At 64.3% G+C, this 56765-nt stretch carries 56 protein-coding genes and 1 pseudogene (2 of these 57 cut by a window edge); 37 read left to right on the top strand and 20 right to left on the bottom strand.

Annotation, left to right across the window (positions count from 1 at the left end; translation table 11 throughout):
- The 9 genes from H6718_28980 to H6718_28940 all read left to right on the top strand — a co-directional run.
- Window positions 1-1142: the 3' portion of a hypothetical protein gene (locus tag H6718_28980; GenBank protein ID MCB9589483.1), read on the top strand. Its footprint begins 418 nt before the window's first position; 1142 of the gene's 1560 nt are visible here — the last part of the coding sequence; its start codon lies off the left edge, out of view; the stop codon is at window positions 1140-1142.
- Window positions 1139-2413, top strand: a complete 1275-nt coding sequence (locus tag H6718_28975) for a VWA domain-containing protein (protein ID MCB9589482.1) — start codon at window positions 1139-1141, stop codon at window positions 2411-2413. Before H6718_28980 ends, H6718_28975 begins: the two co-directional genes overlap by 4 nt.
- Window positions 2414-2423: 10 nt before the next feature.
- Complete coding sequence (locus tag H6718_28970; GenBank protein MCB9589481.1) at window positions 2424-4463, top strand: VWA domain-containing protein; 2040 nt, start codon at window positions 2424-2426, stop codon at window positions 4461-4463.
- Complete coding sequence (locus H6718_28965; GenBank protein MCB9589480.1) at window positions 4460-6391, top strand: BatD family protein; 1932 nt, start codon at window positions 4460-4462, stop codon at window positions 6389-6391. The genes H6718_28970 and H6718_28965 overlap by 4 nt, the downstream gene beginning before the upstream one ends.
- 30 nt (window positions 6392-6421) lie before the next feature.
- Window positions 6422-7363 (top strand): hypothetical protein, encoded by a 942-nt coding sequence (locus H6718_28960; protein MCB9589479.1) that lies wholly within the window; start codon window positions 6422-6424, stop codon window positions 7361-7363.
- A gap of 100 nt (window positions 7364-7463) precedes the next feature.
- On the top strand, window positions 7464-8045 hold the full coding sequence (locus tag H6718_28955) for a hypothetical protein (protein MCB9589478.1): 582 nt from the start codon (window positions 7464-7466) through the stop codon (window positions 8043-8045).
- A gap of 17 nt (window positions 8046-8062) precedes the next feature.
- A complete protein-coding gene (locus tag H6718_28950) occupies window positions 8063-8371 on the top strand; it encodes a DUF4286 family protein (GenBank protein MCB9589477.1) in 309 nt (102 codons plus the stop codon).
- Window positions 8368-8685, top strand: a complete 318-nt coding sequence (locus H6718_28945; GenBank protein MCB9589476.1) for a hypothetical protein — start codon at window positions 8368-8370, stop codon at window positions 8683-8685. The genes H6718_28950 and H6718_28945 overlap by 4 nt, the downstream gene beginning before the upstream one ends.
- Window positions 8686-9672 (top strand): hypothetical protein, encoded by a 987-nt coding sequence (locus H6718_28940; protein ID MCB9589475.1) that lies wholly within the window; start codon window positions 8686-8688, stop codon window positions 9670-9672.
- A 107-nt stretch (window positions 9673-9779) separates the two neighbouring features.
- Here the strand turns inward: H6718_28940 and moaD are convergent, their stop codons facing one another.
- The 5 genes from moaD to mxcH all read right to left on the bottom strand — a co-directional run bounded on the left by moaD (window position 9780) and on the right by mxcH (window position 15620).
- The gene (gene moaD / locus H6718_28935; protein MCB9589474.1) at window positions 9780-10034 is read right to left on the bottom strand and encodes a molybdopterin converting factor subunit 1; all 255 of its coding nucleotides are present in this window, start codon (window positions 10032-10034) and stop codon (window positions 9780-9782) included.
- A 35-nt stretch (window positions 10035-10069) separates the two neighbouring features.
- On the bottom strand, window positions 10070-10609 hold the full coding sequence (locus tag H6718_28930; GenBank protein ID MCB9589473.1) for an SRPBCC family protein: 540 nt from the start codon (window positions 10607-10609) through the stop codon (window positions 10070-10072).
- A gap of 4 nt (window positions 10610-10613) precedes the next feature.
- On the bottom strand, window positions 10614-12230 hold the full coding sequence (locus H6718_28925; protein MCB9589472.1) for a tetratricopeptide repeat protein: 1617 nt from the start codon (window positions 12228-12230) through the stop codon (window positions 10614-10616).
- Window positions 12231-12276: 46 nt separating this feature from the next.
- Window positions 12277-12615, bottom strand: a complete 339-nt coding sequence (locus H6718_28920) for a hypothetical protein (GenBank protein ID MCB9589471.1) — start codon at window positions 12613-12615, stop codon at window positions 12277-12279.
- A 401-nt stretch (window positions 12616-13016) separates the two neighbouring features.
- The gene (mxcH, locus tag H6718_28915; GenBank protein ID MCB9589470.1) at window positions 13017-15620 is read right to left on the bottom strand and encodes a TonB-dependent siderophore myxochelin receptor MxcH; all 2604 of its coding nucleotides are present in this window, start codon (window positions 15618-15620) and stop codon (window positions 13017-13019) included.
- 252 nt (window positions 15621-15872) lie between these two features.
- On the opposite strand from mxcH, the gene H6718_28910 reads away from it, so the two are divergent.
- From H6718_28910 to H6718_28895, 4 genes are read left to right on the top strand one after another with little or no spacing between them, the layout of a single operon-like run.
- A complete protein-coding gene (locus H6718_28910) occupies window positions 15873-17087 on the top strand; it encodes a hypothetical protein (GenBank protein ID MCB9589469.1) in 1215 nt (404 codons plus the stop codon).
- 5 nt (window positions 17088-17092) lie between these two features.
- On the top strand, window positions 17093-18673 hold the full coding sequence (locus H6718_28905) for a PepSY domain-containing protein (protein MCB9589468.1): 1581 nt from the start codon (window positions 17093-17095) through the stop codon (window positions 18671-18673).
- A complete protein-coding gene (locus H6718_28900) occupies window positions 18666-18998 on the top strand; it encodes a hypothetical protein (GenBank protein ID MCB9589467.1) in 333 nt (110 codons plus the stop codon). Before H6718_28905 ends, H6718_28900 begins: the two co-directional genes overlap by 8 nt.
- Window positions 18995-19258: a hypothetical protein gene (locus H6718_28895; GenBank protein MCB9589466.1), complete on the top strand. Its 264-nt coding sequence runs from the start codon at window positions 18995-18997 to the stop codon at window positions 19256-19258. The genes H6718_28900 and H6718_28895 overlap by 4 nt, the downstream gene beginning before the upstream one ends.
- A 286-nt stretch (window positions 19259-19544) precedes the next feature.
- Here the strand turns inward: H6718_28895 and H6718_28890 are convergent, their stop codons facing one another.
- Entirely contained in the window at window positions 19545-19904 is a 360-nt protein-coding gene (locus H6718_28890) for a hypothetical protein (protein ID MCB9589465.1), read from the bottom strand.
- A gap of 159 nt (window positions 19905-20063) precedes the next feature.
- Window positions 20064-20582, bottom strand: a complete 519-nt coding sequence (locus tag H6718_28885; GenBank protein ID MCB9589464.1) for an exonuclease — start codon at window positions 20580-20582, stop codon at window positions 20064-20066.
- Between the two features lie 29 nt (window positions 20583-20611).
- Here H6718_28885 and H6718_28880 point away from each other — a divergent pair, with 29 nt between their 5' ends.
- From H6718_28880 to H6718_28870, 3 genes are all read left to right on the top strand, one after another.
- A complete protein-coding gene (locus H6718_28880) occupies window positions 20612-21637 on the top strand; it encodes a hypothetical protein (GenBank protein MCB9589463.1) in 1026 nt (341 codons plus the stop codon).
- A gap of 232 nt (window positions 21638-21869) precedes the next feature.
- Window positions 21870-22355: a DUF533 domain-containing protein gene (locus H6718_28875; protein ID MCB9589462.1), complete on the top strand. Its 486-nt coding sequence runs from the start codon at window positions 21870-21872 to the stop codon at window positions 22353-22355.
- Window positions 22356-22432: 77 nt separating this feature from the next.
- On the top strand, window positions 22433-23080 hold the full coding sequence (locus H6718_28870; GenBank protein MCB9589461.1) for a hypothetical protein: 648 nt from the start codon (window positions 22433-22435) through the stop codon (window positions 23078-23080).
- A 64-nt stretch (window positions 23081-23144) separates the two neighbouring features.
- On the opposite strand, the gene H6718_28865 is transcribed toward H6718_28870, so the two are convergent.
- The 3 genes from H6718_28865 to H6718_28855 form a co-directional block, all read right to left on the bottom strand.
- On the bottom strand, window positions 23145-23798 hold the full coding sequence (locus H6718_28865; GenBank protein MCB9589460.1) for a hypothetical protein: 654 nt from the start codon (window positions 23796-23798) through the stop codon (window positions 23145-23147).
- A gap of 197 nt (window positions 23799-23995) precedes the next feature.
- On the bottom strand, window positions 23996-24484 hold the full coding sequence (locus H6718_28860) for a hypothetical protein (GenBank protein ID MCB9589459.1): 489 nt from the start codon (window positions 24482-24484) through the stop codon (window positions 23996-23998).
- Between the two features lie 5 nt (window positions 24485-24489).
- The gene (locus H6718_28855; protein MCB9589458.1) at window positions 24490-25143 is read right to left on the bottom strand and encodes a hypothetical protein; all 654 of its coding nucleotides are present in this window, start codon (window positions 25141-25143) and stop codon (window positions 24490-24492) included.
- Between the two features lie 379 nt (window positions 25144-25522).
- Between H6718_28855 and H6718_28850 the strand changes: the two genes are divergently transcribed.
- Window positions 25523-27688, top strand: a complete 2166-nt coding sequence (locus tag H6718_28850) for a sel1 repeat family protein (protein ID MCB9589457.1) — start codon at window positions 25523-25525, stop codon at window positions 27686-27688.
- Between the two features lie 190 nt (window positions 27689-27878).
- On the opposite strand, the gene H6718_28845 is transcribed toward H6718_28850, so the two are convergent.
- Window positions 27879-28709, bottom strand: a complete 831-nt coding sequence (locus H6718_28845) for a dioxygenase (GenBank protein MCB9589456.1) — start codon at window positions 28707-28709, stop codon at window positions 27879-27881.
- A 239-nt stretch (window positions 28710-28948) separates the two neighbouring features.
- Here H6718_28845 and H6718_28840 point away from each other — a divergent pair, with 239 nt between their 5' ends.
- Complete coding sequence (locus H6718_28840) at window positions 28949-29992, top strand: hypothetical protein (GenBank protein ID MCB9589455.1); 1044 nt, start codon at window positions 28949-28951, stop codon at window positions 29990-29992.
- A 17-nt stretch (window positions 29993-30009) separates the two neighbouring features.
- Window positions 30010-31482 carry an MATE family efflux transporter gene (locus H6718_28835; GenBank protein MCB9589454.1) on the top strand — a complete coding sequence of 491 codons (1473 nt, stop codon included), beginning with the start codon at window positions 30010-30012 and terminating at the stop codon, window positions 31480-31482.
- A gap of 12 nt (window positions 31483-31494) precedes the next feature.
- Here H6718_28835 and H6718_28830 read toward each other — a convergent pair whose 3' ends face one another.
- Both H6718_28830 and H6718_28825 read right to left on the bottom strand, forming a co-directional pair.
- Complete coding sequence (locus H6718_28830) at window positions 31495-32190, bottom strand: hypothetical protein (protein MCB9589453.1); 696 nt, start codon at window positions 32188-32190, stop codon at window positions 31495-31497.
- 183 nt (window positions 32191-32373) lie between these two features.
- Entirely contained in the window at window positions 32374-32904 is a 531-nt protein-coding gene (locus tag H6718_28825; GenBank protein MCB9589452.1) for a hypothetical protein, read from the bottom strand.
- Between the two features lie 199 nt (window positions 32905-33103).
- On the opposite strand from H6718_28825, the gene H6718_28820 reads away from it, so the two are divergent.
- Both H6718_28820 and H6718_28815 read left to right on the top strand, forming a co-directional pair.
- Complete coding sequence (locus H6718_28820) at window positions 33104-33667, top strand: hypothetical protein (GenBank protein MCB9589451.1); 564 nt, start codon at window positions 33104-33106, stop codon at window positions 33665-33667.
- A gap of 76 nt (window positions 33668-33743) precedes the next feature.
- Window positions 33744-34571 carry a helix-turn-helix transcriptional regulator gene (locus tag H6718_28815; protein MCB9589450.1) on the top strand — a complete coding sequence of 276 codons (828 nt, stop codon included), beginning with the start codon at window positions 33744-33746 and terminating at the stop codon, window positions 34569-34571.
- On the opposite strand, the gene H6718_28810 is transcribed toward H6718_28815, so the two are convergent.
- On the bottom strand, window positions 34568-35467 hold the full coding sequence (locus H6718_28810) for an NAD(P)/FAD-dependent oxidoreductase (GenBank protein ID MCB9589449.1): 900 nt from the start codon (window positions 35465-35467) through the stop codon (window positions 34568-34570). The two genes, H6718_28815 and H6718_28810, sit on opposite strands and share 4 nt — an antisense overlap.
- Window positions 35468-35601: 134 nt before the next feature.
- Here H6718_28810 and H6718_28805 point away from each other — a divergent pair, with 134 nt between their 5' ends.
- Complete coding sequence (locus H6718_28805) at window positions 35602-36483, top strand: hypothetical protein (GenBank protein ID MCB9589448.1); 882 nt, start codon at window positions 35602-35604, stop codon at window positions 36481-36483.
- A gap of 26 nt (window positions 36484-36509) precedes the next feature.
- The gene (locus tag H6718_28800) at window positions 36510-37286 is read left to right on the top strand and encodes a radical SAM protein (protein MCB9589447.1); all 777 of its coding nucleotides are present in this window, start codon (window positions 36510-36512) and stop codon (window positions 37284-37286) included.
- A gap of 17 nt (window positions 37287-37303) precedes the next feature.
- Here the strand turns inward: H6718_28800 and H6718_28795 are convergent, their stop codons facing one another.
- Entirely contained in the window at window positions 37304-38491 is a 1188-nt protein-coding gene (locus H6718_28795) for a hypothetical protein (GenBank protein ID MCB9589446.1), read from the bottom strand.
- A 103-nt stretch (window positions 38492-38594) separates the two neighbouring features.
- Window positions 38595-39122 (bottom strand): hypothetical protein, encoded by a 528-nt coding sequence (locus H6718_28790; protein ID MCB9589445.1) that lies wholly within the window; start codon window positions 39120-39122, stop codon window positions 38595-38597.
- Between the two features lie 114 nt (window positions 39123-39236).
- Here H6718_28790 and H6718_28785 point away from each other — a divergent pair, with 114 nt between their 5' ends.
- The 3 genes from H6718_28785 (at window position 39237) to H6718_28775 (ending at window position 41542) form a co-directional block, all read left to right on the top strand.
- On the top strand, window positions 39237-39548 hold the full coding sequence (locus H6718_28785) for a hypothetical protein (protein ID MCB9589444.1): 312 nt from the start codon (window positions 39237-39239) through the stop codon (window positions 39546-39548).
- Between the two features lie 81 nt (window positions 39549-39629).
- On the top strand, window positions 39630-40505 hold the full coding sequence (locus tag H6718_28780; protein MCB9589443.1) for a hypothetical protein: 876 nt from the start codon (window positions 39630-39632) through the stop codon (window positions 40503-40505).
- A 137-nt stretch (window positions 40506-40642) separates the two neighbouring features.
- On the top strand, window positions 40643-41542 hold the full coding sequence (locus tag H6718_28775) for a hypothetical protein (protein MCB9589442.1): 900 nt from the start codon (window positions 40643-40645) through the stop codon (window positions 41540-41542).
- A gap of 66 nt (window positions 41543-41608) precedes the next feature.
- Here the strand turns inward: H6718_28775 and H6718_28770 are convergent, their stop codons facing one another.
- Complete coding sequence (locus H6718_28770) at window positions 41609-41758, bottom strand: hypothetical protein (GenBank protein MCB9589441.1); 150 nt, start codon at window positions 41756-41758, stop codon at window positions 41609-41611.
- Between the two features lie 108 nt (window positions 41759-41866).
- The gene (locus H6718_28765) at window positions 41867-43219 is read right to left on the bottom strand and encodes a sigma 54-dependent Fis family transcriptional regulator (GenBank protein MCB9589440.1); all 1353 of its coding nucleotides are present in this window, start codon (window positions 43217-43219) and stop codon (window positions 41867-41869) included.
- Window positions 43220-43332: 113 nt separating this feature from the next.
- Between H6718_28765 and H6718_28760 the strand changes: the two genes are divergently transcribed.
- The 3 genes from H6718_28760 to H6718_28750 all read left to right on the top strand — a co-directional run bounded on the left by H6718_28760 (window position 43333) and on the right by H6718_28750 (window position 46493).
- A complete protein-coding gene (locus H6718_28760; protein MCB9589439.1) occupies window positions 43333-45144 on the top strand; it encodes a serine/threonine protein kinase in 1812 nt (603 codons plus the stop codon).
- 149 nt (window positions 45145-45293) lie between these two features.
- Complete coding sequence (locus H6718_28755; GenBank protein MCB9589438.1) at window positions 45294-45737, top strand: NADAR family protein; 444 nt, start codon at window positions 45294-45296, stop codon at window positions 45735-45737.
- Window positions 45738-45794: 57 nt separating this feature from the next.
- Entirely contained in the window at window positions 45795-46493 is a 699-nt protein-coding gene (locus H6718_28750) for a hypothetical protein (protein MCB9589437.1), read from the top strand.
- On the opposite strand, the gene H6718_28745 is transcribed toward H6718_28750, so the two are convergent.
- A complete protein-coding gene (locus H6718_28745; GenBank protein ID MCB9589436.1) occupies window positions 46482-48497 on the bottom strand; it encodes a response regulator in 2016 nt (671 codons plus the stop codon). The two genes, H6718_28750 and H6718_28745, sit on opposite strands and share 12 nt — an antisense overlap.
- Before the next feature lie 132 nt (window positions 48498-48629).
- On the opposite strand from H6718_28745, the gene H6718_28740 reads away from it, so the two are divergent.
- The 5 genes and pseudogenes from H6718_28740 to H6718_28720 all read left to right on the top strand — a co-directional run bounded on the left by H6718_28740 (window position 48630) and on the right by H6718_28720 (window position 52465).
- Window positions 48630-49199, top strand: coding sequence for a hypothetical protein (locus H6718_28740; GenBank protein MCB9589435.1), 570 nt, complete (start codon window positions 48630-48632; stop codon window positions 49197-49199).
- A gap of 167 nt (window positions 49200-49366) precedes the next feature.
- The gene (locus H6718_28735) at window positions 49367-50023 is read left to right on the top strand and encodes a helix-turn-helix domain-containing protein (protein MCB9589434.1); all 657 of its coding nucleotides are present in this window, start codon (window positions 49367-49369) and stop codon (window positions 50021-50023) included.
- An 86-nt stretch (window positions 50024-50109) separates the two neighbouring features.
- Window positions 50110-50729, top strand: a pseudogene (locus tag H6718_28730) (glutamine cyclotransferase).
- 81 nt (window positions 50730-50810) lie between these two features.
- The gene (locus H6718_28725) at window positions 50811-51812 is read left to right on the top strand and encodes an RNA polymerase sigma factor (GenBank protein MCB9589433.1); all 1002 of its coding nucleotides are present in this window, start codon (window positions 50811-50813) and stop codon (window positions 51810-51812) included.
- Window positions 51812-52465 carry a glutathione S-transferase family protein gene (locus H6718_28720; GenBank protein MCB9589432.1) on the top strand — a complete coding sequence of 218 codons (654 nt, stop codon included), beginning with the start codon at window positions 51812-51814 and terminating at the stop codon, window positions 52463-52465. Before H6718_28725 ends, H6718_28720 begins: the two co-directional genes overlap by 1 nt.
- Here H6718_28720 and H6718_28715 read toward each other — a convergent pair.
- Window positions 52456-53403 (bottom strand): roadblock/LC7 domain-containing protein, encoded by a 948-nt coding sequence (locus tag H6718_28715; GenBank protein ID MCB9589431.1) that lies wholly within the window; start codon window positions 53401-53403, stop codon window positions 52456-52458. The genes H6718_28720 and H6718_28715 overlap by 10 nt on opposite strands.
- A gap of 672 nt (window positions 53404-54075) precedes the next feature.
- Between H6718_28715 and H6718_28710 the strand changes: the two genes are divergently transcribed.
- The 3 genes from H6718_28710 to H6718_28700 all read left to right on the top strand — a co-directional run.
- Complete coding sequence (locus tag H6718_28710; GenBank protein ID MCB9589430.1) at window positions 54076-54354, top strand: MoaD/ThiS family protein; 279 nt, start codon at window positions 54076-54078, stop codon at window positions 54352-54354.
- A gap of 16 nt (window positions 54355-54370) precedes the next feature.
- Complete coding sequence (locus H6718_28705) at window positions 54371-55537, top strand: hypothetical protein (protein ID MCB9589429.1); 1167 nt, start codon at window positions 54371-54373, stop codon at window positions 55535-55537.
- A 338-nt stretch (window positions 55538-55875) separates the two neighbouring features.
- Window positions 55876-56765: the 5' portion of a GAF domain-containing protein gene (locus H6718_28700; GenBank protein ID MCB9589428.1), read on the top strand. 286 nt of this gene lie beyond the right edge of the window; only the first 890 of its 1176 coding nucleotides appear in the window; its start codon is at window positions 55876-55878; its stop codon lies beyond the right edge, outside the window.

Here is a 56765-nt window from a genome sequence, read left to right as displayed (position 1 = left end):
TCGCCCCAAGAGGCCTGTCTGGCTACGCGGTGACGCTCGAAGTCGAGGTCGAGCATGGGAAAGGCGAGAAGCTGTTTCCGAGCGGATTCCGATTGAACCGCACGAGCGAGGAAGCAGCGGCCTTCGAGAAGTCGGGCTTTGCATTCCCGGACCCTGACGGCGGCGCAGGACCCGAGATCAAGACTGAGCCGAGTGGTGATCTGCTCAAGAGCCAGGTGCGGCTGAACTTCGTCGCGTTGCCGAAGAAGGGCGGACGCCAGGAGCTTTGGCTACCCGCCGTGCCCATCACCTTGGCCCGCGCCAACGGTGAGCTCGTGACGCTGTGCACCGAGCCGGCAAAGGTCGTCGTCGATCCCCCGACCGCCAACACGCCGTCGCCGAAGCCTCACCCCAATCCCCCGCCCCGTCCCCAAAGAGAGGTCTGGGAGGCGGCCAAGCTAGCGACTGGAGTTGCGCTGGTCGCGCTCATCGTCGGAGCCATCGTGGCCAGCCTGCTGATCTGGCTGAAGCGCCGCCCGAAGCCTGCGCCGCCCCCGCCGCCGCCGCGCCCGCCCTGGGAGGTTGCCATGGAGGAACTCCACGATCTGCGGCAGCGCCAACTGATCGCTCAAGAGCGCTTCGACGAGCACTACGACGACGTGTGCCTGATCCTTCGCCGCTACCTGGGCAACCGCTACGGCATCGGCGAACAGCTCGGCGACGCCGGTGCGCTCGAGAGCACTACCGAAGAGATCTTGAGTGTGCTCAAGCGCATCGTGCCTCCAATCCCCGTGATGAGCAGCGTGGAAGCCTTCCTGCGCGAGGCTGACTTGGTGAAGTTTGCCCGCGCCACTCCTGACCCGGAGCAGTGTGAGGCCGCTTTGGCAGCAGTGGAACAAATCGTGGTCCGCACGGTACCTGGGCGACCGAACCCTGGTCAGGCGCCGCCGCCCTCCGCTCGCTCGTTCGGTGTCGAGTCACCGATTCAAGACCCCGCGTTGCTGGCACCGCCTCCAGGCGAGGCGCCGCTCACGGAGAGCGCGACCGCGAAACTCGATGGTGAGGAAGAACCGCCCGATGACGGAGCCCCGCCAGAGGGATCCGACGCGGACGCTCAAGCAGAAGCAGTGGACGAGCCGCCAGAATCCGGGAGGAAATCATGAGCGCTCCGGGTTCAAAGAAGCGGGAGGCGCAGAGCGAAGCCCGACCGTTGGCGAGCGCACCGAGTGGCAGGGGCAAGCGCAGCGCGCCGAAGCCTGGACCACGTAAGGAGCCGAGCACTGCCAAGCGCAAGGTCTGGCGCGCACTACTCCTGCCGCTGTGGATCGTGCTCGCGCTGCTTGTCGGCTTTGCGTATCCGGTGCTCGCCAGGGGGAACGCGCTTCTGGCTGCCAACTGGCAGTGGTGGTGGGCGCTGCCGCTCTTGGTGGTCGTACCAGCGGTGATCTGGCGCGCGACCTATGGTGAAGACCGACGGGTCCCTCGCATCCAGCTTGGCACGGTTCAACCGCTCACCAGCGGTCCGCGTGGGATCCGTGTGTGGCTAAGAGACCTGCCGGGAGCGCTGAGGGGCGTCGCACTGATGCTCTTCGTGTTCGCGCTGGCGCGCCCCATTGCCACGGTCAAGCCACAGAACAACGACGAGCAAGGCATCGATTTGGTGGTGGTGCTCGACCTCTCGGGCTCGATGCGCGCGGCGATGGATCAGCTCCCTCCAGAGCTGATGAAGTACGTCCCAGAGCGCGCCCCAGGGGTACGCCCAACTCGCCTCGACGCAGCCAAGGCAGTGATCCGGGACTTTATTTCCCGACGGAAAACTGATCGCATCGGTGTGGTGGTGTTCGGGCGAGAAGCGTATGTCCTCTCCCCCCCAACCCTGGACTACCACTTGCTGGACACGCTGGTGTCCAAGATGAACCTGGAGCTGATCGACAACGCGGCGACGGCCATCGGAGATGCGACTGGGGTAGCGGTGGCTCGGCTACGGCGCAGCAATGCGAAGAGCAAAGCCATCATCTTGCTCACGGACGGCGACAACAACGCTGGCAAGATTTCACCGGAGTACGCGGCGCACCTCGCCACGGTGGTGGGAGCGAAGGTCTACACCATCCAGATCGGAGACGGAGAGACCGCCGAGGTGCAGGACCGCTTCAACCTGTTTGGGCAGCCGCACTACGTGAAGGTGAACTACCCGACCAACCCGGAGTTGCTCAAGCAGATCGCCAGGGAAACTGGCGGTCAGATGTTCGTGGCCACGGACGCCAGCGCCCTCCAGGCCAGCTTCCACAAGGTGCTCGACGAGCTGGAGAAGACGCGCTTCGAGGCGAGCATCGCGAGCTTTGAGGAACTCTACCGTTTCTTCCTGCTACCTGCTGTGTTGCTGGTTGCGCTGGAGGCCCTGCTCCACGCGCTGGTGCTGCGGAGGTTTCCGTGAGGAGGCGCACATGAAGTTCGCCAACTCCGAGTGGCTGTGGGGCGCAGCCAGCGCGCTGCTGGTCGCGGCACTGCTGATCTACGGCGGCATTCGCTCGACCAAAGCGCTGGCGCGCTTTGGCGACGAAGAGCAAGTGCTCGGGCTCGTAACGAGTCGCGCAAGCGCGCGGCGCGCCTTCAAGGGCGTGCTGTTGGTGTTGGCCGTGGCCTTGGGTTTCGTGGCGTTGGCTGGCCCCCAGTATGGCCGGGGGACGCGGCTCATCCCTGCGACCAACCTGGATGTGGTGCTGGTGCTCGACTTCTCGAAGAGCATGTACGCGCGTGATGTGCGTCCCTCACGCATCGACCGCGCGAAGAGCGAGATCGCGCGCCTGATCGCGGAGCTGCCGGGAGCACGCTTCGGTGCGGTGGCGTTTGCAGGCGACCCCCTGAGTTTTCCTCTGACCAGCGACGGCGGTGCGATCGCCCAGTTCTTACGCCAGCAGACGCCGAACGACATGCCCGTTGGCGGCACCGCGATCGGGCGCGCCCTAGAGGCGGGCCGAGATCTGCTGCGCCGTGACCCCCTGAGCCAGAAGCACGCAAAGGTGATGATCCTCGTCACCGACGGCGAAGATCTGGAAGGCGATCCTGTAGCAGTAGCTACCGCGGCGGCCCGCGAAGGGATCACGGTCCACGTCGTGCAAATTGGCGGCCGAACTCCGGAGCCCATCCCGGAGATGAGCGACCAAGAGGACGTTGTGGGCTGGCGCACGGACTCCCAAGGCAAGCCCCTAACGACGGAGCTGACCGCCGAGGGTGAACAGCAGCTGGCGCAGATCGCCGAACGAGGCAACGGAGTCGTCGTACGCGCCTCCAAGGGTGAGACCGGGATCCGCGAGATCACAAGCCGCCTGTCCAAGCTGATGACCGAGGAGCTGGCGGAGAAGGAGGAGACCGTCTACGCGGACGTCTTCTATTACCCCGCGGCACTGGCGCTCGTTCTACTGCTGATCGAGGTGTTCGTTGCTCAAGCCAAGCGGCGCAAGCGCCCCCCGGAGCCGCCGCCCCAACGCCCCAAGCGGGAGCCGAAGAACCGGCGCCGAGACCGCCTGCGCGCGACTGCCGCCACAGGCGCGGCCCTGGTGCTGATCATGGGCTGTGAGCGACTCGACAAGGTCTTCGAGCGCAATGCGCCCGACGTAGACCGGTCCATCGAGCTGCTCGATGCCGGAGCCGCGGCCCAAGCTGGAGATCTGCTCGAGAACTACCTCTCCACGGGCGCCTGCAAAGACGGCGCGATTGGTACCCCTCCGCGGGTGCGCGACCGCCCTGCAGCGAGCTTCGATCTGGGCCTCGCCTTGTTCAAGATCGCCGAGAGCTTCGGTGGCCGCTTTGAAGTCATCCCCGACGGTGGCGTCCAACCGATGGACGACAAAGCGGCGGCGCGTAATGCGCAGATCGAGTGCGCGCAGCGTATCGTGAGGCTCATCGCTGCCGACCCGGCCGTGGCGCTAGAGCTGCGCGCTCGAGCCTACTACCTGGCGGGCAACCTTGAATTTCTGCGGGGCAATTTTGAAGAAGCGATCAAGAGCTACGACGAGGCCCTGAAGATCACCCCCGGTCTGCCCGACGACAAAGGCGACCCGATCGGCCGCGACGCAGCGTGGAATCGAGCGATCGCGCTGGAACTCAAGGAGCAGCAAGAGCCGCCAGATGCCGGAAGCGACGCGAACGACGACGCCAGTGACGGCAGCGATGGCAGCCAGGACGCCCAGCCTGACAGCGGCGACGATGGGGGGAATGACGGCGGCGACGGTGGTGACGAAGGGGGCAAGGACGGCGGCGGTGACGACGCCGGTGACGACGCTGGCAAGCAGGACAACAAGCCCGACGGTGGCAAGGATGGCGGCGCAAGCGACGCTGGCAAGCCTCCGCAGCCCCAGCAGCCGCCGTCGGTCAACCAAGATGATCGCATGCTAGACATGCTGGAGCGCGCGCCAACGCTACAACAGGAAGCAGCCAAGCGAAACGCGCTGCAGCAGCGGGTGAGAGGTCTGGAGGACAAGTGAACGCAGGGAGCCACACACGGGCACACGGCCGCGCGGCAGCCCTGGCGCTGCGACTGAGCGCAGGCTCCGCGCTTTCGCTCGGAACGCTCACGGCTTCGCTACTGTTCGCCGGCGAGGCGCTCGCCGCACCGCAGCTTCGCACGACCGTTGGCACCCATCGCGTGGAAGTAAACCAGCCGTTTAGTCTGGAGCTGAGCGTGATGGGGGACGACGCCGAGCGCGGCGGCGCCTTCCGTTTGTTATTGCCTCGCGGATTCGAGATGAGCGGTCCACGCATCGCTACTTATCGTCGTTTCAGCATCGGGCAAACGATGCAGCAGTCGTCGGGGCTGCGCGCGACGTGGCGCATCATCGCCTCGCGCCCCGGCACGTACACCATCGGGCCGCCGTCAGTTCAGGTGGGCTCGAAGCGCTACACGGGCGACGCGATCAAGATCGAGGTCGTCGCAGCAGGCTCGGGTCCTCGTAGCAGGCCTTTCGATCCCTTTGGTCTGGGCACACCGCCAGGCTTCCCCGGGTTGTTCGACGATCCCGACGATGACCTGAACAACACGGACGATCTATTCCCTGCGGCCCCGGAGGAATTCCGCACGGATAAGGCTCTTGACCCAACCGCTTTCATCCGCGCAACGGTTACACCCCAGACAGTCGTCGTTGGAGAACCGCTGGTTTATCGCGCGTATGCGTATGGTGGCCGAGGCCCCTTCAACGAGCTCAAGTCCACGGAGCCAACCCGCGCCGACTTTCTGGCGTATCCGGTGATCGAGAACTCCATGGGCCAAGATCAGCACCGCGTCCGTATCGGTGACGTGGTGTTCACCGCGGTGAAGATCCGCGAGACCGTGATGGTGCCCATCAAGACCGGCGATTTGGTGATTGGGCCAATCAGCATGGGATTTGGAGGCCAAGCCTATGCCTTCGGCTCGAGCCGCGGGCTCAACCGAGAGAGCGCCGCGGTGCACATCCGCGTCATCGAACCTCCGGCAGCGGGGCGCCCCGTCGGCTACACGTTGGGTGACGTCGGAAACTTCGTGCTCAAGGCGCGAGTCGAACCAAGAACCGTCGAACAGGGCGACTCGGTAAGCGTCGTCGTGCGCCTGGAAGGCCAAGGCAATCTCCCCGCTGCGCTCAAACCTCCCCAACAGAACGGCGTGGAGTGGCTCGAACCCAACGTCCAGGAACAGATCGACCCAAGCGGTTCGTCTCTCGGCGGCTGGCGTCGCTTCAGCTACACAGCTCGGCTGACAAAGGCCGGCGAAGTGGAGCTCGGGAGCTTCAAGCTGCCTTACTGGAACCCGTCGACCAAGCGCTACGAGACCGCCCAAGCCGACCTGGGCAGCGTGCGAGTCGATCCTTCCAAGGAACCGATCGAGGAGCCGAAGGCCGACACCGACGCGCGCCTGGACCTGGCTCCACGCCTCGAGCTCGGTTCCGCGGAGCAACGCCGCTTCCACATGACGGACGCCTGGTACTACTGGTTGCTTTTGCTCGGCGGTCCGCTCGGCGTGGCTCTGGTACACCTGGGCGGGCGCGGCGGCAGACGCTTCGCGAGTCGCCTCAAGGAACGCAAAGAAGCCAGCGAAACTCGGGCCTTCGAGGCGCTGTCCAAGGCACGCGACGAGCTCAAGGCGGGTAACACCAAGCAAGCCGCGAGCGAGCTCGAGCGGGCTCTACTTCACGCCATCGAAGCAGGTACGCGGGTGAAGGCGCGGGGTGTCCTGCGCGCGGATCTCCCGGCGGAGCTCCAAAAGAACGGCACCACCGCTAGCACCGCCGAGGCGGTGTGCGGGCTGCTCGACGAGCTCGACGCCGTGAGGTTTACCGGCGCCTCCCTTGGGTCCGACGTGGTCGATGGGGCCCGCGATCTGATGCGTGAACTAGGCAAGCTCAAACCCAAGGGATCCCGTGATAGTGAAGGGGCCGCCTGAAGCGGGCGCGATCCCGCCGACTGCCTGAGTATGCGTTTGGCTCTCCCCTTCCACGCCCTTCTGATGCGCAGCTACGCGTGCTTGCTGGCTCTGCTTTGCGTCTGGAGTGTCGAGCGCGTGGTGCTCGCTCAGACAGCGGAGCCCACTCTAGCGCCGAGCGCAGCTCCAGCGACGAAGGGTCTGCCTAGCTCCCTCCGCGACGCATCCAACCAGGAGGTGTTCAAGAGCGCCGCGCTTGCGCTGAGCCAAGGCGCGTTCGACAAGGCAATCGACGAGCTCGAGCTACTGGCGGATCGCGGCTTCGTCCACCCCGACGCGAGCTTCAATCGTGGCGTAGCCTACTCTCGCCGCGCGGAAACGCGACAGGTTCAACCCGGAGACTTCGGCCGCGCCGCCGCAGCATTCCAGGAGTGTCTGCGTCTCAGGCCCGGCGACCGAGAGGCCGCTCGCGCGCTCGCCGCGGTGGAGGCTCAGATCACGCGCCGGCGAAGTCGCGAAGGACGAGAGCCAATGGTGGTCAACGCGTCCCTGAGCCGGGCGGTGGTAAACCTGGTCTCGGAAGACACCTGGGCTCTGCTCGCCGCAATTTCAGCGCTGATCCTCAGCGTGGGCTTGGGGATCCGCCTGTGGAACGCCCAACCCCGAGCCCGCTTCAGCGGTGGCGTCGCTGCTGCAGTGGCCCTCGTGGCGCTGGTCCTGTTTAGCGTGCTCACCTACTCCGCCCGGCGCTTCCGTGTGACGACGTCCCCCGCGGTCATCGTGACGACCGAAGCGCGTCTACTCGACGTTCAAGGCAAGCCGCTGCCAAAGACTGCCAAGATCGAGCTCGAAGCGATCCCAGAAGGCGCCCTGGTTTGGATCTTGGAACGCAACGGAAGCCTCGCTCATATCGAATGGGGCACCAGCGAGGGCTGGGTGTCGACGCACCAACTTCAGCCTCTGGCGAGCCCAGACGACATCAGCACGCCGTAGCCAGGTTTCGCTGGGTGATGGTCGTTCGCCGTAGATGCGCCAAATCGGCGCGCCTCCAGGGTTGTGGCTTAACCACACGGAGCGCGATAGAGTCAGCCGCGTGTGGGTACGCCGAGCCGCCATTAGACCGGTCCCGAGCTACGCGAGAGTCCCGGAGGCCGTCATGGACGAGCTGCGGGACGTCTTCGCCTCCGAGGACGACGACACCCGCGAGCGCCTCGACGACGCATTCGACGACTTCGAAGAACGCCAGAGCGCGCTCTCTGACTTCGCCACAGAAGTCCTAGCGAGAAACCTGGACGAGACCGCGCTCGCGCTCGGGTATTTCCTGGTGCTCGCGGTGTGGATGGCCTTCGACAACTACCACGCGGAGTCTCTGCAAGAAGTCTCGCGGGACCTCCTCACCGCCACGGAGGAGTCGCTGACTCTGGATGAACAGCTGCGCATCGGCGATCCAGCTGAGCCTCTGGACAGCGACGACGTGGTGGCGATGGAGCAACCCCACGTGCTCGAGTTCATCAACGAGCACCTGGACGCGACTCTCGAAGCGCACGCGGACCAGGTCGACGTCGACGACGTGCAGGTCGTGTACCGCATGGTGCTGGTTTGTGTGTTGGCGCTGTCATACGCCGTAGAACCCCCAGTAGGATACCCTGTGGCGAAGACCGAGCTGATGGCTTGAGCCTCGCTGGAGAGCGCATGTCCCTGCGGTACGTAGTTGGTTGTCGATTTGCGGATGCCCAGGTGCTCGAACGCTGGGTCGAGTGGCTGGAGCGCGAGCATTTGGCTGACGTCTGCGCCGCTGGAGCGCTCCGCGCGGAAATACTCCGGGCCGAACAGGAGAGCTACGTCGAGGTTCACTACACCTTCGCAAGTCGCGAGGCATTCGCGACGTACGAGCGCGAGAGCGCGCCGCGCTTGCGGGAAGAAGGGCTCCGCTTGTTCCCCTTGAGCCTGGGACTGGAGTACCGGCGAGCCACCTTCGATGTTCAAGGCCACTACCCATGAAGCCGGGTCGCAAGCGACCTCGCTTGGCCTTCGTTGTTACGCTCTCGCTGCCGAGCGCACTGGGTTGCTGCCCTGAGAAGGTCACCGAGGGAGATGCCTGCTACTTCTTCCAGGCCAACTGCTCGGAGCATACCGATGGCTGCGGTTCGAATGGCTTTAGCTGCGTGAAGGGCAAGTGGCGGGAGGATTTCACCTACTGCAACCCCCCAGCTTTCACCCCGCCGCCCACTTCGTCATCCGTCCCACCTGGCACAGGGGGCGCTGGCGCGACGACCAGCGCAGCGCCCTCGGTGGTCGATTCCGCAGGGAACTAAGTGGCAGCTAGCCAGGCGCGTGAACTCGAAGCGTTCTGGGAAGATGGGGCACTCGTGCTGCGCGCCCCGGTGCGAGCATTCCGACGACGCGGCCTGATCGGCGTGACCTTGTCGCCGCTGCTCCTCGGTCTATTGGTGCCCACCGTGTTGTGGTTCGGCGAGCCTGACGACGTCGAGGTGCTGGTCCTGCTCGCGCTGTTCGGTCTGACGCTGCTCGCGACAACCATCGCCGGCATCTTCTTGTTGACGTTTGCGCCAGCGCTCTCGGCCCGCACACGCTGGGTCTTGCGACGCACCGAGGCCCCTGACGGCAGCCTTCAATTCCTCGTGAGCGGGCGAGGCGGGGCGGTCAATTTTCGAGTCGACAGCGGAAGCCGCGGCGGCGCGGAGCAAAACGGGTTCCCTCCAAGCTACCGCCTGGTGCTCTACGACCCGCGGGGCCAGCAGACTTGCGTCTTGGCTAGGCGCGTGCATGAGCCCTTCCGCGCGGAGCTCGACTCAGCGCTCCACGAGGTCAATCGCCTGCTGGGTCAGTCAGCGGTGGGGCATGCGGGCGCCGCAATGCATTCGGCTACTAAGAACGCGGCACCCGTGAGGGAGGCCGAAGGGGCAACGACACCCGGTGAACGCAGCCTGGCGATGCTCTGTTACTTGCCAGTCCAAGGCATCTTCTTGATCGCCTCCCTGGGCTGCTTGGTTGCTTCTCGCAGTCGCTACGTGCGGAGCGCAGCCAAACAGAGCTTGCTCCAGTTCGTGTTCTCGCTGTGCGTGCTTGGCTTGGTGTTGGTGGTGTTGGGAGTGCCAACTGCACTGCTCGACGACGCCTCTCCGCTGAAGCTGGTGCTCGCCGCGGTGCTCGCGCTGGGGCTCGTTGGCTACTTGGTCTGGAACCTGAGCGCGCACATCTACGCGTGCTTCCGCTTCTATCAGGGCCGCCCGTGGGTGATGCCCTGGCTTCGCCCAGTGGCGCGGCGCTGGTTCGAGTAGGCTGTGCGAGCTTAGCGGCAGGGTCTATCACTATTGCCGCGAGGAATGGCTCCCGCTGACCGATACACTCGAACAGCTACTCACGGGGAACGGCCAGCCCACGAAACCTAGCCGCCACTAACCGGGGGGATGAGCGCGACGGTCGCACCGTCGGGGATCACGTCGCTCGCATCGGCGAACGACTCGTCTACGGCGACGCGCACGGAGCCGAGCCTACCAGCGAGTTCAGGCCGACGGCGCTCGAGCTCGGCGCACAGCTCCGACACGCTCGGCTTCGACAGCTCGATCTCCAGGTGCTCGCTGGCGGTGCCAACGAGATCCTTGAGCGCCGCGAAATAGAGTAGCTCGATCTTCACCCTCACCCCCAGACCCGGGATAGGCGCAAACTGAAGCTAGATCAGCTCGCCTCGGCGCGATCCTGGCGCTGCAAGAAACGCGTCAGGCCGGAGCTCACCTCGATCAGGTTCGGGGTGATCTTCTTGCACAAGAACTCAGTGACCGTCTTGCTCACGCTGCTGCGCAAGAGCTTGGGTACGCCGGAGATCTTGCTCGCGTCGATCTCAATTTCCCCGCGGATTTCCAACCGAGTCCCCTCGTCGGTCTCCACGAAGAAGTTCTTGCCCTCGCAGCGCACCGCCTCGGTGAACGAGTTGGTCTCGATGCGCCAGGTGCAGCTGTACTCTTCCTCGTTCCAGATGGCGTAGTCTTTCCACGACATCATGCTCTCGCTGAGCACTACCCGGGCGGCGCCGGGGATGTCTCCTCCGCCGTGCCAGACGTTGAGGATCTCCAAGATGGAGCCTTTTTCCGCTCTTTCTACGACCTCGATACGCCGGATATTCGGCAGGAACTCGGTGAGTTTTGAGAGATCGTCGCGGTATGCTCGAAAGACTCGGTCGCGGTCGAAGGGGATCGTGGCGTCGGCGGAGAGCTCCATTGCTCTACAGCCCGTACGCCAGACCAAGGCTCGGTGCAATCACGGTCGCGCTATCCGGGAACATCTGACGCACTCCAAGCTCGATGTTCATGCCCAGGTTCTTGTCGACCGCGTACTGCATGCCCAAACCCGCGCCGGCGAAGTACCCACCTCCGAGCTGGTACGCGTCCACGTTGACAGGAGGCTCGGGCTGGCCGTCGGTGCCCGTGTTCTGAATCGGCGTCGTGATGCGAGCGACCGAGTCAGCCCAACCTCCCCCCGCGAAGACGTACGGTCGGACGCCCGCATGGGTGAACGGCTCGTTCGCGAAGTGGAAGGTCACGCGAAGCTCGCCGTGGAAGGGGTTGAACTTCTTGCCGTCAGCGCGCTCGGGGTGACCCAGGAACGCGAAGCCCAGCCGCGCTCCAATCAGCAGGCGCTGCCCGATCAAGCGATCGTAGCCGACCATCACGCGCATGCTGCCGTACCCCACGCCGCCCTTCAGGGAGTTGGACTTGCCATCCTCAACCGGAACGCCTTGGTACTGCCCGTTGCTGAAGAAGCAGCTTAGCGTGCCGTCCTTCTGGGCGTTGGGTGAACAAGCGTCGTCGGTCGACTGCACCACGGAGAGGTCGGGGCTGAAGGCCAGGCTGAACCAGTTCTTCACCGCCAGGTCGTCGGCGGTGGGCTCATAGGCCTCCTCAGCAGCGACACAGTACAAGTCCTTGCAGGCTTGATCCCCAGGGCAATCATCGTTGCTCTCACAGCTCAAGCGGTTCTCCACTTGGCCGGGGCAAGCATCAGGCGGCGTCGTGCCGGGCAACGCTGGCTGACGCCCGTCGATGCTCGGCTTGAGCACCACGCGCCGGGGCTCCGCCGCGGAACCGGCGCTCGCGACGCGGTCCAGGTTCTCGTCGAAGGCGGTCGTGAAGTAGAGCACCTCGCCGGCTTTGCTCACGGCTGTACACGGGATGTAGCCGCCGTAGCCCTCGCCGGTGATACGCAGCGTGATCTCTTTCCAGTTCTTGTCGCCAGGGGCGCGATAGCGAGTCACCACCTTGTTCGCGCTCACGCCCTCGGGGATGGTGACGTAGACCGGGATCGGCGTACCCACTAGCTGCTCTGCCCACGGCTTCTCTTCGAGCACCGCCACGGCCTTGTCGACGGTAACCGGCGCCGGCCCAACCGCCTCCATCGCCTCGTCGTAAGCCTTCTGCACGGTGTCGGTGACGAAGTTACCGTCGAGCGCCATGTCCGGGGAGAGCTTGAGCATCTCCTTGAACTGCTCGACCGCTTCCGCGTGGCGGTTCATGCCGCCGGCGTACACCACGCCCAGGTGATGGTGAATGCGCGCCTCGACGTCCTTCGGACACTTGTCGCCTTCGCAGACCTTGAGCGCCGTCGTGAGCTTCGCCTCGGCAGCCTTGAAGTTGGTGGCCAGGTAATCCTGATCCATCGCGTCGCGCATCAGGTCTTCTGCGCGCTCCTTCGGGCCTGCCCAGGCGATGCTGCTCAGCAGCAAACAGGTCAACGTGATCAGCAGCCCTAGCCAAGGCAGGCGGCGCTTGGCAGCAGGCGAGGCCGATTGTCCAGAGTAACGAAGCAAAGAACCACGAATCGATAGCTGGCCAAGATCCCGCATTGCGGCCGCAATACTAAGGCCAAACGCCCAAAAAGTTCAGTCAATCTCACGTACTGCCGGCGCCGAACGCGCTTCGTCCCGCACCCGCGCCACCCGTTCCCCCGCCTTGGCCGCCATCTCCACCGCCATCCCCGCCGCCGTCGACGCCTGAACGCCCCGCGCTACCCGCTGCCGAATGCTCGCAATCACTGCTGGTGGTTGCGTCCGCGGCGTCACTCCCCGCATCCGAGGCGTCGTTGGAACGCTCGCTCCCTGACTCGGCCTCGGCACACGCTGCGCAGTCCGAGTTCTGACTGCAACACGCCCCAAGCAGCGTGAGACTCCCGCCCAGCATCACTCCCCAAAGCCAGCCTGAGCGCCCTCGCAGCGCATTTCTCATAAGCATGGCCAGGCTCACTTCAAGCCACGTGCCGCCTCGAAAACTCAGGGAGCACGCGCTCGGCCCTTCAACGATTCTCCCGGTTTTTTGGGGGTGAGGGGCGCCGCAGCTGACTGGTCCAACCAGCGCCTTGACGGGCTGAGTGCCTGACACCCCTGTCGCACTGGCTATGAACCTCAGTTCCCGGAGGTAGCATCGATCAGCCCCACCCGATGGCGCTTGTACCTGCCGTGCTCCAAGGCATCTGCTCGAAGGCATCAGCAAGAAGCTCTCCACACAGCGGCAGGAAGCAATCGCTTTGCCCTGCGGCAACGCTTCCACTCGCGCTTGGGAGCTCCGCCCGGGGTGCTCGACGAGACGCGCCCAGCGCCTCACCCACGTGTGAGTGCTCTATGAAGAGCACGCACCTACCAAGCATCAACGCCCAACTTGAGGTACACCGCGCGACCCGGCCGCTCGACACCGAAGTAGTCGAAGAGCTTACCGTCGAAGGCGTTGTTCACTTCGAACGTCGAGACGAAGCGCGAGTGGTTCGTGCGCACGGTGAAGGTCACGCCGAAGTCATGACTCGTCTGAGCAGGCACGATCTGCTTGAACTCACGCAGCCCAATGCTCTCCCAGCCGCGAAAGAACTCATGGGTGTAGCGTCCGGCGTAGAACGGCTCGAGGGTGTCATTGGCGCCGACCAGATCCTTGACACGGAAGGTCACACCCCAGCTCGCGAACAGGTAGGGGCGATTCGGGATGCGGTCCCCCTTGAAGTCGCCGAACGTGCCTTCTGAAGATGCATTGCGCAGGTCGAGCCACGACCCGGTCACATCCGTGCGGATCCATTTCTGCGGAGCCGTCCAGGTCGCGCCCACGTCGACCCCCAGTGCCCGAGCCTTGTACACGTTCTCGTGGGTGTAGTAGCGATCGTTGCCGAGCAGCACGATTAGGCGGTCACTCTCGCGAAAGAAGCCGTTCAGGTCGAACGTGACGTCGCCGACTGCTGAGCGTTTGAGTTCAATGGACGGGCCGATGTTCGCGTTGTGGCTCCGCTCGGGTTCGAGCTCCAGGTTCGGCAACACCAGCACGCCATCCCCAAAGACTTCGTCCGGTCTGGGGAGGCGGGTGGCATATTCGTACGACGCCTTTGCGATCAGCCAGGGAGCTATCCGAAACCTCAGGGCATCCCCGAAACCCAGCGAGTGATCGTCCGCGCGGCGTTCGGCGCTGCGCCCCGCGGGCAGCGGCTCAATTGTATCCGCATGGTAAATATAATCCTTGAGGAAGACTACGTTCTCGAGCCGATCCCCGAGCGTGTCGATCTGATATTCGACGCCACTCACCAGCGCGACCAGCGTGCGCTCCGCGTTGAGTGGGTCGCGCGCCGCTGGGTCGGCTTGCAGGCGCTCGTCCCCTTCCCGCAGCGCTAGACTCGGAGAGGTTCCAATGCGCAGTGTGTGGCCTTTCGCGATGACAACTTCCGCCAACAAGCGCGCGAACCAGGCGTGCTGCCACTCCAGTTGATCGCTGGGCTGAGTCCCAACTTCTCCCGCGACACGCCGCTCGCGGATCCGCCGGCCAAACCAATCGTAGACCCACGACCCACGGTCTTCGAAGTGGGTAGCCTGGTAGGCGTAGTTCAGCAGTACCTCGAGGCTTAGCTGCTTCGTGGGCTCGACGGCGTAGCGCAACGTCGCGCCTCGCACCCGCTGGTCGTAGTTCACCTCGCCATAAGGCACGCTCATCACCGCGTTGTGCTGGATCTCCTTGTCGTAGCTGGACCCGTAGAGCTGCAGCGTGAGGAGCTTCGCCCAGCGTCGCTCCGCTACCCCCGCTTCGACCATCGCCCCGCGAGCGGAGTACGCGTCGTGGAAGCGCCGAACGCGCTGCAGCCTGAGACGTCCCCGCTCATCGGGCACCTGCGCATCGACCGCGTAGTCGTTCTTCGCGAGGTCCATGAACGCGGACGCGGCGGCGACGATCCCGCTGCTCGGCTCGTAGTAGCGCCCGGAAAGTGTGCCCCGATAGGTGCCGAAGGACCCCACCTGATAGCTTCCGCCGAATCGCGTGCGCGGGCGACGATCGGTGACCAGGTTCACCGCGCCGCCAAGCGCGTCGGCACCAAGCCGAAGAGGCACGACGCCTCGGTAGATTTCAACGCGCTCCAGCAGGTTCACCGGCACGTTCGCGATTCCGAACGGATACCCAGCGCGCTCGAGGGGCACTCCGTCCAAGAAGAGCCGGATTTGGTCGTCGTAGAGCCCATTGAGGGAGAAGCGCACACTGCTGCCGAGCCCACCCTGGCGACGCACCGCAACGCCCTCAGTGCGTGCCAGGACTTCGCCAAGGTCCGAAGTGCGCTGCTTCGCTCGCGAGACTTCAACCACCTTCACGGCATCCGATGAATCTCGCAGACGTTGACTCTCGCGCACGCCACTCACGCGGACTTCGCTGACTTCCTCCTCGGTCCTCGGCGGCTCAACAGCGGGCGGTTGCACGGATTTCGCCGCCGGCGCCTTCGCTCGGTCACTTGGAGGCTCTCCGTCCTTTGCGGGCGTCGGAGGCACGGGCGCGGGGTCGGGCAAGGCGAAGGAGTGCGTGTACTCGATGATCGCGCGGATGGGCTTTCCGTCTCGTTCGGCGGGAGCGAACTCGAAGCTCAGGGCCGCAGTGCGCGCGGCTTCGTCGAGACCGTGGCCTGGCCCCGAAACCACCTCCGCCCCCTCGACGTGGCCACGCTCGTCAAGGATCAGTCGCAGCACGACGTCTCCTGCAATCTCGAGCCGAATTGCTTCCGCAGGGTACGGAACGTCGATGGTCTTGAGCAGCCGGGGAGGAGTGAGCGTGGCGCTCTTACCCGGAGGTTCGTCGACCTCGCCTTCAGCGGCGAAGGCGGGAGCCGCGAGGAGAAGGGCGCTCAGCAAGCCAAGCGCACGGAAGCGGGTTATGTGGCGCACGCGGAAAGGTTCCTTGCGGTCAGCGAGTGCGGATCGCCGATAAAATCCATACAGAAATGTCAGCACGAAGCGAGGTTCGCATATCCAGACCTTTTCGAAGCGGCGCCGCGAGGGACGGCGCGGGGAGGGTCCCAGCAGACGCTGCCTCTACCAGTGAGCCCTCCAAAATGAAAATGATTTTCATTTTCATTTTATCCAGCTAGGCTAGCGACGCGTTTGCTTGGGAGATTTGGGTGCCCTCACCCCCAAACGTCCCGGGCAACTGGAAATGATTATCGTTTTCCTGAGCCGGTGGTGTGGCCACCGAAGGAGTCGTCCGTGCGCCGTCATTTGTCCGTGATCCCCCTAGTGGCTCTCTCCTCACTGTTGGTCCTGAGCTGTGGAAGCGATGACGTTTCCTCCAGCGGCGGAGCCAGCAGCTACGCGCTGGCGTCAGTCGTGATCGACGCAGACGGCAATCGCAACACCTACGTCCAGACCATCTCAGAGCTCGAGGGCCACATCACCAACGAGCGCGCCATCGAGATGCCCGGAAACGGGGTCGTCATGGCTGGTGGTGGCTCGCTCTTCGTAGGACTGGCGGAAGAGCCCACTTGGATCCGTTACACCGCAGACAGTGAGGGAGTGATTCGCGAGTCGGGTCGCCTCAGCCTGCTCAATCAGGGAGCGTCGGCCATCGACTACGGGAACGCGTACGTCGACGAGTCCACCGCGGTCTCGGTCCTCAGCGGACAGGCCATCGCGGTGATCTGGAACCCAACGACCCTCGAGATCACTGGCGAGGTGGATCTTGGGCACCTGGTACAGCCAGGTCTGGACCTCGAGGTGTGGACGACGACCGCTCACAACGGCTTGGTGTACATCCCTGGCCGCTGGGCGAACTGGGACGAAGGCAAGATTCGACCGACGGTCTCATTGACCATCGTCGACCCGAAGCAGGGCAAGGTCGTCGCTGTCGCCGAAGACGACCGCTGCGCGAGCGGTGGCCGCATCGTATTCGATCAGGCGGGCTACGGATACGTGATGGGTGACGGACGCAACTACTCGATCCAGATGTTTGCGAACGCAGCCGGTACCAGTGCGCCGGACAACTGCATCCTGAGAATTTCCCCAGGGCAAACCGACTTTGATGCTGACTATTTTTACACCATCCCGTCGCTGACGGGAGGGCTGCAGTCGATCTCGGAGCTGGAAGGTCTCGACGATGCCAGCGGCGTCGCGTTCGCCAAGATGTTCTACCCAGACGAGCTGCCTGATGGTGTGGAGCCGATCGACTTCGGCTTTTGGAGCGTTCCCGCCCACAAGGAGTGGCGCATCGAGCTGGGTGACCCTCCGGTGGCGAAGGAGGTTCAAGGCGCTCCGTTCGCGGCCATCGGCTTCGGCGCGGTGCCCTTCCAAGGTCGCCTGTACTCCGGCGAGAGCCCCGACGGCGGCACGTCTGAGGTCTTCGAAGTCGATCCGGTCGCGAACACCGCCACGAAGCGCTTCACCATGGACGGCTACTTCTACGGTCTCTTCGACCTGAGCAAGTAACGGCGGTGGCCAAGCTCACCAAGCACGCATACCTGCGCTACTTCGAGCTCCACACCTGGAGCGGCGTGGTCGCGTCGCTCGTGCTCTACGTGATGTTCATCGCAGGTGCGCTGACGCTGTTCCACCACGAGCTCGAGACATGGCAGGAACCGTTGGCGCAGCTGCAAGGCACGGCGTTCAACCACCCTTCGCCCGATGCCGAGTGGAGCCTTTCGCGCGCGGAGGCGCAGCTGAAAGACGCGCCCGATGAACTCTGGTTCGCCCCACCAGGACCTCACGAAGCCGCACAGATCAGCTATCAGGACGCATCTGGAAAGTGGCACAGCTACTTCATCCAACCCAAGACAGGAGAGCTGGTCGCTCAGCGCAGCCGGGTAGCCGAGTTCCTGTATCTGATCCACTTCCTTTGGCACGAGGCGGTGGGGCGCTGGCTTTACTACGTTGCGGGTGTACTCGGGGTCGCGTTGCTCGTCAGCCTGGTGAGCGGCTTCTTGATCCACCTGAAGGACGTCGTCCGCCAGTTTCACCAATTCCGCCCGGATACTAAGCCGAGGGTATTCTGGTCCGACCTACACAAGGTCCTCGGGGTGATGGGGCTACCGTTTCAGCTGGTATTTGGCTACACGGGCGCGCTGTTGGTGTTGGGACCGCTGTTGGTTCAAGGCTTCGTTGGCCCCGTGTTTGCTGGAGATCCGCAGCAGGCCCAGCGCGTCGCGTTGGGTGTCGAACCCGATCCCAGTGGTCCCGCTGGTGCCCCGACCAAGCGAACTTCGATCGCGGGTGTCCTCGAGGAAAGCAAGCGACACGCTCCAGAGCTCAAGCCTGAAGTGGTGCGACTGCACCGTATCGGCCACGTTGGGGGCTACTTCGATGTTTGGGGGCACGTAGACGGTCCGCCAAAAGCTCACGGCATGCTGCGGGTCGACTCAACCAACGGCGAAGTCATCGCGAGTCAGATGCCGAGCTCTCAAGGCAGCGCCGGTGCGACGCGGGGTTGGGTGCAAACGCTCCACTACGCTGAGTTCGGCGGTCTCCCGCTCAAGTTCCTGTACTTTGCGCTAGCGCTCGCCAGTTGCGGCGCCTTCCTCACAGGGAACTGGGTCTGGCTCTCACGGCGAGAGAAGCGCGAGTCGAGCCGCGGCAACCGCGCGTTGCGTAGACTCACGCTAGGCATCGGTGCGGGCACGTGGGTCGCGCTCGGGGCGATGTTCTTGTCGAGCCGCTTGCTTCCACTGAGTCTCAGCGGTCGCGGCAAGTGGGAGGAGGCCAGCTTCTTCATCAGCTTGCTCGTGTGTGTGATCTGGGCGCTGGTTGCTCGGGAGCTGCAGCGGCTGTGGTGGCGGCAGCTCGCACTGGCCGGGGTCGCCAGCGCGCTAACTCCGGTCGCCGCGCTCGGGATCTCCTCCGCGGGCTTGTTCGGTGCTCGGTCCTCTGCTGCGGTGGTCGCTGTGGACAGCGGTCTACTCGCGGCGGGTACGGCCCTGTGCGCACTCGCCGCTGCGCTGTATCGAGCGCAGAGGGAGACGCGAGCAAGCGAAGTTTCCCACACGGTAAGTCCGTTGGCGACGGAGGCAGAAAATGTCTGAGGTTGCTGGCATTTTGGGCACGTACGCGGCGGTCGCCTCCCTCCACGCTGCCCATCGGGGGGAGCTCCCGTTGTTCAAGCGACGACTGGGGGCGAAGGGCAAGCGAGGCCTGCGCTGGTTGGCGTTCCTGCTGTTGGCGTTGGCGTTCGTCGCCGCGCGGCAACAGCTGGGCACACTCATCGCTTCCTTGGTGTGCGGCGTGGCGTGCTGCTTGAGCGGCACACTGGTCGTAACGCTTCGACCCTTATTCCCGCGAGCGCTCTGGGGGAGCGCCTATCTCTCCGCCGTGACCGCCCTCATGCTCGTAACGGTCGCAGGCCCATGAGTCGCCGAGCGAAGCTGCTCGGCACCGCGCACGTGGCTGCGGCGCTCGTCGGCACGCTACCAGGAGCGTTCTTCGCAAGCGTTGCCCTTGCTCGTCGCCTCCCCTTTGCGTTGGAGACCCGGTTCTCCATAGGTTTCTTGGCGCTGCTCGTGCTTTGGGTCGGCGCGCTGTGTTGGGTCTGGCGCAGTCACAGCGCGGGTCGCGCTTGGCTGTGGTGCCTGAGCGTTGCGCTCCCCTCGGGCGCGCTCGCCTACTTGTAGCGGCCTCGCAAGATGCTTCTCTGCACTGCGGCGCGAGAAAGTTGAACGCCGCCTTTTACCCTTCGGGCGCTCCACGTGTCTCCAGGGAGTGTTGCAGCAAGGTAAGCGCTCCTGCGCCGCCGAAGGACGTCGAACCTCCAGAATCACAAGCGATGAGCGCGAGACACGCGCTCACCACGCCAAGTCGTTCTAAACGGATCATCCACTACCTGTCGCAAGCCAAGCGGCGCAAAACTGCGCTGCTGTCTTTCGACACGCGAGGACGACGGAAGGTAAAACGGAATCGCTAGCTGCCCTCAATCGCCAAGGACGCACCGGGCCGGATCAGATACCCCTCACGGGAGCGCTCGATGACTCCCCGCAGCCCCAACTTCCGCAGCGTACTCAGGGCAACGTAGACGCGATTCTGTGCCCCAACGGCCACGCGCTCTCCCGGCCAACCGTGAGCGAACACCTCGTCGACACTCATCGCCTCTCCCGGTCGCTCCGCCCGCCGCAAGATCATCGCTTGCAGCAGCAAGCGTAGGTTGCGGCGGTGTACCAACGAGACGGTTTCCCCCTCTGCAGTGACGAACCAGCTGCCATCACGACTGACCCTCACTAGCCCCCCCCGGGGTTCGTAAGCCGTGTCGACCGCGTCTTGCATTCCATTCCCTCCTTGGCGCGAGCCTTCGTAGCGTTGCCATCCAAATCGCCAACGTCGGACGCATTCGTTGGTTGGAGCTCACCTGTCGCAGTATCACGACTGTGGTCTTTTTGAGGTGTGCGAGCCCGTAGTGGGGTGTGTGCGTCTGAAGCGCGCAGACTAGCCCAAGCGGATCTTCAACCCCATGCGCGCCATCTCCAGCAATGCTTCGGCGTTTCCGCGCGCGTCATCCACGGGGTGGTGCGAATGGCGCGTCCTACGCAGGTGCTTGAAGTTCTGAAACGTGTCGCGCACCAGGCCCTTGTACAGGGAGCCCAAGTTCTGGGAGCTGAACCCGAAGGGATTGGTCCCCAAAAAGTGGTGGAAGTACCAGTTGATGAACGACCAGTCGAAGCCGTTGTTGTCCGACACGAAGAGCACCCTGCCGCGGGAGATGCTGTCGAGCCATGCGGCGAACTCCTCCATCACGGCCGCTGGCTGTGGAAACGCCAGCGTCTCCTCCCGCGAGAAGCCGGAGACCTTCAGGGCCTCGGGCTTCCACCACTCCGAAATCGGGCACATTCGCCCGTAGAAAGTGTCCTTCAAGCCCGGTCGAACCACCACCGCGCCAAAGCAAATCATCGAGTAGTCGCCAGGGATCGGCCCGTCGGCTTCTACATCCACACACACGTAAGTCATGACTGGATTACACTCCAGCGAACCCCTCCATGCCAGGACACGATTCCGGACACGCTGACCCTCGCCCGCCCCTTGGACTCAGCTGGGAGAGCGTAGTCCTCGCGTGGGTCCAAGACCTGGGCGGGTGGACCAACTTGAGCGACGAGTTGTTGCGCCGCGGGCGCGACGAGGACAATATCCCCACGGATATTGGAGCGGTCGAAAAGGGGCTACGCCGCCTGGCCAAAAGGGAGCATCGCCCTGGCGGCCAATACGGGCGCTGGTTGACACGCTACTTTGGCATCCCCGCCGCCCTCGAGCACTGGGCTCGCTGGATGGGGCAATACCACAGCCGGTTCGCGGATCTGCCCACCAGCGTGCGCTGGCAACAGCTCAGCTCTTGGGACAAGCCGCCGGTCTCCGAGACGCGCATCGCGGCGTGGATTCACATCGGGTTTGCGTCGGTGATGCTGCGCATGGGTGAGCTGACTTCGGCGCTGGCCCGCTTGGAAATGGCTGAAGGCACCGCAGCGCTGGCGGGTGAAGCGTGCTTGCTCGAGCTGATGTTGGTGAGGGCGAAGCTTCAAACGGATATGGGAGACCGCCGCGGTGCTGCGTCCACGCTGGACGAAGCGGGCGCGCTGCTCGGTGATGCTTGGCTGAGCGAAGATGACCGCCTGTCGTATCACGCGCGCTGGATCTCCCAGCGGGCCTATCACCTCACCTCCCCCCATCCCCAACCTGCGGAGGCGATTGCGGAGGCGCGACGCCTCTTTGAGTCGATCCCAGACGAACCGTTCATGCCATTCGTTGCCTTCCGGAAATGCAACGGCCTGGCGTACTGCGCGTGGCGTCTGGGCTGGCATACCAAGGCGCTCGGTCTCGCGCGGCTCGCAGAGCAACACGCGGGTGACGGCGGGCTCGTGCGCTTTCGTGTGATGGCGCTCAAGCTACAAGCGAGGATCGAGGCGGAGTCTGCGGCAAGCACCGCCCATGCTCAAAAACTGCTGGAGCGCGCCGAGCGTCTGGCAGAGCTCTTGGAGGACGCAGACCTGGTCGCTCGACTACGCAGCTAGCCCTAGCCACCTGCGGCGACATGCGGCGACACGGCGGCGACATGAGCAGCAAGGCGGCGACATGAGCAGCAAGGCGGCGACATGAGCAGCAAGGCGGCACTGCGGGCTTTTCGCAAATGCTGCTGCCGCAGCAAGATGAGATACCCAAAGGTCCCCCAGGCGGTGTAGGGTTTCAGCCAAGATCGAGCGCGATTTGGTCGCTGCTCGGACGAGGGCTAGCTAGGAGTTGAGCATGGACGAGAAGCCGCGATTGGGACGCGACGTATTCATCGCCTTGGCCGCCATCGGGTGGGCCGACGGGCAACTCGATGGTGAGGAGGCGGACGCCATCGTGCGTACCGCCATCGAAGAGGGCCTGGATCTAGACGAAATTGCGGAGATCGAAGAGGCCACGAAGAACCCGGTGGACATCGGGGTGATCGATCGCGGAAATCTCAACAAGGAAGATCGCCTGTTCGTCTATGCCGTGGCGTCCTGGATGACGCGACTCGATGGTGTGGTCGCGGACGCGGAGACCGAAGCTCTCGCGAAGCTGGGCGATGCACTCAAGATCCCCGAGCGACCTCGCTTCCACGCGGATTCAATCGCGCAAGAAGTGGCCCACCTGGAAGAAGGCGACCGCCCGAGCCGCTACGACCTGCCCGCGCTACGTCGCATCATCGGTGAACGCCTGAAGGAAGCCCAGGCGCGCCGCGCTGACGCTGGCGAAGAAGACTGATTTGAGTTCGGGGGGGAGGGGGTACGCTGGCGTGAGGCGGCGTGCCCCGTCTGCAGTCGGCGTGCTATCCGTAGCCAATGCCGCAGCTGCTACTCGCCTCCGTGTTGATTCCGGCAGCGGTATTCATTCCAGCGCCGGGACCCTTACCAAGCGGGCTCCACACGCGGCTCCACCTCGAGACGCTGACGAGTCCGCTGGTTTCGGTGCGCGCGGGCGGCGAGGATGGCTTCTATCCCGACTCGGGTGACCGCAACCAAACGCCGTGGCTAGTCGGTGGCAGGATGCTGTTCGGCATCGACTTCAGTCCGCGCTTCGAGCTCGGCATGGGAGCCGGCTACTCCGCGACACTCCAGGGCGAACGCACCTTGAACAGCATCCTCCTCGAGGCGCGACTCAGCTGGTATCCGATCGACCTCGAGTATCGCAGTCCTACCTTCGAGCGACCGCGGAGCAAGGCGGGGGTCTACCTAGGACTCGGTCCCACCATCAACTGGGAACCACGGGTTGGAGATCTCGGTGACTCGACGCTCTTCGGAGTGGGCACGGAAGTGCACGCCGCCCCGGTGGTCAGCTGGCAGGCCGACCGCCAACTCACCACGTTGACCTTGGCGCTGGAAGGCGCGTTTGGCCTGCGGCGGTTCTCGAATGGGGAGTCTTACCTGCGAGACGGATATGTGATCCAGACAAGCCTCGCACTGGTTATTGGCGGCAGCCTCGCGCTGTAGCGGGTCCAGCTGGTCCCCACCCCAGGTCAGTTCCGCGCGGATTTATCCCCAGAGGGCTTGGCGCTCAGGGCGTGCAGGTGCCACCGCCGCCGGGTGCACCAAACTGCGAGGGGTCGACGCAGCCAAGACCAAGGAAGGTGTCGAGGATGCCGCAAGTGCCGTCGGGCTTGCAGCAGCCGTCCAGGGTGAAGCCGCCCTGGCTGAAGCCCATGCACTCGTTGCTCGGCGTTCCAGGTTGACCGCCTTCGATGCACTGCCCTCCGCCGATGAAGCTGGAGCTCACACCGCACGTGCCTTGAGGGGTGCAGCACGCGTCGATTTGCACCGGCAAGCCGCCAGGCGCAGGCGGACAGTCGCCCGCGTCGTTGCACATAATCATCGTGCTACCGCCGCTTCCGCCCTGACCGGTGCCAGCGACACCACCGTTGCCCCCACCACCCTGGCCAGTGCCTGCCGTTCCGGCACTGCCGCCTTGAGCGCCAGCCCCCGCGTTGCCAGCGCCAGCATCCCCGGCACTCCCGCCGTTGACTGCACCGCCGGAACCGCCGACCGTCGTCGAGCCCCCTTCAGCACCAGTGCCGCCGTTGGCTACGCTGCCGCCGCTCCCACCAGCGCCACCGGCTTCGCCGCCGTCAGGGCCCTGGTAGTCGATGTCCGTCGCGCCACCGCAGGCCACGACGAGGGGAAAGCACAGGCAGGTCAAGCCGATTCGGGTCATTGGGGGAGTCTCCTTAAGGGGTCAAAGACCCGAGGAGTCTATTCCTCGGCAGGCTGCGAGAGAAGCCAAGCGACCGTTCACCACACGCTTTGGCGTCAGATCACCCGTGAGCAGCGCGCCAATTTCGCGCCCGGGAGGCGCGAACAATCACAAATTTCCTTGAGGGTTGAAACTTCTCAATCACGCGCGAGAACCGCTCAGGTGGAGCGACACACGAGGCCGCAGTCGTCGCAGCCGGGGCAGCTCGAACCACAGCTGCAGTGGGTGCCGTTTGGGCAGCCGTTGCCTTCGACGCAAGGCGTGCCACAGCCCGCTTGCTCGCTGAAGTAGACGCACACATCACCCTCTGGGCAGCCGACCACCTGGCACACGTCACTGACGCTCCCAGGCGCACAACCGCTCACGCACGCCTCGGCGGACTCAAAGTTGTTCCCGTTGCCGCCGCAACCTCCCCACACGAACGGTTCGCAGCGCTGCGTTTCCGCGTTGAACCACCAGCGTGGGAAGTACGCGTTGCACATGCCACCTTCGGCGGGCAACTCGCAAACGCTGGTGCCGCCGCCCCCGCTGCCACCAGCACCCGCTGTTCCGCCAGTTCCGGTGCTGGGTTCCGTTGAGCGACCGCCACAGCTGCCCGCACCGCCAAGCACGGCAGCGAGCAGCAGCGGTGAGCACCAACGTCGCATGGACCTCAGAACAGGAAGTTCGCGCCGACGGAGACGTAGGGCGTACCGAGTCGCACGGTCAAGCCGACCATGTCGCTGAACTGGAAGCGCGCACCGCCCCAGAACACGAACTCGAGTTCGTTCTTCGTGTCGTCGAACTCACAGATCTGCCCGTTGGCGCCGTTGCAGTAGAACTCCCAGTCGTAGCTGCGGTGAACGAAGCCGAGGCCCGGCTCACCGAACACACTGATAATATCCGTAAGGAAAAAGTTCCACTGTAGTACGACGGGCAGCCAAACTTCGGTGACGTTGCAGTCGTTGCGGTTGTCCCACGGGACGCCCCGCCCACCGTAGTACCAGCGGCAGTCGTTGCTGCCGAGGGTCAGGTCCAGGCCCACGCCGATCGCCATGTTGTTGTTGATCTTGGAGATGGGACCGTTGTCCAAGAACGGGATGTTGAAGCGCACACCCGGCCCGAGGCCGTCGTCGCTGCCCCAGCGGTTGTCCCACTGAAAGACGAGGTGGGGTTCGAGTTCGAAAGAGTAGTCCGGATGCGCTCCCGGGCGCTTGATCACCGACTCCGCGGACGCCAGGTTCGGCAGCGCTAGCACCGCGGCAGCGACCGCCGTAGCGGCGATGGTTTTGGTCAGGTTACCGGAGCAGTTGCTTCTCGACATCATCATCAATCTCCTACCCCCGCGCTCGCCTTGGCAAGCTTCATACCGCTGAGCCTAGCCGAAGCCTGAGGGCTTTTGGCCACCAAGGATCGAGCCAAGCTGCGATGGGCGCGTGGGTGGACGAAGCTTCAAGGGGTTATCATCTGGGAGGGCAAACGTAGGAAAAGGTCGGCAAAACACGGCTTCGCGGCCGGTCGACTTATGAGGGGCTTAGCCACACCGGGCTCTATCGCCCACCACAGCCTGAACCGCTATCCGTATCCGACGGGCGGCACCTCGTCCCGCAGCGTTCCCCACTTGATTTCCTCAAGGATTCAGCCTCAGCGAACAGTGAACCACCACGGCCTACACATCTCGCGTATCCTACGCCGCGGTATTTGCTATGCGACTTCTCCACTGTCTTCCGTTCGTCGCTCTCGGCTGGTCTTGCACACCGACCCAGGTCGGGGACGCCACCCGTCCCAATGCGCCGACCGCAGCCCACGCACTCGAATCCGAGAGCAGCATCCCCTGCGACCCGCGGGCTGAGCTGAGTCCCTTGGTGGTCGACCTACCGTCGGCCACGCGCGTGGCGTTGGAGTCCGCAATGCAGCGCGGGATCGGCATCGTTGCCCACGACTGTCGCGAACTGCGAGTGCTCGAGAGCTGCAAGCTGTCGGGTGACTACGAGTTCGCAGGAGTGAACCGCAAAGAAGACGTCGTGACACTGAAGGACCAAGTGGAGCTCGGCGCGAACCTGCCGTTCGGCGCCGCGAGCCTCTCAGGCCGACTCGCTCAGGGCAGCTCGCTCCAGCTCGCGCTGATTCAAGTGGGGACGCGTCGCTCGTTGTTCGATGCCGTGGGGAGACCCGAACTCAAAGGCAGCTGCGACGGAGCGACCCACTTCGTTCAAGGCAGCACCTTGGGTGCCTTCGCGATGCAGACCTCTGCCCAAGGTGAAGCCAAGGTCGCCGCAGAAGTATTTGGTGTGGCCGGCAACGCGGCCTCCGCGAGTCAACGCGACGCGGCCGCGAAGGATGGCGACCTCGACGCGTGTCGACGTTCGAGTGTGGACGCCTCCGCACCTCCTGACGGTTGCTCGGTACCTGTCCGCCTGCACTTGGTTCCAATCCAAGAGGGCGTGCCGCTCAGAGATGCAAAGAAGGCGCCGGAGAAGAGCGCTGCGGGTGCGCTCGACGATCTGTGTCCGGTTGGATTCCGACGGGTAGGAAGCAAGTGCACTCAAGACGCCTCTGCTCCCTTTCTATGCAAGGCCGGTGCGAGCGCGGACGAATGCCGCAAGCAATGCGACGCGGGCAACGCGGGCAGTTGTTACAACTTGGCGGTGCAGCTCGAGCGGGAGCACTACGCGTGGGCGAAGCGCGAGAAGCGCGAAGGTGAGGCGCCTCGCAGCTGGGATCAGATCGTCGAGGACCACGACGCAAAGCGCGCTACCTACCGGCCGCTGTATGTAAAGGCCTGCGACCAAGGCATCGGGCAGGCGTGCGACCGGCTCTACTGGACGAAGGGACCGAATGAGGAGCGGGAAGCGGCGATACAACGTGCCTGCGATCTGGACTACGCCCCCTCGTGCCGCATGGCTGCCGGCAAGTACTTTTACCACAAGGAAACGCTTGACATCGACAAGGGACGCAAGCTCCTGGAGCGCGGCTGTCGTCTCGGTGGTCGAGACAGCTGCATGGGCCTCGTATCCAGCTACTTCGAGCCTCCCGATGGCAGCAAGCCAACTCCCGAAGGGATCCGCGCAGGGGAAGCCGTGCTCGAGCGCGTATGTCTGGCCAACGACTCCGGCGCGTGCTGGCAACTGGCGGATCTCAGGCAGCGCGGAACCACCCTCACCAAGGACGTCGGACTGAGCTTCGCGTACCTGGATCGCGCGTGTTCCTTGCGAGATCTCACCGCGTGCTACGAGCTCGGTGAGGCATATCAAACCGGCGATCTGGTCGGAGCGAATTTGGCGCTGGCCGCGACCTACTTCGACAAAGCGTGTCCCCTCGAGAAGCCGGAAGAGTTCGTGAGCTGTGCGCGAATCGCGCGGCTCTTCCGCGAAGGGAAGCTGGTCAAGGCGCAACCTCAGCAGGCGCTGGTGTGGCTCGGGCGCGGTTGTCGCTACTCGGATACCAGCAGCTGTATCGGACTCGCTGAGCTCTACGAGCGCGGCGAAGGCACTCCCAAAAACCTGGACCGCGCCCTCGAACTCTACGAACAAGCCTGTCAGGCGAAGGCACCCGCCGCCTGTCAGGCACAGATCAAACTTCTGAAGCCCCGCGACCCAGAGCAGGCGCTGAAGCTCGCCCGCGCCGGCTGCAAAGGAGGCAACTTCCAGTACTGCGATTTGGTCCGAGACGTTGCAGGTGCCAAGGCAATTCAGAGCTTCGAAGCGGATTGCTCCAAGGAGTCACCCGCGCCGTGCCTCGAGTTCGGCAAGCTGCTCGAGAAGTCGGACCCGGCTCGCGCGTACACGGTGATGAAGGAGCTCTGTCCAGATGGCAGCGGATTCGCCCAAGCGTGCGACGTGGTCAAGCGGCTCGCCCGCTTTGCCAAGTAGCGCTCGGGAAGCTGCTAGCAGGGTGTTGAAAAACACCCTGCCAAACAACAACAACCGTGCCCGCGCACAACTCGACCAGATCACGCTCTCGCAAAACCCTCACTTTTATGGGGTTTTGGGAGAGCGTGGTTCGAAGATCCGCGCGGATAAGCACGCAGGATGCTGAAAAGCGGAGCTTTTCAGCATCCTGCTAGGAGAACTGCACGGAGCGCCGCGAAAGCGAACCAAACTCCCACCCACTCACAGGGTAGCTGACCTTGGGTCCCTGGCCGGCTGCTCCAGCGACGACCACCAGCGGCGCCCAGTGCTCCTCAGTCGGGTGGTTCGTAGCCAGCGCGGGCGCGCGCTGCTTGTAGTCCATCAGCTCATCCGCATGGAAACGCGTCAGGTTCTGTTCGAGCCAGCTGTCGAACTCCGCTGCCCACTGAGGCACCTCTGCGTTCGGCCGCCAGTCAACCTTGCGTAGGTTGTGGGTGACATTGCCGCTGCCCATGATGAGCACACCTGCGTCGCGCAACGGCGCCAAGGCTTGCCCGAGTTCGAACCAGCGCTTGCCGCTCCAACTCATTGGCAGCGAGAGCTGCAAGATCGGGACGTCGGCTTTCGGCCACAGATGCACCAGCGGTGTCCAGGTGCCATGGTCCAAGCCGCGCTCCGTCTCTTTCACGGACACACCCGGCAGCTTGGCGAGACACGCGGAGACTTCCTTCGAGATGACCTCACCGCCGGGCGCCGGGTATTTGACTCGATACAATTCCTCAGGGAAACCTGAAAAATCGTAGATCAGGGGCTGCGGCGTGAGCGGCCCGAGCGAAAGCGTGTCCCCAGCAGTCGTCCAGTGCGCCGAGATACTGAGCACCGCCCGGGGCGTCTTGAACTCGCGAGCCAACACCGTCCCCCACTCGACCAACGGCGCACCCTTCTCGGCGTCCACGGCGAGCAGCGGCGCCCCATGGCCCACGAAGATCGACGGCATACGGGCCCCAGAATGGACGGTCGAGCTCTGGTTCGAGGTGGACATGGCTTGAGGCTCCTTCCGGGTTCCGATGCTCGCGTCCCTTCCACAGCCGAAAATCGAAGCGGAAAGCGCGCTAGCGCCAACGCTGGCGAGCCAGTCTCGGCGGCTGAACAAGGGGAAGCTTGGCATTCGGGAATGAAGAACTTAAGACGCCGTGCGCCCCGAGAAAAGCACGCCCAGCGCAACGCTTCGTTGTCGCGGCGAGGCTGGTTCGAGAAGCCGGGCGACGACTCCCCCACCCCATGTCAAAAGCCAACCTCCCAGAACCCAGCGCGCCCCTCGCTCCCCCACAGCGTTTTCAGATCGGAGTAGACGAAAACGGTCTCGGCGCCCGCCTGGGCCCGCTGCTCGTCAGCGGCGTGATGGCTGAGGTTACCGAAGCCGGTCTGCCGCGCCTCACACGGCGCCCCCGAGGTCAACTCGCCCGCGACCTCGATGATAGCAAGCGCCTGCTCAAGCATGGCAGCATCGCCTTGGGTGAAGCCTGGGCGCGCGCCGTCGTGGAGCGACTCGCCCCCTCCCCCCCAACCCGTCCTCAGGATCTGGTGGCCGCCCTTGCGCTGGAGTCATTCCCCGAGCTTCAAGCGCCGTGTCCCAAGGGACTCGAAGGGCACTGCTGGGCATCCGCCCATGAGGCGTTCACGGCACCCGATGAGCTGGTCGACCGCACGCGCAAGCACCTCGACAAGCTCGAGCTAGACGGCATCCGCATCGTCGGGGCGAAGAGCAGCGTGATCTGCACCCAACGTTTGAACGTCGCCAAGGCCGCCGGGGTGAACCGTTTCGTCAGGAACCTCCACGCCATGGAGGAGCTCGTGCTGGCGTTTCGCGAATCCGCAGGGCAAGACATTCATGCGGTTTGCGGCAAGGTGGGCGGCATCGGCGACTACTCGCGCTTCTTCGGTCCGCTCTCAGGACAGCTGCACGCGGTGCTCGCGCAGAAGCGAGCCCACGCTGGTTATCATTTCCCTGGGGTAGGACAGCTGCACTTCATGATGGACGTCGACGCCAAGCATCGCTTGGTGATGCTGGCATCGATGCTCGGCAAGTACCTGCGAGAGCTCTTGATGGGCCGCATCAGCGAGTTCTACGTCGAACGCCTCGGCGACGAAGTGAGCGCGACGAGCGGCTACAACGACCCTGTTACCGGCGGTTTCGTTGTCGCCACCGAAGCGTTACGCAAGGAGCTTCGCGTTCCAGATAGCTGCTTTGAGCGCACTGGCGCCGATGGCAAACAGGCGCAAGGGGCCAAAGCGAAGACGAAGCGTCGCGAGGCTCGAGACTAGAACCGCTAGCAAGAACCATGAGCGCGCCGGCTACAGAGGAAGTGAGCATCGAGCCAGAGCTCGACGACCGCGCACGCAAGCGCATCCTCGCCGGCAATCTGTGGTGGCAGGTGCTGCGCTTCGGCGCGCCGCTCGGCCTCGGCATGGGGCTCCAAACCACGTTCAACCTCGTCGACGCGTACGTGATCTCGCGCTTGGAAGACGAGGTCGCTGGTCCCGCGCTCGGTGCCCTGGGGATCTGCGACTTGCTCACAGCGCTGGGCTCGATCATCAGCTACGGCCTGAGCATCGCGACCGTCGCGTTGATGAGCCGTCGTCAGGGCGAAGGCGACGAGCAGGGGAGCCGCCACGTCGCATGGCAGTCCGTGCTGGTGATGGGCGCGCTCGCCTTGTTGTTCTTGGTGATCGGGGTGTTCGGCGCTGAGACGCTGATGGTGGATGTGGTCGGCGCCAAAGGCGAAGTCGCACGCCTTGGCACGAACTACGTGCGGGTGGGGATCGGCGGGAGCTTCACCATGTTCTTCCTGCTGCACCTCACGGCGCTGCCACGCGCGCTCGGTAGCTCGAAGATGCCCATCGCGTTCTTGCTTGGCGCGAACGTGCTCAACTTCTTCTTGAGCATCTTGATGGTGTACGGCCCAGGCAAAGCGCCGGACGTCTTCAGCTGGGGACCGCCGGTCGCGGAGGCCCTTGGCATTCCTCGCATGGAGTTGATGGGTGCGATCTGGTCAACGGTGATCTGTCGCGCGGTAACGCTGTTGCCCCTCATCTATCTGCTGATCCGCCGCTTCGGGTTGTTCAAGCGGGAGTGGCGGAGCCGCCCCGACTTTCGCCTGATGGGGCGCATCTTGGATCTCGGCTGGCCAAGCAGCGCGCAGCTCGTGGTGCGCATCTTGGCGATGCTCGCGACCCAGTCGCTGGTGAACCGCGCCTTCACCACCGCCGAAGACCCCACGGCGACCACGGCCCTTGGCATCGTTTTCCGCCTAGAAACGATGGCGCTGTTCATGAGCCTTGGTTGGGGCTCCGCAAGCCAGACCTTCATGGGCACGAACCTGGGCGCCGGCCAGAGCCTACGGGCAAAGCACAGCGGCTACGTGACCGCTCTATACAACGCCCTCACCATGGCGGCGCTGGCGCTCATCTACTGGCAAGCGGGCGAGAGCGTCGTGCGGTTCTTCGATGACTCTCCGGTGGTCGTGAGCCAGGCGATGGCCTACCTGCGCTGGGTGGCACCGAGCTACGTGCTCTTCGGGGTCGGCGTGGTCTTGGGGTCAGCCATCCAGGGCGCCGGGGCGACGCGCTTCACCTTGCTCATCGACGGCAGCGTGGTCGGGCTGATCCAGCTCCCACTGAGCATCCTCGCGGTGTACGTTCACGGCAAGACGCAGATTTCCCTGTGGCAAGTCCTGGTGCTCACCAACGTGCTGTTCGCGTTGGTGTACGTGTTTGCCTATCGCGGCGGGCGGTATCTCCACAAGCAAGTCTGAGAACGCTCTGACCTACTGCCAACTGCAGCCAGGTTGGCCATCACAGGCGTTCTGCGTGGTGATCTGATCGCACGCCATCGCCGTGCCACCGCACAGGCTCGCGTCGAAGGTACAGCCGGCTCCGGCACACAACGGCTGGGCGACATAGGTGTCGCAAGCGTTGGGGGTGCCGCTACAAGAGCCACTCCAACTGCATCCCGCTTGCGCACAAGCGCTAGCAGAGTTGTGCGAACTGCAGCTATCCGGAGTGCCCGAGCACGCTGGATTCTTGGCGCTGCAACCGTCCGCGAGGGTGCACTGGGTTACGCCGAGGGAAGCACACGGCGTCGCACTCCCGAGGCAAGCCGGCGGCCCCCCGGTACCTGCCGCGCCCCCAGTTGCGCTTCCGGCAGTGCCGCTGGTGCCTCCGCTGGGCGCTCCGCCCGCGCCTCCAGCGCCGCCAGTTCCACCCGGCGCGCCCGCAGATCCAGCGGCTCCCGAGGCACCGTCGCCGCCAGCGCCGCCAGTTGGAGCGCCGGCGGTCCCTCCACTAGCGGCTCCGCTTGCGCCTGCGCTTCCGCCCCCAGAGCTTCCCCCTGAACCGCTAGTGCCTGCCGTGCCACCCGAACCTCCTGTGCCCCCGCCTTCACCGTCAGACCCACATCCGCCTACCAAGAGCCCGCTTGCGAGTGCCAACACCGCAAGCGCCTCCAGCTTCGTGAAAGCCATCGCGCTCTTCGTGGCACTTCCGCAGACAGATTATCGCCTGCCAGCCAAATAGCCCCAACCCGCCGCAAATCAGACCGATTTCCCCAGGGCAACCTCCCCCCCTCAAGAAAGCACTTGCCAAAGGCCGGGACATCCGACTCTCCCAGGCACATTCCCCAAGGAAATTAACAAGCACAGATCGCGCTAGAAGCGAAACGGCCCCTTGGCGCTGTCATGGAGACACGCCCCAGTGTCGTCCAAGCAAATGTCGACGGTCTCTGGATCCGCGTCGTCACAGGTGACGCGTTCGCCATTCGCGCAAGCGCCGTCGATACACCGTTCGACTCCGTTGCAAGCGCTGGGGTCGGCACAGTCCGCGTCGGCGGAACAGCCCCTGGAACACCCAGGACCGCAAGCTCCCGCATCGTCTCCAGCGTCGCAAAACTCACCCTTGCGTCGATCGACCACGCCATCTCCGCAGCGCGACTCGATGCACACGTGTTCGTGGCAGATCGAGTAGTCGGAGAACACACCTTCCTGCCCCTTGCACGGCGTGCCCTCGGCGCGATTGGCGCAAACATCCGCCTCGCGCTCGAGCCTGGTGGAGGCCGGTTTCCCCGGCACATAGCTTGGACCGGCGTTGGGTGGAAATGGCCGAGCGGCTTCGACAATCAGCGGATCGCAGCTCAACGCCAAGAGCCCGGTAAGCACGACTTTGTGCGCGTTGCCCCTCATCGCGGGCTCTTAATGGCACAGCCGTCGCGGTGAGCAACTCACACTTTGGTGTATCTGTCTCGCAACACCACGCCAGCGTCGGAGCCAGAATCACCACACGGAAATAGCCACGCCAGGGAGAGCCATGGCGGAAGAGCTTGAATTGTTACGTGTTCGGGCTTCTCAGCCCGTGGGCACTGTTCTTGCCTAGGCTCGAGCCATGATGAACTCACACATGGCTTGGATCGGGGTTGCGCTCTTGGTGGCTGCGACTGGGTGTTCTTCCGATGACGATGGCGGTGGCGGAGGGACCGCTGGCGCTGGCGCGGGCGGCAGTGGCGGGGGCTCAGGCGGGACGGGCAGCGGCGGCATTGGCGACAGCGGCGGCGTTGGCGGCAGCGCCGGCACAGCGGCGTGTGAAGACGCCCAGAATCCGATGTTCGGTAGCTGCATCGAGACGTTCCTCATGGGGTGTTGGGCACCCGACTTGAGCGGCACCTGCAGCTCCGACAACGGCACGACGTCGTGGAGCGACGGCTCGAGGTATGATCCACAGGGAACCACGCCTGGTATGTACGGCCCAACCGACACGGAGCCGTGCATCGGCATCCAGGTCGACGGCGGCAACATCACCGCCACCAAGGGCAGCGACACACTCACGTACGTCGCAGAGCAGGCGACCGAAAGCGCGACCATCACCTGCCCAGATGGCTCGACCTTCACGGCCACGTTCGAGCAGGTCACTGCGTTCAACACCTGCGTCGGGCTCAACTGCCCCGAGTAGGCTCGTGCTTTTGTTTGGGGGGGAGGCGGCACCGCCACGGGCGTCGCCTCATGGTCTCCGCTATAACTCTCCGGCAATGAAGCAAGACGACTCCGCCGCCCGTAAGAGCTCCGTCTTCGCGGCGCGCTGGCGCTGGCAGTGCACCATCCCGAACAGCGAGCTCGTGACTCACGACCACGCCGTGCTCGGCTTGAAGCTAAGCGGCCGCGCCAAGGTCGAGCAGCAAAGCGAGTGGAACCTAGAACCGGGAGAAGTGCTGCTCGTCCCGGCGGGGCAACCCCATCGCACCCTCGAAGCGATCGACTCCGAGCTCTACGGCGTCGGCTTCTGCGTGAGCTGCTTCGTAGACGAAAACAACGCAAGCTTGCTCGAGCCATTTCAGCGGGTGCGGAGCGGAGGCTCCCCCATCGTACGGCTCCCAGCGGAACGCCAGGCGCACTACGAGCTCCTGTGTCGCGAGCTGGAGCGTGTTTCCTCGAGGATTGATGCGGGAGCGACGGCCGCGCAGCGTAGTTTATTGACGCTGATCTTGGACGAGGTCGCTCAAGCAGCGTCCGCCGCCGAGCCCCTTCCTGAGTCACTCACCGCCCAGTGCCTGCGCTTGATCGAGCAGCGCTGCCTGGGCCCCTTCACGCTACTCGAACTGGCCGAGCAGGTGCGCCGCACTCCGACGCACATCACTACCCTACTGCGCAAGCAAACCGGGCGCAGCGCCCATCAGTGGATCGTGCTCGGCCGCATGGCAGAGGCCCGGCGCCGACTGCTCCACTCCGACGAGATGGTCGAGGTGATCGCCGAACGTGTCGGCTACAGCGACCCGACTAGCTTCATCCGCATGTTCCGTAGGCATCACAGCGGCCAGACCCCCAACGCCTGGCGCGCAAGTCGCAACACACTGGGCTAGAGCAGCATCAGCTCGTGATTCAACGCGTAGGCCGCCGTTGCGCCGGCCGCCGCTGCCAGCAGCGCGCCTTGACGCATCGTCGTCAGGTCACCCGCCGCGTAGATCCCCGGCCGCAACGTCTGCTGCTGCGCGTCCACTCGAACGAAGCCCGATTCGTCGAGCGGCAAATCAGCCTGCTTGACCAATTCTGTTTGGCGTTGAGGCGGGTGCGAGAAAAGCGCGTCGCACGCGGAGCGCTGGCCGTCGGAGAACTCCACGGCGACAAGTCGTGGTTCGTCGTCGGCGGAGACCAGGCGACTCAGCGTTCTTTTTTCCACCCGGATCCCCTGACTCTCCAGGGTTTGCGCGACGTCCGGCCTGACTTCGAACGCACCACCCGTGAACACCGTCACGTCGGATGACCAACCCAAGAGCATGGCAGTCCAAGGGAGCGCATCTGCGCTTGGCGCCAGGTATCCGAGGCTCCGGTCCCGCACCTCCCAACCGTGACAGTAGGGGCACTGAAATATCCCGTCTCCCCAAAGCTCGGCGTAGCCAGGCAAGTCGAGGAGGTCGTCACGCATGCCAACGCAGAAAATGATTCTCCGCGCGGTAACGCTCTCGGAGCCAACCTTCACGTGGAACGCGTCCGCTTCACCTTGGAGTGAGTCCACACGCGCATCTCGAACTTCGACCGACGTGTACGGCGCTAGCTGCTCCCGCCCGATGCGACGCAGCTCGGCCGGTGGCGTGCCATCGCGAGTGACGAAGCCTTGGACGGCGTGGGCTCGTGCATTGCGCGGTGTCCCGGCTTCACACAGCAACACCCGCCGCCGCGCGCGCCCCAGGATCAGCGCTGCTGAGAGCCCCGCCGGCCCCCCACCGACAATCACCACGTCGAAATCCGATCTGCTCATTAGCGCAGCCTGGAGCGCGCGCTGCGTCGGGCAAAGGTGCACGGTTTCGCCGCAATCGGCCGGAGTTTGGATGCGGCTCAGAGCGCCACGCGACGCTACCCTCACCCCCGAAAATCCGGCAGGCTGCGACAGCGATGAAGGGCGCCTTGAAATCTGCGGGGGACGCGAGCCTTTTGGAGGACTTTCCTGCCGCGCACAGCATGGACACCCAGTGGTACGCCGTGGACGAGCAGGGGCACGTCGGGGTGTTCGATACCGGTGAAGACGGAGCGCTGCCGAACGACGCGGCGTTTGGCTTCGCGCCGGTGGATCCGAACTTCAACGAAGACGAACTCAGCGTGCTGCGCATCGCCCACGCCTTGAAGGCCGGGGACGATCCGATGGGAGACTGGCGCCCGGCGCCCAGCGCGGGACGCACGCTGGTGCTGCTCGACGTCGAGGACGAAGACGAAGCGCAGGAAGCCCTGGAAGGCCTCCGCTTCATCGCGATCAAGGACGACGCACCGTTTCTGTTCTTGAGCGAAGGGGAACTGAGCGTCGATGAAGTCGAGCGGCTACGAAGTACCGAAGGCGTCCGCTGGACCCTCGACCTGCGAGATACTTACGAGCTGTTTAGCGGCAACGAGGGAGACGACGGGCTGTATCACTTCACCCGCGACCACGGGGAAGATCCGGGCCTCTACACGCTGCAGCGCGCTCCAGCGGCCCCACTCGAGCTCGCGCCCAAGCTGAAGCAGCTCACTGCGGCGCTGTCGCGACTCAGGCTGCCCGTAGACTTCTCCAAGAGCGAACAAGTGCACCTCGCGGATCACCTCAGCGACGACGAAGCGCAGACCTGGGGTGACCTCCCGCTGCGCTACTCTGCCGATTACCTCGCGGAACAGGAGCGAAGGGACGCGGAGATCCTCGAACGCCACGCACGCCGCAAGGATCCAGAGCTAGAGAAGGCCAAGACACGCCTCGCGTTGCTCGGGCTGCTCTTCATCGGCGTGCTGATTTACCTATGGCTGCGCTAGCTGAAGAGCGGCTGTCCATCGAGCGGCTGTCCATCGAGCGGCTGTCCATCGAACTCAGTCAGCAGTGCTCCAAGGGCTGCTGGTTCTGCTACAGCGAGAGCGGCCCAGGAGGGCAAACTCGGCTGCACGCGGCAGACATCGTGGCGTTGGTGCGCGATGCCGCAGCGCACGGGCTGAAGGCGGTGTCCTTTGGCGGAGGGGAGCCGCTGGAGTCGCCAGCCTTGTGGCAAGTGCTGGGTGAGCTCGAGGGTACGCTGTTTCGCTCCCTGACCACCAACGGCCTACCACTGCTCGACGAGGCGATGTTTTCCCAACTCGTGCGTGCACGTCCGAACAAGGTGCATGTCTCGATCCACTTTCCGCATCACCACGCGGAAGTGGAGCGCGTGATCTCCCAGGTGCGGCAGCTCGCAGCGGCTGGGATCCCGAGCGGCATCAACTTCTTGGTGCGCCGCTCCCAGCTGGCCATCGCGGAGGAAGTTGCTGCCGAGGTGCGACGCGCAGGGATCGACAATCGGCGCATCGTGTACCTACCCATGCGTGGCCAAGACACGCCCTCCCCCAAGCAGGTGGCTCGCATCGCAGGCGGGCCGTTTCAGTCGATGACTTGCCTCGGCGCCTGCGGGAAGAGCCCGCGCTTCTGCTCGATGCGCTGGGACGGCAGCGTCGCCTGGTGCTCCTATACGGAAACACGACGTCAGCTCGAAGAATTCAGCTTCGCGGGACTGACGAGCGCGCTGGACGGGCTGGGATTGGCGTTTTGCGGAGACGACGCGCGGCGGTTGCCGGTGGTTGCCGGCTAGTTTTCTGCGCGCGGCGCCTACTCAAAGCCCGACGTCTGATACTCCATCGGCTCGGCGACTTCGCTCGGCAGCGCCGCGGGCGCCAGGGCCGCGCGGCTCTGCATGTTCTGGCGTAGCTCAGCTTCCAAGAAGCTCGTCACCAGGTAGCGCTGAATCGACAGCATCGACTCAGGCTCGATGAAGTCGCTCCCGCAGCCGTCTCCCAGGATGTTCCCCACGTCTTCGCCCAAAGCCTGGGCTAGCTCTTGCAGCTCGGGACGGCACAAATCCGTGTAGGAAAAGTGCCCAGCCTCCTTCACGGCGGCGAAGGCCTTATCCGTAGGGATCCCCTCGTAGGCGCTGACTTGCTCGTTCTCGAAATCGAGGGTGCCGTCGCGCTTCGCACCGAAAATCAGCGTGGGCACCCGGCTCTTTTCGACGCCGTAGCCAAACAGCGGCAAGATGGAACTCGCTGGCGTCATCGGAACAGCCGCACGGAAACGTGCGTCGGGTTCGATCCCATTGTGCTCTTCAGTCAGCGCCAGGCTCATGGAGGCACCGAAGGAGTGGCCCATCATCGCCCAGTTATCGGTCTGAGCCGCGCCTTTCAGCGGGCCCTCCGTCGCCACCAACTGCTCAGCGACAAATGGCAGGTCAGCCGCGCGCTCGGGGAACGCTTCGAGCACCTCGGCGACGCCTAACCCACCGTTGATGGCTTCCCAAGTGGTGTCCCCGGTGTGATCCGGCGAGACCACCACGAAGCCGTGGCTCGCCAGGTGAGCACACAGCGTGAAGTTCTGAAAGCGCAGGCCACCATTACCGTGTGAAAACACCACGACCGGATAGGGCGCGAAGGTGGTCAAGAGCTCGGCGTCCCGCGCGGCGTCTTGCTCAATCGCCGTGGTGCTAACGCCTTGCAGCGTTGCCGCGATCTCTGGCGGCGCCTCTTTGAGCAGGTCGTACTCGTCACGGGGCAAGTCAGCCGCCTCATCGGTCGCCGGATACCAGAGTTCGACCTTCAGTGACCGCGGCTTGCCCTGCTCATCGGGCCGAGCCGCATCTTCCAACGTCCAAGTAATCACGCCGACCTGGAACGCACCAGGCCCCAGCGGATCCGTCGGTTCGGGAAACACCGGCTGCTGCTCCCCAGCGTCGTCCTCACTCCCACACCCAACGCTCAGCACGCAGAGCATCGCTAGCCCAACGATTCGCCAACTGCCGCCCATCGTTCTCGATTAGCAGCGGCCCAGCGACTCGAGCAAGCGCAAGCGCGTGTGGAGTCCCCAGGTTTGGGGGTGAGTGTGCGCTCCAAGCCTAACAGAGCACGGTCTAGACGATCGGCAGCCCGACCCCCGCCACGCTGACCCAGTGGAGGAGGCGATCCGCTTGCGTCGCACCGGGTTCATCCTCTCGCCGACTCACGCCTACCCTCACATCACCCGCTAGCTGTGCCTTGAAGTAGGACACGAGCGGTGATCCGCTCCAGTCAATGCCTTGGGCCGCGAGCGGGAAGTTTGCTGCGTTCGGGTTCGGCGTATGCAGAAAGGTCGCATCTTGGCCGGCATCACTGCCGTCGAGGAGGATCCAAATCTGGAAGGGTGTAGTGAAGGCCGCTTCGGAGGCAGCAATGCGTGCAAAAACGCGACACAGGGCGCGCAGGTGCGGCTCGCGCCAACGCCACCCTCGGTTTCCCCAGCCGCACCAATCCGCATGGTAATGCCAGAGGTCCCACCATTGCCCCGGGCCCGGCGCAATCACGAGCCCATTGGCACGTCGTCGGACGCGCTCGAAGTAAGCTCGCTTTCCCCTCAGCTTGCGCCGTGGAGCGCGGGCGGCGTCGAACGATAACCCGTGCATTCGTTCCTCAGGTTAGCGGAACTCCCCGCGGCAGCAGGTCGAGCCGCCCAGTACCGGATAGAAATAGCGGCCTAGGGCGCGCTTGGCCCTCCCGGTTGTGGTATGCCCCTGCCGATGTCCGACGACGACCGCTACGACAACCGACCGATCCTGGTCTTCCTCGAGAACTTCGCTTTGGCCGCCATTGGAGAGCTGCCCAAGGCGAAGCAGCGCACCTTGCGCGCTCTGGTCCAGGAAATGTGGGGCGGCGACGACGACTGGATGGAGACCCTGCGTGGGGAGCTCGGCTGGAAGCCCGACATCCAGGAGACCATCCGTCTCAACTGGGTTGCCTATCAAAAGGCGGCCGAGGACCAGGGGGCTCAAGCTACGCCCGAAGACTTCGCCGAACGCTTCGCGGACACCGTCCTCGAACGCGCAGACTAGCGGCCCCCTCGCACTCCATCAGGGGACGAGATATCCTCATCGAACCAACGCGCGCTGCCGCGCGGTTGTTGGTGGGGGTGAGTGCACGACGAGGAGAACAAGCGGTACGTCCGGCGCGAAGCGCGGCTCGCAGCGGAGCGCATCATGGACAACGCGTGGTCATGGGCCTCGCTCAAGAGGTCGCTACTGCTCGTCGTGCTGGTGCTGCCCCCGCTTTTTGCGGGGCTCTACCTGCTCGAAGTCAGTGGCGTATTCCCCGACAGCCCGCCGCTCAAACTGGACCCGGTACTGCTCGCGGTACTGCTCAGCGTCGGCAGCCTCGTGTTGAGCGTCGGCTTCTTCTATTGGTCCTTCACGAGCCCGCGACGCAAAGCAGCCGTCGCCTACCGCCAGGCACTCCAACAGACATCGCCGGCAGCGGTACTCGCGCTCCTCGACCAGGAGAACTGGAAGCTATTCAGCGACGGCGATGCGCTCCGCGCCCAGGCGACCGCGAACGCCTATGCGATATTCGGCGACCCTGAGCGCGCTCGGGAGGCCGTGTCTAGCGTGGACTGGGCGTCTCGGGCCCCGCTCATCCAGTCCCTGGGGCTGAACGCGCGCTGCCTCGTGACATTGCTGGGGGAGCACAACGCCTCAACGGCGCTAAGCTTGGCCCGACGCGCCCGTTCCCTCGCGGAAATAAGTGGTTACGCTCCGGGAGCAAAGGAGGCCGCGACGGCTCACGCAACGTTCGTCGCCGTGTGCGAAGCCTGCAACGACTCCCTGTCAGCAGACAGCCTCGCCCAACTGGAGGCGAGCGCGCAGAACCAGCGCCAACCGCTACTCCAAGTCTTGGCCTACTATGCCCTCGCGATTCAGCTGGCTCGTGACGGCGAGTCCGCCGCCGCGCTGCGCGCCCAGGCCAAGCTCCTCGAGCTCGCGCCCCACGCAGCTGGCGTGAAGCTCTGGGACTAGGTAACTCGACCGAGTTTCATCATCAGGCGCAGCGGTGACCCGAGGGCAGGGCCTCGCGGAGGTCAACCTCACGGAAACACGGGACGACCTTCCAGGCAAGCTATCACTCGGAGCGATTAGGCAGGTAGTCTCGCCTGATGCGTCGCGCTCACTTGCTGTGTGTATTGGCCCTCCCCTGGTGCGCCGCCTGCGCGTCGCAGCCCCCGCCAGAACCCGTGACCGTTGGGGCGGCTCAGCCTGCAGCCACCGCGACTACGGCGAGCGCCCCCCCGCGCGCCCCGGCTCCGCCAGGCATTCAGTGTGGTAAGCAGCGCTGCGACGCCGCAACGCAGATCTGCTGCGGCTTCAGTGACCAGTACACGTGTGCCGCGCGGCCGAGCCCCTCGCCTCCCGCTCCAGAGTACGCGGAATACGCGTACCTGCCCTCGACGGACAGCTGCATGGAGGTGCAGGTCCAGGACCTCTCGCTCACCGAGATCCGCCTCTGCGACGACTCGACTGACTGTGGCGCTGCCGAAGTGTGTTGTTCGATGTGGATCGCGAGCGGAAGCACCTTGCTCACCTGCATCCCAGCGGCTGCCAGCGGTGAGTTGGCCTGCGACTTCAACGAAGCCTGCGTCGGCGCGAGTTGCCGTACGGTAAATACCGAGTGCGCCGGTGACCGCTGCCGAGCCAAGGGGCGCCAAGTGGACTGCGCAGGAACGCCGTGCGGCGGCAGCACCCCGGTTTGCTGCCAGCGCAAGCTCGACGGCACGCCCACCTGCGAAGCCAGTTGCGAGCAAACGAGCGAAGAGGACCGCGCCTTCGACTTCGAGTGCTCGTCCTCACGGGGTTGCCCAGCGGGAGCAACCTGTCAGGCGGGACTCTTCGGATCCTACTGCGCCAAGGCGGTAGATAGCGCGAACGCTGTCGTGTTGTGTGAGAGCGATAGCGACTGTCCGCGGGCCTTGTGCGAGGCGTGGGGGAGCCCGAACGCGCCGACCTGTAGTCGCGAGGGGCGCAGCTCCAATATGGGCTGGTGCCACTGCGGGACGTAGCTGGCGCTGTCACTTCGCGAGCGCGCTGTCACTTCACCAGCGCGCTGTCACTTCACCAGCGCGCTGTCACTTCACCAGCGCGGCTGCGTCGCAGCCGGCGGCGCGCGCCGCGGCGTAGCTCACGTCGACCTGGCTCTTGGCCCGAGCAAAAGGGGCGGCCAGGCCGAGGGCGATGGTCACGGCGCACAGCAGGCGAAGGGCGTTCACAGGGCGCATACCCCGCTCTTCGCAAGCGGCGTTCCAGCGGAAAACACCGCAAATTCAGGGGAATGGCACCCCGAGGTGCTGGCCCTAGAGGCGCTGCTGATACCTCGAGGTGCAGGCTCAGCGTACGTCGTATTTCTTACACAACTCGCTCAGGTGTTTGCGGCTGATCCCCGCAGCCTGAGCGGCGTGGGTCAGGTTGCCTTTGTGGCGCTCGAGTAGCGCATCCAGGTAGGCACGCTCGAAGCTATCGAGCAGCTGCTCCTTCGCTTCCTTGAATGGCAGAGGAGCCGCAACCCCTGGAAACGCGTTGCCGAGGGTCGATGGCTGGGCCGAAAGCGGACCCAGATTGAACACCAACTTGTCGAAGCTCGGGGGTTGCGCGGCGAGCACCATCGCACGCTCCAAGACGTTGCGTAGCTCTCTCACGTTGCCGGGCCAACCATGAGCCATCAACCGCTGCAGGTTCTCACCGGCGATTTCGCTGTGCGCGAGCTCCTCCCCCACGAGCTTTTCGACGATGTCTGGGATGTCCTCCACGCGCTCGCGGAGTGGCGGCAGGCGCACCTTCACCACCTCCAGCCTGTACATTAAATCCTCCCGGAACCGACCACGCCGCACTTCCGCACGTAGGTCTCGGTTCGTCGCTGCGACCACGCGCACGTCGGAGTGCCGCATGTTGTCGTCGCCTACAGCGCGCACATCACCCGTCTCGAGCACCCGCAGGAGCTTGGGCTGCAGCTCGAGAGGCAACTCGCCCAGTTCGTCTAGGAAGATGGTGCCTCCGTTGGCCTGCATGAACGCACCGGCTCGGTCACTCACTGCGCCAGAAAAGGCCCCCCGCCGATGCCCGAACAACTCACTCTCGGCGAGCTCACGAGGGACCGCGGCGCAGTCGAACACGACATACGGTTTACCGCTGCGGCGGGAGGCCGCATGAATCGAGCGCGCCGCGAGCTCCTTACCCGTGCCGCTCTCGCCTTCGACGAGCACCGTCACGTCACTCGGGGCCACTCGTTCCAGGACCGAGTAGATTTCCCTCATCCGCAGGGAAGCGCCAGTCAGTTCGCCAAAGCAGCGCGCGGCGCTCGGCGCCAGCTCCCGGGTATACCAGCGGGGGTGCACGCCGAGTAAGGTGTCTCCCACTCGGATCACCGCGCCTAGAGGAAGCTCGAGCTCCTTGATCTTGTGTTGCCCAACCAACGTGCCGTTTCGGCTGCCGACGTCGCGCAGCACGATTCGCGCGTCTCGCAGCCAAATCTCCGCGTGCTTTCGCGACACGCGGCGATCGCGCAAGGCCAGGTCGGACGCTGGATCGGCGCCGATGCTGAGCTTCGAGACCAGCGGAAGCTCACGCCCTTCGTCTTCCCCGCTCAGCACGACCAACTTCGCTTGCACACTCCCGGCCGGTGCGGCGCCAGGCAGCCCAGTGCTGAAGTCCACCGTCGCGGTGCGGTCGATCGCGTCCACCATGGGGAAACAACTACCAGCCTCGACGCGCTGCCGGGAGCCCAATTGACCGAACCGTAGGGCAATGCTAGCTGGTTTGGACCGCGGTCTCCGCGAGGTGATGAAAGAAGCGGATGATGCTCGGGCTAGCAGCGGGCCAGGTCTTCGCAGAAGACTTCCAGATCATTCGGCCTCTCGGCGAAGGCGGAATGGGTTCGGTGTACCTCGCGCTGCAGCGCAGCACAGGGCGCAAGCGCGCTCTGAAGATATTGCAGCCTCACCTAGTCGCTGACCCGCGGATCCGTGAGCGCTTCAGTCTGGAAGCGCGTGCCGCCTCGAACCTCCAAACGGATCACGTCGTCGAAGTCGCCGCCGCCGGCATCGATGCCCAGCGGGGCATGCCGTGGCTCGCGATGGAGTACCTCGAAGGGGAGACGCTGCGCGCTCGCGTGAAGAACTTCGGTCGTCTGCCTCCCGCTGAAGTCGCCGAGATCTTACGCCAGCTCTCCCACGGCCTCACTACAGCGCACTCTGCCGGGCTGATCCACCGGGATCTGAAGCCGGCCAATGTCTTCATCGCGGATCCGCGCCGCGAAGGCATTCCCTTCACGGTCAAGCTGCTCGACTTCGGGATCGTGCAGCTCGGAGCAAGCGCTCAGGCGCCGTACAGCGGTCCGCTCCACGCCGGTCAGTCCGCGCCCATCGGCTCTCCAGGATGGATGGCGCCGGAACAATTCAGCGCCCACTCCGCGAGCCCGGCGTGCGACATCTGGGCGTTTGGGTTGCTCGCCTATTACTGCTTGGTAGGGCAGTCGTTCTGGGCCGCGACGGAGGTCCAAGCGCTGATCGACGAAGTCGTCTACGCGGCTCATCCTCGCGCCTCGGACCGCGCCTGGCAATTGGGCCTTACATTACCCCACGGATTCGATGAGTGGTTCGCGCACTGCATCGCTCGTGACCCAAGCCAGCGCTTCCCTAGCGTGCAGCAGGCGCTCCAGGCAGTGCTCCCGCTCCTCGCCAGCACCAGCGCGATCCCCGCGGGGGCACCGCCGGTTCCCTCGGGCGCGGCGTATGTCACGCTGACCGCGAACAGCGACCCGAGAGCGTACGGCCCAACAGCTCAGCAATCGACCCTTGCGGCGCAGGCTCCGAACTACACGCCGCCTCCGGCGCATGCACCCACGCCGCCCAACGGCTCCACTCCGTCGGCGGCACCGTCTTACGTGACGCTGCCCGCGACGGACTCCCCCAACACCTTTTCTCCCCTCGCGAATCCTCCAGGAAACACCCTCTCCCCCAAACCCGAAAAATCCAGCGGCTCTTGGTTGCTCGTGGGTGGTTTGGGAGCTGGCGCGCTACTGCTCCTCGGCGCCTTGGGCGTTGGCGGGCTCTGGTTGTGGGCTCCGTGGGAAGAACGTCAAGCCACTTCCGTCGTCAGCACCGCAAGCGCTGTGCCTCAAGCGACGGATGTCGAACCCACCGCCGCACCCAGCGAATCGTCCGCGGTCGCTCCAACCAGCACGCCACGCGCAGCGTTGCCGAAGAGCAACAAGCCAGCCACGGCAGGCACCGCCACAGCGACCTCGAGCGCAGCAGCCAGCTCGAGCGCCGCACCAGCCCCCACAGCGAGCGAGCCAGCAGGCGCCCCAACTCCAACCGCAGCAGCCGGCTTCCGTGCGTTGATGGCCACCTGCTGGCGAAACAATGAAGGCGAGAACTCGCCTCAGGCGGTCAGCGTTTCCGCGCTCGTACGGGTCAACGGCATGGGCACCGTGCAAAACGTGATCATCAGCGGGGCCGATGCCTACCTGAACTTCAAGCGCTGCGTGGTGCGCAACGGCACAACCTACCGGGGCTTCAAGCCACCCACATTCAGCGAAGCGACGATCAGCACGACGCTGCCAGCGGCCAAGCCAACAGCGCCTGCGCCCTCTACATCTGGCGGCTGACTTCATGGCTCAGCGACGGTTCAGCGCCACGAGTCACGTCACGCTGCCGTGAATTTGGGGGTGAGGCGCAGCTCCAGGTGCCGCCAGGCACCCGTGGTCGCGCCGCGTAGACTCGCCCACCGGGCAGTGCTGTACTGCAGTCAGTCCCCGTGCCCAAGATCATCCATTTCTACAGTGTCGGCGACGACTACGGCGAGTTCTCAAACTTCGCGCGCTATCCAATTAGCATCGGCAAGCAACGTTGGCCGACCACCGAGCACTACTTCCAAGCTCAGAAGTTCGTGGATACGAAAGCTCGCGAAGAGATCCGCAAGGCAAAGACTCCGGACATCGCAGCGCGCCTCGGGCGCGACAGAAAGAAGAAGCTTCGCCCCGACTGGGACAGCGCGCGTATCGGTGTGATGCGCGTCGCCTTGAAGGCCAAGTTCGAGCAGCACCCTGAACTAGCGGAGCTGTTATTGAGCACCGGTGAAGCGAAGCTCGTCGAGCACACGGAGAACGATGACTACTGGGGAGACGGCGGTGACGGCAGCGGAGCAAACTGGCTTGGCCGTCTCCTGATGGAACTCCGCACGGATCTGAATCGGCGCTAGCGGCTCGACAGCCTGCTCGGCGACGCTAGACTCCGCGGCGAGTGGGAGGTGTGGCAGATGTTGAACGCGCAGGAGATCGAGCTCGCCGTCGAGCTTCAGGGCAAGAGCTATGCGCTCTTGAAGTGGGTGGCCAGCGCGTTCGACAAGGGGTTCGTCACCCCGGAGGCTGCGCACCAGTTCGCCAGCATGCAGGACGCCGCATACGGCTGGATCGTGGAACACTATCAGAACCTCCCGCCTCACACCCGGCCAGGGCGTGAACACCTGGCGGCCTTCAGCAACCTGTTTTCGACCTATCTGGAGAGCAGCTTCGACCTCACCCCCAACCCCGGCCAGCGCTTGTATTCGCCTGACGCCCACTGCTTTTGCCCGATATGCAGCTGGCTAGTGGACGTGCCCTATCTCAAGACAAAGAAGCTCGGGCCGGCGGACAAGGCGCGTGCCGAACGCTTGAAGTTGGGTTTCCTCAAGGATCTAGCTCACGCTCACCAGCTGAATATCGAGGAAGCAAGTCTCGAGGGCTGGCTCAAGGATCCTGACCTCCGCGAAGCAATCGGGCTCTGTGCGTATGCGGTCGACCTCAGCCGGCGCATGCAAGGGATCTTGGAAGGCCCCGCGTCTCTCGCGCTCTGGCGAAGCTTTGCTTGGACACCTCAGGGTTCTCCCAAGAAAGGCTATCAGCTGAGTGCGAGGCGCGTTTTGGAGTCAGAGCATTCGTTGCTCGATCGCATGCGCGCCAGCGAGCTAGGCGTCTAGCACTTCACGCACTTTGCTCATCAAGCTGTCTGGGGTGATCGGCTTGAGCAGAAAATTCACCCCGGCGCGCTCCACCCCATGACGCAGGATGGCGTCCGTGGTGTAGCCGGACATGTAGAGCACCCGGAGGTTCGGACGGTCGGTATTGAGTTTCTCGACCAGCTCCCGCCCGCTCATGCGGGGCATTACGACATCCGTGAGGATCAGGTGGATGGGGCCAGAGTGCTGCTCGGCGATCAGCATGGCATCCGGTCCCGAGTGTGCCGCGAGCACGTGATAACCCTCGCGCTGAAGGATGGTCTGGCAGACGCTGCGCACAGCATCTTCATCCTCGACCAGTAGAATCGTCTCCGTTCCGCCTCGCGGTTTCCGCGAAGGAGCCGCCCTGTGCTCCTGGGCCTCCCCGCTCACCATTGGGAAGTAGAGTCGAAAGGTAGTGCCTTTGCCCAGCGAACTCAGTATCTCGATGTCTCCACCGCTCTGACGGACGATGCCAAAGACGATCGCCAGGCCCAACCCCGTGCCTTTGCCCGTCGCCTTCGTCGTGAAGAACGGCTCGAATACCCGCGCACGCGTCGCTTCGTCCATGCCGTCGCCCGTGTCCGATACCGAGAGCATCACGTATTCGCCAGGTGGTACGCCAAGCAGCGACGGCTCCTTTAGATCGACGTTGGCAGTCTCCAGCGTTAGGCGCCCCCCTCTCGGCATGGCGTCTCGGGCGTTCACCGCGAGGTTCATCACGACTTGTTCGATTTGAGCGGGATCGATGCTGGTCACGCCCAAGTCGGGGGCGGTAATGACGCTCAACTCGACGTCTTCACCCACCATCCGCTTCAGCATCCGCGCGGTATTCTCGACCACGCGATTCAGATCCGTCGTCACCGGGTTCAGCATCTGGCGGCGCGAGAACGCGAGGAGCTGCTTAGTCAGATCTTGAGCTCGCCTCCCTGCAGCGCGGATCTCTTCGATGTCTGCCGCCATCACTTCGCCAGGCGGTAGCTCGGATAGCAGCAGCTCGCTGTAGCTCAAGATTACGGACAAGATGTTGTTGAAGTCGTGGGCTATGCCACCAGCAAGCACGCCGATGGCGTCCATTTTCTGCGCCTCGAACACCTGCTGCTCCAAGCGCCGACGCTCAGTCAGGTCCCGAGTGATCTTCGCGAAACCTACGAGCTGCCCCGAAGCCCTTCGCTGCTCGGTGAGCACCACGTTGGCCCAGAAGCGGGAGCCGTCCTTGCGCACGCGCCAGCCTTCGTCCTCGGCTCTGCCTAACAAGCGCGCTCGTTCCACGAGCTCTAGTGGACGCCCCGCTGCGACGTCTTCAGGTGGGTAGAACCGACTCGAATCACCGCCCAGCACGTCCGCCTGGGAATAGCCAGTGAGACGCGCCGCGCCAGCATTCCACATGGATATCCGCCCGTCGACGTCCAACGCGTAGATGGCGTAGTCTTGAGCAGCGTCGATCAAGTCACCGAAGATGCGCTCGGTGACGCTCGCCTCCTCCCTCAGCTCGCGCGACTGCTTGCGCAACTCCAGCTGTGCCTCCACCTGCCGTGCGAGGGTCTCGAGCGCGCGCACCTGGAACTCGTTGAGCTCGCGGGGGACGCGATCGATCACGCACAGGGTGCCAAGCTTGGATCCCTGCGGCACCTGAATGGGCGCACCCGAGTAGAAGCGAATGCACGGATCGGAGGTGACCAGAGGGTTAGTCGCGAAACGTGGATCGTTCGAGGCATCCGGTACGGTGAAGGTCCCCTCCCCCTCGATGGCATGCGCACAGAATGCGAGGCTGCGCGGCGTTTCCTTCACCTCCAAGCCAACCGCCGACTTGAACCACTGGCGTTCGGCGTCGACCAGCGAAAGTAGAGCGATCGGCGTTTCACAGATCTCGGAGGCAAGCTGGACCAAGTCGTCGAACGTGCTCTCCGGCGGTGTGTCCAAGATCTTCAACGCGTGCAGCGCACGCAGCCGCTCCGCCTCCGTCTCCCCCACCAATTTCCCCACACACCTTGAAGAGCACATTCCACGGGACGGGACAACGTCGCCACACTACGCCCCGTTCCTTCTTTCCCACACGACGCTCCGTAACGTTAGATTTGTCGGGGGAATTTGTAGTTTTAAGCTTAGCCTCCGTTCGTGGATTCCCTACTGAACGCTGCCGCACGGGCTCTAGCCGCAGGGGACCCTTTGAGCGCACTCAAGCGGGTTTCGCTGCGTGAGGATGCTCCAGCAGTCGCGCTGCGAGGCATCGCGATGGCGCAGCTCGGCGATCACGCCAAGGCACGCGAACTCCTGCGCCTGGCGCGGCGCCGATTCGGAACACGTGCTCCGGTTGCCCAGGCCAGGTGTCAACTGGCCGTAGCTGAAGTGTGCCTCGCGGCTCGGGAGCTGCAGTCGTTTCCTCAGGGTTTCGAGACTTCGCTACGGGCTCTCGAGGCGCGCGGCGATACGCGCAACGCGCTTCACGGAAAGCTCTTGCTAGTTCGTAGGGCGACCCTACTCGGTCGCATTGATGCGGCTCACGCGCAGCTCGCCGTGCTGACCCTCGATGGTGCCCCGGACGCGCTCTGCGCAATCGCCGAGCTCTGCCGCGCCGAACTCGAACAGCGGCGGCTCCACGCCCGAGAGGCCAACATCGCCCTCGAGCAGGCCTGGCGCTTCGCGAACCTCGCTCGCATACCCGCGCTACGCCTAGCAGGATGCTGAAAAACTCCGTTTTTCAGCATCCTGCGTGCTTATCCGCGCGGATCTTTGAACCACGCTCTCGCAAAACCCCATAGAAGTGAGGGTTTTGCGAGAGCGAGATCTGGCCGAGTTGTGCGCGGGCACGGTTGTTGTTGTTTGACAGGGCGTTTTTCAACACCCTGCTAGAGGTGGAGACCGCGCGACAGCTCGCGGCGCGGCCAGCAGCTCGCCTAGTGAGAGGCGGCCAGGAGACACTCCTTCCGCTGGCGGAGGTCGAGGCGCTCTTCGCAGGACCCTCGTTGATTGTAGATGGGTGCCGCCGCGCGCTTCGTAGCGGCACCCACAACGTCAAGCTCGCCAAGCGTCCTGTGCTCTTCGCGCTGCTCGAGAGCTTAGCTCGGCACCCAGCAGGCGCGGAGCGTGAGGTGCTGATCCACGCAGCCTTTGGCGCCAAGCGCGTCAACGACACGCACCGCGCACGTTTGCGCGTGGAAATAGGCCGTCTACGCAAGCTCTTGCGCCCGGTGTGCGACCTCGAGGCGACCCAAGTCGGGTTCAGGCTCCTGCCTCGCGCGGGAGAGGACATCGCGGTGCTCCTGCCTCCCTTGCCCGGAGGCGCTGGCGCGCTTCAAGCGCTGCTCGCCGACGGCCAGCCCTGGTCAACCTCGGCGCTGGGGTTGGCGCTGGGAGAGAGTCAGCGCAACGTGCAGCGCGCCCTCGCTGACCTCGAAGCGAACGAGCAAGTGCGCTCGGTCGGGCGAGGTCGCGCTCAGCGCTGGGTATCTGCGCCGCTGAGCGGATTCACGACGACCTTGTTACTCCCACTCAACGTCGCGGACGGCTAGAACCGGGTGACTCGAGCGAGGAGGAGACGATGCAAACGCACACAGGAGCCGCAACGGCGATGCAGCAGGAAAGCCAAGAGGCAGAAATCGTAGGCGAGCTGGAAGGCACGCCGAATTTTCCACGTGTCAATGGTGTCATGTTCGATGGCGAGCTGGTGTGGGCAGCGACGGGCTCGACGCTGTTCGGCATGGATCCAAAGAGCGGGCAGACCAAGCGCACGCTAGACGCAGCTTGTGACGCGGGGACAGCCTTCGACGGAAAATACATCTACCAGCTGGCCGAAGATCGCATCGACAAGATCGAGGCGCAGACGGGCAAGCTGGTGGTGAGTCTTCCCGCCCCGGCTCCGGTACAGACTCGGGCATGGCATGGGCAGAGGGCTCGCTTTGGATCGGTGGCTACAACGAGCGCAAGATCCAACAGGTGGATCCAGAAACCGGCGAGGTGCTGCGTACCATCGAGTCGGACCGCTTCGTCACTGGGGTGTCTTGGGTAGATGGCGAACTCTGGCACGCCACGTGGGAAGACGAACAAAGCGAGATCCGCAACATCGATCCGACGTCAGGGCACGTGAAGCGATCGCTCAAAATGCCGCACGGAACCATCGTGTCGGGACTGGACGCGGATGAAGACAACTTCTATTGCGGCGGAGGGACCAGCGGCAAGGTGCGGGTGGTGGCTCGCCCGGCTCGCGAAGACGGCTAGCGTTCTCGCGGCCAGGAGGTCATGGGGACGAAATTCGCCTCCCGACGTATCCTTTCGGGGCGCCCACTCGTTGTTCCCCCGATGACTGATGCAAACCGAGAGCTAGAGAGTCTGTCGAAGGACGCGCGGCGAGCCTGGCACGGGTTCTTGACCGTGTATGAGCCGCTGCGCCCAGAACTCTATCGCTACTGTCGCTATCTCACGCGGAGCCCCTGGGACGCCGAGGACCTTGCGCAGGATGTACTGGCTCGAGCCTTTACGACCCTGAGTCGCATGCCGCACGCGCCTCCCAACCCGCGCGCTTGGCTGTTCCGAGTGGCGTCCAACTTGTGGATCGACCGCGTTCGCCGAGAACGGAGCGCCCTCACCCCCGAGACCAACAACCAGAGCGCCCCGGATCCCCAAGCCACACGCGAAGCCGCCGCGACTTTGGTGAGCCAGCTCGGGCCCCAAGAACGCGCGGCGGTGGTGCTCAAGGACGTCTTCGACCTGAGCTTGGAGGAAGTCGCAGAAGCGCTGGGCACCAGCGTGGGCGCGGTGAAAGCCGCACTCCACCGCGGACGCAACAAGCTCGCCGAGCCCGAACCGGAGGTTACCCGAAGGGCCGTGCCCGAAGTCATCACTGCCTTCTGCGACGCGTTCAATCGCCACGATATCCCGGGGCTCACCGCCCTGTTGCTCGACCACGCTGCGATCGAAGTGATGAGCGCCAGCATTGAAGGCCCGAGCGACGGCAACATCCTCCAGGGGATGCTGTTTGGCAGCAAGATCTTGGCGCGCGCCGATGAGCTGGGTGGTATCGAAGCACGCTACATGGCGGGCGTAGAGCCGGTCCCCGCGCGGCTGGAGCTTTTCCTTTGCCGCGGGGAACCGCTTCTGCTGTCCTGGTACGCGCACGCTGACGGTGAGGCCGTTCGCGCTGTCACCCGGCTCGAACTCAGCGACGGGCGCATCAGCGGAGTGAAGAACTACTTCTTCACTCCGGACATGATTGAAGACGTGTGCCGAGAACTCGACCTCCCATTCCGCAGCAATGGCTACCGCTGGTGGCTGCCGGGCTGTGCGGTGAAGGAGCTCGCGTGATGGCCTACACCCTCTACTACCACCCGCTCTCATCTTACTGCTGGAAGGCGCTCATCGCGCTGTACGAAGCGGACATCCCCCACGAAAAACGCTTCGTTGACCTGGTGGATCCAACGCAGCGCAGCGCGCTCCTGCGCCTCAACCCCCTCGGGAAGTTCCCCGTACTCACTGACAGCGCGTTGGACGAGCCCGTCACCGAGTCGAGTATCTTGATCGAATACCTGGCGAGACGTGAACCAAGTGCAGCGAGCCTCTTGCCCGAGGCGCCACTCGCCGCACTCCCGGTGCGAGCGCGAGACCGCTTCTTCGATCTCTACGTGATGGAACCCATGGGCAGGATCGTGGGCGACAAGCTACGGCCAGAGGGTGAACGAGACCCACGCGGAGTGGCCGAAGCCAAAGCGCGGCTCGAGACAGCTTACGGAATGCTCGAATCTTTCCTCAAGGAAACCAATTGGGCCGCAGGCGCGGAGTTCAGCTTGGCTGATTGCTCTGCGGCGCCGTCGCTGTACTACGCCCACAGGCTGCACCCCATTTCACCGCAGCTCGAGCGCGCCCAGTATTACCTCGGTCGCCTGGAGCGGCGCCCGTCGTTCGCCCGCGTCCTGGAGGAAGCCGCTCCCTACCTGGCGATGTGGCCCGGTCAGCAGTAGCTCACGTCGAGAGCACCCAGCCCGACCAGGGCGGCGTCCACTTCGCGATCGACTTCGGCCAGAGCAAGGCGCGAGAGCATCAGGTTGGAGGCGGGGCGCCTCGTGATCAGACAAATGAACACGTCGGGGCGCCCACGAAGCGGTCGCAAGAGGTGATACTCATCGGAGCGCGTGACGATCAGGTCCTCGGGTTCGCCGAGGCCAAGCGCCTCAGTTGCACGGCGCTCGACCTGCAGCAGCTCGCCATAGATGGCCCCTAGCTGCTCGAGACTTCTCGGATCCGCTCCGTAAACGCCCAGGGCACGACCACTGGCGGAGTCCACCAACGCCGATCCCCAAAACCCGTCGAGTGCTTCGAGCGGGGCCAACAGGCGCCGGACCTCGGTTGGTGTGGGTTCCACCGGGCCTGGTGTAGGTCCGACCTCCGTCGGGGGGGGAGGACGTCGCGAAGCTGATGCGACGACGTCGTCCGCAATCACCCCCAAATGGATGAGGGTGTGGAGCGCCCGCAGCGTGTCGAACTGGGCAAGGGGCGAGGTCAGCAGCAGTTCGCCGAATGAAGACACACCGTCCACGAGGGACAGCACCCGCCGCTCGTGCTCCTCCAGCGGAACACCACGACGCACCACACACGGAACCACATCGAGGTCCTCGAGGCGGGTGGCGTACTTCGCGCTCAAGTGGTCGCGCAGCAGCCGAATGCTCCTGCCAAGTGCTTCATCCCCCGGAAAAGCGTCGCGCACTGAACACAGCAGGTCATACGCGGCTTCGAACCGCCCCTTGGAGAGCAGCTGGAGGAGACGTCGATACTTGGCAGCGTAGTCGGGCGCGCCCGTCTGGGGGCGGTCCAGCGTAATGATCTGGCTGACCTGCTCTTCGTCGTCGAAATCGACGCGAGCAGTTGGATCGGCAACGGGTACGAGGGAAAGGGCAGTCATCGCGGTGGGCGTGGCGCTCAGGCTGGGGTGCGCCGAGTTTCGGTGAGAGCCAAGCGCCCCGCAAAGGGTTCAAGGAATCACTCAGCGGTCGGCGCGCGGCTCGCTCGAGAGAAGGGCGTCTCGAGTCACCAAGAACAGTGGCAGCTTCGGCTAAGCATTATGAGCCAAAACTTCCACACGTCGATGTAGGTACTTCGGAATTTTCAGACCGAGTTCCGCCAACGGTACAAACCCCGCGACCTACGGCGAGGTTTCTGCTCGCACTGGCTCAATCGCTTTTCCTCACGGCAAGTCGTGCCCCACTACGACGCGCGTCTGGCTGGGCGCTGATCTCAAGTTGCGACGCTGACTCAAATTTGGAATCCGCTCACTCAGAGGCGCGCACTCAGAGGCTCTCGGCTCACACTCGGAGCTGCAGCAGTGTTTCCCTGAGGATGGCCCTTGACATGGCCTAGAGGCCGTCGAACATACCCGGGCTTTCGCCGCGCGGCCGATGCCCATGCCCCCCATGCAGCGCGAGCGTCAGCACTCACTGGGGCCACACCGCCCAAGAACGAACGAGTCACCTCGCCGGTTCCAACTTGGCGACAACCCTCGACCAGAACGCCCCACGCTAGGCTGAGTTGACCGCAACGCTGGACGCGGGGGGGCACGCCGAGGATCCTACGCGCCATGGCGAGGGTGGAGCTGACGCGGCACTTGTACGAGTATTTTCCAAAGCTCTCGGAGATCGACCTCGAAGTGGATGCTCCGGATGTGGCTGGCGTCATTGCCGAACTCGAGCGGCGCATGCCCGGCTTCGCCTTCTACGTCTGCGACGAAGCAGGCCGGCTCCGCCAACATGTGAACATCTTCGTTGGGGACGACATGATCGCCGATCGGCGTTCCCTCACGGATACAGTACAGGCCACCACTCGCGTGCTGATCATGCAAGCGCTGAGCGGCGGCTGAAGGAGAAAAGACAGTCATGCCCCGCATCCTCGTAGGCACCCGCAAAGGGACCTTCGCCGTAGAAAAGACCAACGGCAATTTCCAGCCCAAGCTGCTCGGACACTCCGGCGTCGGCGTGAACTTCGTCATCCGTGATCCGAACACGGGCAACCTGTGGGCAGCTCTCGGCCACGGCCACTGGGGTGCCAAGCTGTCGACGTCGCTGGATGACGGAGCAACCTGGGAAGACGCTCCGCAGATCAAGTACCCGAAAGGCGCCCGCTACCTAGCGCCGCCAGATCCGACGGAAACCGAAGATCCCGAAGCGGCGCCTCAGCGTTTCACCGCGCGCACGGCGACCCTGCTCAAGCTGTGGGCCATTTCCTTCGGGAAAGATGGCGCGATCTACGTCGGCACCATCCCCGGCGGGCTCTTCACCTCCAAAGACGGCGGGCAGACCTTCGAGCTGAACTTGGGCCTTTGGAACCACGAGTCTCGCGGAGGCGATCTCTTCTCAGGAGAGGGCAACGGCATGACCCATTGGTTCGGCACCCCGGCCTCGGACGGGGAGTTCGCGCCCGGGATCCACTCCATCGTGACTCACCCGACGGACCCGAACCGCTTGATGGTGGCTATCTCAACGGCTGGTGTGCTGGAAACCACCGATGGCGGGCAGAGCTGGCGCAGCCGAAACAAGGGTCTGTTGATGGACTACCTCCCCGACCCGGGCGCCGAGTGGGGCCACGACCCGCACTATGTGGAGCTCTGCGAGAGCCAACCCGAGCACGTGTGGATGCAGAATCACTGCGGCGTGTTCTACAGCTCTGATGGTGCCGAAACCTGGAAAAAGGTCAGCGCACCAGACCAAGGGGTGCACTTCGGCTTTCCCGTCGCGGTCGACGAGCATGATGGGAAAACAGCTTGGCTCGTCCCCGGCAAGAGCGACCAACACCGCACGACCGTCGCTGGAAGCCTGTTCGTCGCGCGTACCAGCGACGGCGGTGAGACATGGCAAGAGCTTCGCAAGGGGCTTCCCCAGGAGCACGCCTACGACGTCGTCTATCGCCACGCCCTGAGCAGTCAAGGCGACCACGTGGCGTTCGGCAGCACGACGGGGAACCTGTACGTCAGCGAAGACCGTGGGGAAACGTGGCAGTGCGCAGCGAACAATCTTCCCCCGGTCTACTCCGTGCGCTGGGGCTAGTCGCCGCCAGCACCGGGGCGGCCGCCCTGTTCTCCGGAGCCGCGCGCTGGAAAGGCGCGACGCTGAGCATTTAGGGCATGCGGAATCTGGACCGCTAGCAGGGCACGTGCCGACATCCGTGTCGGTTTTCGAACTGTTCGATTCTCTTGGATTCCTGTTTGTTGTGAGTTCGTGCGGTGCCGCCACGCGTGGCAGAACGACCCACCAACTAAAACCGTGGGGAAATTATGGCTGGCGCCTGAGGTTGACCCCGGCGTGCCACCACAGAAAGGTTAAGAGGTCGCGCTGCAGTGGCGCGAGCCCATCGGGGGCTCGGCGAGTGGAGGTACGAGATGGTCATGTCACGGATGGAGGGCCGGATCAGTGCGCTGCCGGCGGAGCTCAGCGCAGACCGTCTGCTTCAGTCGAGCTTGGACCTCGCGACCAAACTGGCTGGTGCCGAGGTCGGTGCCTGCTTTCATCAAGTGGGGCGCCACGCGGGATTGCAGATGGTCGGGCTGAGCGGAGTCGACCACGCCCCAATCACATCCTTTCCGCGTGGCATCATGCAGCTCGTCGAGGACGCAATATCCGGTCGCGCGAGCGTTTGCGTTGCGGATATCTCGGCAACCCAAGTCGCTGACCCGGACGCGCACTCCTCCGACCTACCATTCTTGAGTTGTCTGGTCGTTCCCATCGCCTCAGGGGGAGAGGTGGTAGGAGCGTTGCTCTTTGGGCATCAGCAGAAAGACGCTTTCAATGACGAGCACTCAAACATCGCGCGCGAGTTCGCGCCACATCTGGCGGTGACGCTTCAGCACGCGGTGTTGGTCACTCAGTCTCACGAAACCATTCGCCAGCTCGGCGCATCGAACCGCGAGCTCGACGAGTTCGCATACGTGGTCAGCCACGATCTGAAGGCGCCGCTACGAGGCATCGGACGCATCGCCGAGTGGCTACAGGAGGACCTCGCCAGCGAATCGAGCCCAGCAATCCTCGAGCAGCTCGGGCTGATGCAGGAACGCGTGCAGCGCCTCGAGAGCCTAATCGACGGCGTGCTCAGCTACAGTCGCGTCGGTCGCCTCCGCGATCCCCTGCAAGACGTCGGAGTGCGCTCCCTCGTCGACGAAGTCCTCGACCTGCTTGCGCCTCCCACGCGACCACAGATCGAAGTCTGCCCGCGCTTGCGAATCGTGACGGAGCGAACCCCGTTCGAACAAGTGCTGCTGAATCTGATCAGCAACGCCAT

The organism is Polyangiaceae bacterium, assembly GCA_020633205.1.
Classification (GTDB): Bacteria; Myxococcota_A; Polyangia; order Polyangiales; family Polyangiaceae; genus JAHBVY01.
The sequence above is the reverse complement of the archived record's forward strand: the minus strand, read 5'-3'. Positions and strand labels throughout refer to the sequence as shown.

Bases quoted from the DNA above. Each gene is read 5' to 3' on its own strand.
- H6718_28750 (MCB9589437.1), top strand. From the start codon at position 45,795: ATGTTGAACGCGCAGGAGATCGAGCTCGCCGTCGAGCTTCAGGGCAAG.
- H6718_28845 (MCB9589456.1), bottom strand. From the start codon at position 28,709: ATGTCCACCTCGAACCAGAGCTCGACCGTCCATTCTGGGGCCCGTATG.
- H6718_28950 (MCB9589477.1), top strand. From the start codon at position 8,063: ATGTCCCTGCGGTACGTAGTTGGTTGTCGATTTGCGGATGCCCAGGTG.
- H6718_28880 (MCB9589463.1), top strand. From the start codon at position 20,612: ATGCCAGGACACGATTCCGGACACGCTGACCCTCGCCCGCCCCTTGGA.
- H6718_28925 (MCB9589472.1), bottom strand. From the start codon at position 12,230: ATGCGGGATCTTGGCCAGCTATCGATTCGTGGTTCTTTGCTTCGTTAC.
- H6718_28790 (MCB9589445.1), bottom strand. From the start codon at position 39,122: ATGCACGGGTTATCGTTCGACGCCGCCCGCGCTCCACGGCGCAAGCTG.
- H6718_28725 (MCB9589433.1), top strand. From the start codon at position 50,811: ATGACTGATGCAAACCGAGAGCTAGAGAGTCTGTCGAAGGACGCGCGG.
- H6718_28875 (MCB9589462.1), top strand. From the start codon at position 21,870: ATGGACGAGAAGCCGCGATTGGGACGCGACGTATTCATCGCCTTGGCC.
- H6718_28795 (MCB9589446.1), bottom strand. From the start codon at position 38,491: ATGGGCGGCAGTTGGCGAATCGTTGGGCTAGCGATGCTCTGCGTGCTG.
- H6718_28890 (MCB9589465.1), bottom strand. From the start codon at position 19,904: ATGCAAGACGCGGTCGACACGGCTTACGAACCCCGGGGGGGGCTAGTG.
- H6718_28765 (MCB9589440.1), bottom strand. From the start codon at position 43,219: ATGGTGGACGCGATCGACCGCACCGCGACGGTGGACTTCAGCACTGGG.
- H6718_28785 (MCB9589444.1), top strand. From the start codon at position 39,237: ATGTCCGACGACGACCGCTACGACAACCGACCGATCCTGGTCTTCCTC.
- H6718_28770 (MCB9589441.1), bottom strand. From the start codon at position 41,758: ATGCGCCCTGTGAACGCCCTTCGCCTGCTGTGCGCCGTGACCATCGCC.
- H6718_28865 (MCB9589460.1), bottom strand. From the start codon at position 23,798: ATGACCCGAATCGGCTTGACCTGCCTGTGCTTTCCCCTCGTCGTGGCC.
- H6718_28805 (MCB9589448.1), top strand. From the start codon at position 35,602: ATGAAGGGCGCCTTGAAATCTGCGGGGGACGCGAGCCTTTTGGAGGAC.
- H6718_28835 (MCB9589454.1), top strand. From the start codon at position 30,010: ATGAGCGCGCCGGCTACAGAGGAAGTGAGCATCGAGCCAGAGCTCGAC.
- H6718_28715 (MCB9589431.1), bottom strand. From the start codon at position 53,403: ATGACTGCCCTTTCCCTCGTACCCGTTGCCGATCCAACTGCTCGCGTC.
- H6718_28920 (MCB9589471.1), bottom strand. From the start codon at position 12,615: ATGCTTATGAGAAATGCGCTGCGAGGGCGCTCAGGCTGGCTTTGGGGA.
- H6718_28970 (MCB9589481.1), top strand. From the start codon at position 2,424: ATGAAGTTCGCCAACTCCGAGTGGCTGTGGGGCGCAGCCAGCGCGCTG.
- H6718_28870 (MCB9589461.1), top strand. From the start codon at position 22,433: ATGCCGCAGCTGCTACTCGCCTCCGTGTTGATTCCGGCAGCGGTATTC.
- H6718_28815 (MCB9589450.1), top strand. From the start codon at position 33,744: ATGAAGCAAGACGACTCCGCCGCCCGTAAGAGCTCCGTCTTCGCGGCG.
- H6718_28930 (MCB9589473.1), bottom strand. From the start codon at position 10,609: ATGGAGCTCTCCGCCGACGCCACGATCCCCTTCGACCGCGACCGAGTC.
- H6718_28810 (MCB9589449.1), bottom strand. From the start codon at position 35,467: ATGAGCAGATCGGATTTCGACGTGGTGATTGTCGGTGGGGGGCCGGCG.
- H6718_28860 (MCB9589459.1), bottom strand. From the start codon at position 24,484: ATGCGACGTTGGTGCTCACCGCTGCTGCTCGCTGCCGTGCTTGGCGGT.
- H6718_28720 (MCB9589432.1), top strand. From the start codon at position 51,812: ATGGCCTACACCCTCTACTACCACCCGCTCTCATCTTACTGCTGGAAG.
- H6718_28850 (MCB9589457.1), top strand. From the start codon at position 25,523: ATGCGACTTCTCCACTGTCTTCCGTTCGTCGCTCTCGGCTGGTCTTGC.
- H6718_28830 (MCB9589453.1), bottom strand. From the start codon at position 32,190: ATGGCTTTCACGAAGCTGGAGGCGCTTGCGGTGTTGGCACTCGCAAGC.
- H6718_28960 (MCB9589479.1), top strand. From the start codon at position 6,422: ATGCGTTTGGCTCTCCCCTTCCACGCCCTTCTGATGCGCAGCTACGCG.
- H6718_28885 (MCB9589464.1), bottom strand. From the start codon at position 20,582: ATGACTTACGTGTGTGTGGATGTAGAAGCCGACGGGCCGATCCCTGGC.
- H6718_28975 (MCB9589482.1), top strand. From the start codon at position 1,139: ATGAGCGCTCCGGGTTCAAAGAAGCGGGAGGCGCAGAGCGAAGCCCGA.
- H6718_28710 (MCB9589430.1), top strand. From the start codon at position 54,076: ATGGCGAGGGTGGAGCTGACGCGGCACTTGTACGAGTATTTTCCAAAG.
- H6718_28820 (MCB9589451.1), top strand. From the start codon at position 33,104: ATGATGAACTCACACATGGCTTGGATCGGGGTTGCGCTCTTGGTGGCT.
- H6718_28705 (MCB9589429.1), top strand. From the start codon at position 54,371: ATGCCCCGCATCCTCGTAGGCACCCGCAAAGGGACCTTCGCCGTAGAA.
- H6718_28855 (MCB9589458.1), bottom strand. From the start codon at position 25,143: ATGATGTCGAGAAGCAACTGCTCCGGTAACCTGACCAAAACCATCGCC.
- H6718_28900 (MCB9589467.1), top strand. From the start codon at position 18,666: ATGTCTGAGGTTGCTGGCATTTTGGGCACGTACGCGGCGGTCGCCTCC.
- H6718_28775 (MCB9589442.1), top strand. From the start codon at position 40,643: ATGCGTCGCGCTCACTTGCTGTGTGTATTGGCCCTCCCCTGGTGCGCC.
- H6718_28945 (MCB9589476.1), top strand. From the start codon at position 8,368: ATGAAGCCGGGTCGCAAGCGACCTCGCTTGGCCTTCGTTGTTACGCTC.
- H6718_28840 (MCB9589455.1), top strand. From the start codon at position 28,949: ATGTCAAAAGCCAACCTCCCAGAACCCAGCGCGCCCCTCGCTCCCCCA.
- H6718_28825 (MCB9589452.1), bottom strand. From the start codon at position 32,904: ATGAGGGGCAACGCGCACAAAGTCGTGCTTACCGGGCTCTTGGCGTTG.
- H6718_28895 (MCB9589466.1), top strand. From the start codon at position 18,995: ATGAGTCGCCGAGCGAAGCTGCTCGGCACCGCGCACGTGGCTGCGGCG.
- H6718_28760 (MCB9589439.1), top strand. From the start codon at position 43,333: ATGCTCGGGCTAGCAGCGGGCCAGGTCTTCGCAGAAGACTTCCAGATC.